We start from the raw sequence: 56,690 nt of genomic DNA, 5'->3' as shown, positions 1-56,690 counted from the left end.
CGGCGGGAAGGCTGCCCGGTACGCCGTCGGCGTGCGTCCGAAGGCGCGCCGGAAGCTGACGGTGAAGCTGCCGACGCTGGTCAGACCCACCTCCGTGCACACGCGGGCGACGGAGTGGTCGGTGTGGCGCAGGAGGGCCGCGGCACGTTCGAGGCGGCGGGTCAGCAGGTAGGCGTGGGGGCGGACGCCGAACGCGGCGGCGAAGCGGTCGCTGAAGTGCGCCGGGCTCAGGCCCGCGGCGCGCGCGAGGTCCGCGACCGCCAGCGGCTCGGCGTAGCACCGGTCGGCCAGGTCGCGCGCCCGCAGCAGGTGGCGCGCGACCGGGTGCTGGGTCCGCGGGGGCACCGCGCCATCATCGCGGTCCGCGCCGCGCCCGTCACCGAACCGACCGCGGTCCGGCGACGAACGCGCCTGAACCCACCCGCCGCCCGGAAGGACGACACCGCACATGAAGGTCGGAGACACCGCCCCCGACTTCGAGCTCGCCGACGACTCCGGCACCCGCCGGTCGCTCTCGGGGCTCCTGGCCGAGGGGCCGGTGGTGCTGTTCTTCTACCCGCTGGCCTCGTCGGGCGGCTGCACCCAGGAGAGCTGCCACTTCCGCGACCTCGCCGGCGAGTTCGCCGCGGTCGGTGCCCAGCGCGTCGGCATCAGCGCCGACTCCGTCGAGAAGCAGCACACGTTCTCGGAGGCGAACTCCTTCGACTACCCGCTGCTCTCCGACCCCGACGGGAAGGTGGCCGCGCAGTTCGGCGCCAAGCGCTCCTGGCTGCCGGTGCTGCCGGTCAAGCGCAAGACGTTCGTCATCGACACCGACCGGACCGTGCTCGGGGTCATCGGCGGCGAGATGAAGTTCGACCAGCACGCCGACGACGCGCTGGCCCTCCTGCGCTCCCGCCAGGGCGCCTGACGCCCCGGCCCGCGCCTCCCTCAGGTGGCGCGGGCCGCGCGGGTACCCGGCGGCAGGGGCACGAAGCCCGAGGTGCGCCGGACGTACTCGTCGTAGCCGGGCCGCGAGGACATCGAGCGCTCCGTGAGCTCCTTGCCCGTCACCGACACGAGCAGGTAGGTCATCAGCAGGGGCCCGACGGCGGTGATCAGCGCCAGCGGGTGACCCGCCGCGACCACGAGGACACCCCACCAGACACAGGCGTCGCCGAAGTAGTTCGGGTGGCGGGTGTAGCGCCACAGGCCGCTGTCGAGGATCTTGCCCTTGTTGTCGGGGTCCGCCTTGAAGGCGGCGAGCTGGGCGTCCCCGACGCTCTCGCAGGCGAAGCCGACCAGCCAGATCACGACGCCGGCCACGACCACGGGCAGCACCGTCGACGCCCGCACCATCGCCGCGAGCACCGGCAGCGACACCACGATCATGACGACCGCCTGCGGCAGGTACACCTTGCGCAGCACCGTCGCCGTCACCGCGCCCGGCGCGTGGTCGTCGCCGAGCATGTCCGCGTAGCGCGGGTCCTCGCCCTTGCCGTGGTTGCGCCAGCCGATGTAGAGCGCGAGGCGCAGCCCCCAGACCGCGACGAGCGCCAGCGCGACCGTGCGCACCACGGTGTTGCCGGTGCCCAGCACCCCGGACAGCACGTAGGCCACGACGGCGACCGCGACGAACCCCAGACCCCACGTCACGTCCACGACGCTGTGCCGCCCGGTCGCGCGCGCGACGACGAGCGTCAGCGCGAAGGCGACGACGACGGTGGCGATCGTCGCCGCGAGCAGCAGGCCGAAGGCGGCGAGGTCGACGCTCACGTCCCCGACGTACCCGCCTCGGCCCGGGACGCCACCGACCAGTCGTCGCGGGTCGCCGGCATGCCGCTGCGGCCGCGGTCGGTGGGCCGCGCGAGGAGGATCTGGTCGACCCCCATGCGGTTCTCCTCGAACGCGAGCGCGCCGCCGGCGAGGTAGAGCCGCCACATCCGCGCGCCGCGCTCGCCGAGCAGGTCCACGGCCTCGTCGAAGCGCTCCTCGAGCGTGGCGAGCCAGGCGCGGATCGTCGGCACGTAGTGCTCGCGCATGACGTGCACGTCGCGGACCTCGAGACCGGCGTGCTGGAGGAACGTCAGCGTGTCGCCCACCGGCCGCATGACCATGTCGGGGGTCACGTAGGTCTCGATGAAGGCGCCGCCGCCGGGCGCGTCGGCGCCGCGCGACATCTGCTGGACCAGGGCGCGGCCGCCCGGACGCAACGCGCCGAACAGCGTCGCGGCGAACGTCGGGTAGTGCTCGTCGCCGACGTGCTCGCCCATCTCGATCGCGCTGACGGCGTCGAACGGGCCGTCGGTGGCGGTGATCTTGTCGGCGACGTCGCGGTAGTCGAGCAGGTCGACCTGCACCTTCCCGGCCAGGCCCTCGGCGCGGATGCGGGCGTTGACCTGGTCGCGCTGCTCGCGGGAGATCGTCACCGCGCGGACCTGGGCGCCGTGCTCCCGGGCGGCGTGCACCGCGAGGGATCCCCAGCCGCAGCCGATGTCGAGCAGGCGGCGCCCGGGCGCGAGGTCGAGCTTGCGGCAGATCAGCTCGAGCTTGTCGTGCTGGGCCTGCGGGAGCGTGCTGTCCTCGCTCGTCCAGTAGCCCGAGGAGTAGGCCATCGACTCGTCGAGCAGCAGCGAGTAGAAGGCGTTGCCGGCGTCGTAGTGGTGGGCGATGACGTCGCGGTCCCGGCGGCGGCTGTGCAGCCGGCCCCGGACCTTGATGGCCTCGGGCGGCGGGGCGGGCCTGCTCCCGAGCAGGCCGAGCCGGACGGCCTGCGCGGCCAGGCCGGGGAGCTCCGTCGCGCCGGGCCGGCGCCGGGTGATCGTGCCCGAGCGCACCAGCGCCCACATCGCCGAGAGGCCCTCGGCGAGGTCGCCGTCGACGTCGAGGTCGCCCGACACGTAGGCGTGCGCGAGGCCCATCTCGCCCGGCTGCCACAGCAGCCGGCGCAGGGCCCGCCGCGAGCGCAGCACCACCGTCGGCACCCCCGGACCCGGCTCCGGCCCGGCCTCGCTGCCGTCCCACGCACGGATCCGCACCGGCAGCGGCCCCTCGAGGAACGCGCCCACCGCCCCCGCGACCCGCTGTGCTGCGCCTGCGCCCACCGTCGACTCCCTCCGTCGTGTCGCACCGTCATCGGACCGTGCGACGGATCGGTTCGGGTGGTTCGCATCCGTCACAGTCGCCTCGTCGCGATCAGGTGTAGGCGGCGTGTCGTTCGGGTGATGCGAGTACGGAACGTGCTGCGATCCACCTCATGGGGGTAGGTCTGGGGGTCAACGACGTCCCGATCGTGGGGGAACCGGTCGCGTACGGGACGGCGTTCATCGCATTGTTGCTCGTGGCGTTCTCGCGCTACGTCATCGGATACCCCCTCACTCTCGCCCACGAGGGCGGTCACATGCTCAACAACCTCCTCCTCTTGCGCGGGAACGACGGGTGGACGCTCGCCGACGACGCCACGGCCGGCACCTCTTTCAAGAACTCGAGGGGCTGGCTCGTCAAGAACATCGGCAACTTCGTCGGATATGCGACGCCACCTCTGCTCGGGCTGGCAGCAGCGGCGCTCATCGCCATGGGCAATCCTTGGGCCGTCCTGCTGGCCACCATCGTCCTCTGCGTTCTGGCCGTGGGCCTCTCCCGCAACGCTCTCGCCTTCACCGTGCCCGCCCTGATCGTGATCGGACTGACGTGGCTCGTCCTCGCGGGGTCGGGACCCCTCCAGGCCGCGTTCGCTGCCGGTATCTCCTGGGTCCTGCTGTTCGGCGGACTCCTCGAGACGATTCGGAATCTCAGCGGGAAGACAGGTGACGGCGAGGCACTGGTCGGCAGAACCTGGATCCCGCACGCCATCTGGAACCTCGTGTGGTTCCTCATCGCCGTGATCGCCGTGATCGTCGGCGCGCAGCTCCTCCTGCGCCCCGGCTACGGCATCGGTTAGCGGCGTCTTCCGCCCGGACCCCCGGCCCCGCCAGGATCAGCGCACCCGACACCAGTGCTGGGAGGCCCCACCATGAGCACGTTCGTCCTGGTCCACGGCTCGTGGCACGACGGTGACCTCTGGGCGGGTGTCGCCGATCCCCTGCGCGCGGCGGGCCACACGGTCCACACGCCGACGGTGGCCGGGCACGGCAAGGGCGTCGACAAGGCGGTGAACCACGACGACTGCGTCGCCTCGGTCGTCGACCACATCGTCGGTCAAGGCCTGACCGACGTCGTCCTGCTCGGCCACAGCTTCGGCGGCACCGTCATCGCCCGCGTGGCCGAGGAGATCCCCGAGCGGCTGCGGCGGCTGATCTTCTGGAATGCATTCGTGCCCGCGCCGGGCAACTGCCTCGACGACGAGACCCCGCCGCACTACCGCGAGCTCTTCGCCCAGCTCGCCGCGGCGAGCGGCGACAACACGATCATGCTGCCGTTCCCGATCTGGCGGGAGGCGTTCATCCAGGACGCGCCGCTGGACCTGGCGCAGTCGATTTACGAGCTGCTCTCCCCCGAGCCCTACCAGCCCTTCCTCGACAAGCTCGCGCTCACGCGCTTCTACGAGCTCCAGATACCGAAGTCCTACATCAACGCCACCGAGGACATCGCGCTGCCGCCGGGCGAGTGGGCGTGGCACCCGCGGATGTCCAGCCGGCTGGGCATGTACCGGCTGGTGCAGCTGCCGGGCAGCCACGAGGTCATGTTCACCAACCCGGACCTGCTGGCGCAGAAGATCGTCGAGGCCGGCCGCGACTGACCGGACCGGGGACGACTACTCATGCGCGCCCCGCCCCGGGCCGACATGATCCGGGGCATGGCGCGGCAGGATCGACTCCGGCGGATCTCCCAGGCCCACGACCGGCGACGGCAGGGCCGGGGCATCCGGCTCTGGCGCAAGCTCGCGATCTGGGTGCTCTACCCCCGCACCGACCGCGGCTTCTGGTACGGCTTCGCGATCGACGTGCTGTGGCCCGTGCTCATGGCCGTGGCGCGCTGGGACTTCCGCGGCGGCGACCGCATCCCGACGAAGGGCGGCGCGCTGCTCGCGGTCAACCACCTCTCGCACGTCGACCCGATCGTCCTGGTCGCCTACACCCTCGCCCAGGGCCGCGTTCCGCGGTTCCTCGCGATGAAGGAGCTGTGGGGCCAGACCGTCGTCGGGGCACCGCTGCGCGGCGGCCGGCACATCCCCGTCGACCGCGGCAAGTCCGGCATCGAGGCCTACCGGGCGGCGGTCGAGGCCGTGCAGCGCGGCGAGGTCGTCGTCGTCTATCCCGAGGGCGGGTTCGCGACCCACTCCGACGGCTGGCCGCGCGCCGCCCGCACCGGCATCGCCCGCATGGCGCTGGAGACCGGCGCGCCGGTCATCCCCGTCGCGCAGTGGGGCTCCAACCACCTCCTGCCGCCGACGTCGTCGCGCCCGACGCTGGTCCCCCGCCCGACCCTGCGGGTGCTGGCCGGTCCGCCGGTCGCCCTCGACGACCTGCGCGAGGGCCGCATCGGCCGCACCGCCATGCACGAGGCCACCGAACGGATCATGGGCCGCATCACCGAGCAGCTCGCCGTGCTCCGGGGCGAGGAGCCGCCGGCCCGCCCCGAGCCACACGAGCAGCCCGTCCAGGCCGGTGACCTCCAGCCGCCGGCCGTGAGCTGACCCGACCTCCCCGGAGATCAGCAGGTCGAAAGGCACCTCCCGAGAGGTCCTCGAGGTGCTTTTCGGCCTGGTGATCACCCAGAGCCGGGGGCCCGGAACGACCGAAGGGCACCCCCGCTGAGCGAGGGTGCCCTTCGGTCAGAACAGCGCGACCTAGCCCTTCATCTGCTTCTGCATCTCGTCGACGACGCTCGGGTCGACGAGCGTGGACGTGTCGCCCAGCTCCTCGCCCTCGGCGAGGTTCTTGAGGAGACGCCGCATGATCTTGCCGGACCGCGTCTTCGGCAGGTCGTTGGCGAAGATCACCGACGCCGGGCGGGCCAGCTTGCCGATCGACTGGGCCACCTGCTCGCGCAGCGCCTGCTCCAGCTCCTCGGTGCCCTGCTTGTCGCCCTTGAGCGAGACGAAGGCGATGATCGCCTGGCCGGTGTCGTCGTCCTTGCGCGCCGCGACCGCGGCCTCGGCCACGTCCGCGTGCTCGACCAGCGCGCTCTCGACCTCGAACGTCGACAGACGGTGCCCGGACACGTTGACGACGTCGTCGATGCGACCCATCAGCTGGATGTCGCCGTCGGCGTCGTACTTGGCGCCGTCGCCGGCGAAGTACGCGTCCGAGTACTTCGACCAGTACGTGTCCTTGAACCGCTGGTCGTCCTTGTAGAGCGTGCGCATCATGCCCGGCCAGGGCTGGGTGAGCACGAGGTTGCCGGTCTGCTCGACGTCGAGCTGGTTGCCCTCGTCGTCACGGATCTCCGGCCGCACGCCCGGGAACGGCTGCTGCGCCATGCCGGGCTTGAGCGTCGTGATGCCCGGCAGCGGCGTGATCAGGATGTGCCCGGTCTCGGTCTGCCACCAGGTGTCCATGATCGGCGCCTTGCCGCCGCCGACGTGCTCGCGGTACCACTCCCAGACGTCGGGGTTGATCGGCTCGCCGACGCTGCCCAGGATCTTGATCGAGGACAGGTCGTGGCCCTGGAGGTGCTCCTCCCCCGCCTTCATGTGCGACTTGATCGCTGTGGGCGAGGTGTAGAGGATCGAGACCCCGTACTTCTCGATGATCTTCCACCAGACGGCCTTGTCCGGGTAGCCGGGGACGCCCTCGAAGAGCACCGAGGTGCATCCGTTGGCCAGCGGGCCGTAGGTGATGTAGCTGTGCCCGGTGATCCAGCCGATGTCGGCCGCGCACCAGTAGACCGAGTCGTCCTTGACGTCGAAGACGAGGTTGTGGGTCGTCGTGACGCCGAGCAGGTAGCCGGCCGTGGTGTGGACGACGCCCTTCGGCTTGCCGGTCGAGCCCGAGGTGTAGAGGAGGAACAGCAGGTCCTCGGAGTCCATCGGCTCGCACGGGCAGCTCTCGGGGTCGTCCGAGACGTTCGCCGTCAGGTCGTGGAGGTAGACGTCCCGGTCGCTCATCGGGATGTCGGCACCGGTCCGCTGGACGACGACGATCTTCTCGACCGTCGTCTCGCCGGCGTCGAGGCCCTCGTCGGCGTTCGTCTTCTGCGCGCCGGCCTTGCCGCCGCGCATCGCCTCGTCCTGGGTGATGAGGACCTTGCACTCGAGGTCGTTGCACCGCTCGGCCACGGCCTTGCCGCTGAAGCCGCCGAAGACGACCGTGTGGGGCGCGCCGAGGCGGGCGCACGCGAGCATCGCCACGACGGCCTCGGGGATCATCTGCATGTAGATGCCGACCGGTACGCCCTTGCCGACGCCGAGCTCCTTGAGCCCGTTCGCCATCTTCACGACCTCGCGCTGCAGGTCGGAGAACGTGATGTCGCGGGCCTCGGACGAGTCCGGGCCGTCGTCGGGCACGACGTGCAGGGCGACCTTGTCGCCCTTGCCGCCCTCGACGTGGCGGTCGACGCAGTTGTAACAGGCGTTCAGCTTGCCGCCCACGAACCACTTCGCGTACGGCAGGTTCCAGTCGAGGACCTGGTCGTACTCCTCGAACCAGTCCAGACGCTGCTTGGCCTGCTCGTCCCAGAACTCCTGGAGGTCCTGCTCCAGCATCTCCGGTCGCACATTGGCCGACTTCGACAGCTCTGCGTCGGGCGGGTAGGTCTTCCCTTCCTGGCTGGCCGTCTGTTCCGACATCCGCGTGTGCCTCCCCGGTGGTCGTCCGGACACCGATCGTCGTCGTCGACGCCGGTGGCCCCTGCTCGTGCGCAGCGTCACGCACAACCCTGTCCAGGGCAACGGTGCGTTCGGAGGGGCCGGGGAGAGGGGCGACGAAGATCAGCTGCGGCTGCAGTGTGACGATCCCCGACGTGCCCCGACCCGACGACTCCGGAGCCGATCGTTCCCGTGCGGACAGTGCTGGAGTCCCACATGCCCGAATGTGGCGTGGCTTACGCACGGCTCTGATCGCCGCGGGTTTCACCGTCGACGGCGTGGCCGCCCTGCTCGGGCCCTCGGCGCGTGCGGCGCTCGACCGCGGGGAGACGACGCCGGCCCGTCGCGCCGTCCGCGGCACGGGTGCGGTCGGGACGCTGGTGCGGCTGTTCCTGCTGGGTGACGCGCTGCCGCGGGACGAGGTGGCGGCCGCGATCGCGCCCGCGGAGGTCGACGAGGCCGTCGCCGCCGGGCTGCTCCACGACCTCGACGACGCGGACGGGCGGGTCGTCGCCGCCCTCGACCTGCGCCCGCACGGCGACGCCTCGCTGCCCGACGCGGCGGCGTGGTGGGTGCTCTCGGACCTCGAGGTCTCGCCGGAGCGCCGGACGGCCGACCGCGAGCACGTCCTGGGCACCGGGGCGGCGTCACTGTCGTTGGCCCGCGCGACGGTCCGCCGGCCGGTCGGGACGCTGCTGGACGTCGGCACGGGCTGCGGGGTGCAGGTGCTGCACTGCTCCGGTCACGCCCGGGAACTGACCGCCACCGACGTCTCCCCCCGGGCGCTGGACATGGCGCGGGTGACGTTCGCGCTGTCCGGGATCGGCGCCGAGGTGCTCGAGGGCCCCTGGCTCGCCCCGGTGGCGGGCCGGCGGTTCGACCAGATCGTCAGCAACCCGCCGTTCGTGCCGGGGCCGCCGCGCGTCGAGCACGTCTACCGGGACTCGGGGCTCGGTGGCGACGGGGCGAGCGCGCTGCTGGTCGCGGCCCTGCCCGGCCACCTCACCGAGGGCGGCGTGGCCCAGCTGCTGGCGTCGTGGTTGATCACCTCCGACGACTGGACCGCCCGGCCCCGCACGTGGCTCGCGGAGGCCGAGCGCGCGGCCGCGCCCGGCGGGCTCGACGCCTGGGTGGTGCAGCGCGACGTCGCCGACCCGGCCCTGCACGTCGGCACCTGGCTGCGCGACGCCGGCGTCGACCCCGCCTCGCCGGAGGGCACCGAGCTCTCCGAGCGGTGGCTCGACTACCTCGCCGCCGAGGGCGTCCTCGCGGTCGGGTTCGGCTTCGTGACGCTGCGCCGCACCGCCCCCGACGTGCCCGGGACGGTCGTCTGCGAGGACCTGCGCCAGTCGCACGACGACCCGCTCGGCCCGGAGATCGAGGCGTGGCTCGACCGCACGGCCTGGCTCGCCCGCCACTCCGGCGACGCCCTGCTCGACGCCCGCCTGCGCGTGCCCGACACCGTCGCGCTCGAGCGCGGGCTGGTGTCCACCGACGAGGGCTGGGACCCGGTCGCCGCGACGCTCGTGCGCCTCGACGGCCCGCAGTGGCGCCACGACGTCGACGAGGTCGGCGTCGCGCTGCTCGCCGGGTGCCGCGGGTACCTCCCGTTGCGCGACCTCCTCGACCTGCTGGCCGCGGCCCGGGGCGCCGACGCCGACGACCTCGCGGCGGCCGCGCTGCCCGTCGTCCGCGACCTCGTGCACCACGGGATGCTGGTGCCCGCATGAGGTCACCGTGAGGGCGGTCGTGAGCCGGGTGACCGCGGCGCGGGTCGTGGTCGACGGCCCCGACGGCGAACAGGTCGTCGGGGAGCTGGACGGGCCCGGGCTGCTGGTCCTGCTCGGGGTGCACCGCGACGACGGGCCCGACGTCCCGGCCCTCATGGCCCGCAAGCTGCACGAGCTGCGGATCCTCCGCGGGGAACGGTCGTGCGCGGATACCGGCGCCGGCCTGCTCGTCGTCAGCCAGTTCACGCTCTACGGCGAGACCCGCAAGGGCCGCCGGCCGTCGTGGTCGGCCGCCGCGGCGCCGGACGCCGCGCGGGCCGCCGTCGACGCCGTCGTGGCCGCGCTGCGCGGGCGCGGCGCGGCGGTGGCGACCGGGAAGTTCCGCGCCGACATGCGCGTTGAATCGAGCAACGACGGACCGTTCACGGTCCTCGTGGAGATCTAGGGGACCCCGCAGACGTTGCCCGCGGGTGGCGCGCGCCATGCGTCGCGATCGCCACAGCGGGCACCCCGCACCGAACGTCCCCGCCGGGAACGAACGCCGCGTCCGGGGCGTTCGACCATGTGACGCGGCGCCACAGCACCTTCGCGCCGCGCAGGGAGGAAGCAATGACGGCGACACTCGCACCGCAGACCGGCCCCGAGGCGGCCGTGCCGTCTGGCTCTGCTGAGAGCGACCTCGACGCCCAGGGCCCTGCAGCGGACCTCGTCCGCGTCTACCTCAACGGTATCGGAAAGACCGCGCTGCTGACGGCCGCCGACGAGGTGGACCTCGCGCGGCGCATCGAGGCGGGCGTGTACGCAGCGCACCTGCTCGAGGTGTCGGAGGACCTGGACGCCCAGCGCGCCGCCGACCTGCGGGCCGTGGCCCGCGACGGCCGCCGGGCCCGGGCGCACCTGCTCGAGGCCAACCTGCGCCTGGTCGTGTCGCTGGCCAAGCGGTACACCGGGCGCGGCATGCCGCTGCTGGACCTCATCCAGGAGGGCAACCTCGGCCTGATCCGCGCGGTCGAGAAGTTCGACTACGCCAAGGGCTTCAAGTTCTCGACGTACGCGACGTGGTGGATCCGTCAGGCCATCACGCGCGGCATGGCCGACCAGGCCCGCACCATCCGCCTGCCCGTCCACCTGGTCGAGCAGGTGAACAAGCTGGCCCGCATCAAGCGCGACATGCACCAGACCCTCGGCCGTGAGGCCACCAACGAGGAGCTGGCCGAGGAGTCGGGCATCCCGGTCGAGAAGGTCGCCGACCTGCTCGACCACAGCCGCGACCCGGTCAGCCTGGACATGCCGGTCGGCTCCGAGGAGGAGGCCCCGCTCGGGGACTTCATCGAGGACGCCGAGGCCACCGACGCCGAGTCGACGGTCATCTCGGGGCTGCTCCACGACGACATGCGCCGCGTCATCGCGACGCTGGACGAGCGCGAGCAGAACGTCATCCGGCTGCGCTACGGGCTCGACGACGGGCAGCCGCGCACGCTCGACCAGATCGGACGCCAGTTCGGCCTCTCGCGCGAGCGGGTGCGCCAGATCGAGCGCGAGGTCATGGTCAAGCTCCGCGACGGCGACCGCGCGCGCCGGCTCAAGGCGTACGCGGCGAGCTGACGCACCCCTCGGGCGGCACGCAGCGTGACGGGATCGGTCACGTTGCGGCCGCCCGAAGTGCGCATTGACGGTGACTCGCCGGTAACGGCAGTCTGAACCCCACGGGCCGGGTGTGACCGCACTCACGCGGAGACGCCGGTCCGGCCAACCACGAGGCGGCGCGGAGACCCCGCTGTCCGCCGGCGACGGGAGACCGGGACGGTCGGGGGCCGGCCCGGTCTTCCGGCTTCTCCGAGGTGTCTCCTACGGCACCGCGCCCGTCAGCACCACCCGACGCTCCCCCAGCGGCGCGTCGAGCGTCGCCTCCAGCGGCGGGTACACGAGCTCGCGGGTGCACGGCCCCGGACCGGTGGTGACCTGCTCGCTGCGCAGCACCACGCGGTCGGCACCCTGCTCGACCACCGACAGGCGTGCCTCGGTGCAGCCCCCCGCGCGGCCGTAGACCCCGATCCCCCGGTCGCCACGCGTCCAGACCAGCGTCGGCAGGCCCGCGGGCAGCGCGCCGGTGTCCACCCGGTCCGCCGGCAGCGCCGTCGTCCCGGCAGGCGGCGTGGCCGTCAGGGGGTCGGGCGTCACGGGCACCGGCCGGTTCGACGTCGGCGGCGCCCCGGTCGGGATGCTGCTGGGCGGGGCGGCCGGGGGCGGCGGCGTGCCGGGAGAGTCCGAGGACCCGCACCCCGCGGCCAGCAGCACGCCCGCCGCGAGCAGACCGAGTCGCAGCGATGTCCGCATCACGGCGCCCGACCCTAGGTGCGCCTCCGGCGCTCGTGAGCACTGTCGTGGCCCATAGGCCTCGAAAGTGCTCACGAGCCGGAGGCACCTAGCGCAGGCGGCGGGGGCCGGCGTCACGGGGACCCGGCGGCGGGCCGAGGGTGACCGTCACCCCGGTGGGGTGGGCGCCCCGGTCCGCGGCGAGCACGGGGTCGAGCACCAGCGAGCGGATCTCCGGGACGGCGTCGGCCAGCACGCCGATGCGCAGGACGAGGTCCTCGAGCGCGGGCAGGTCGGCGCGTCGGGCACCGCGGTAGCCGTCCAGCAGCGGTGCCGCGCGCGGCGCCCGCACGAGCGTCGCGGCGTCCATCGTCGACAGCGGCGTGGCCCGGTAGGCCCGGTCGCCCAGCAGCTCCCCCACCACGCCGGCGAGCCCGAACGACACCAGCGAGCCGAACGACGGGTCGTCGCGGATCTCCACCACGCAGGGGATGCCCGGCGGGGCCTGGACCTGGACGTACACCTCGTCGGAGGCCGAGAGCTCGACGAGCTGCTCGTAGGCGCTGCTGATGGCGGTCGACTCGGTGAGCCCGACGTGCACCCCGCGCAGGTCGGAGCGGTGCCGCCAGCGCCGGTCGGCGGTCTTGAGCACCACCGCCCCGCCGAGCTCGCGGGCCGCCGCCACCGCCTCGTCCGCCGACCGCACCCGGCGGAACGGGGCGACGACGACGCCGACGCAGCGCAGCAGCGCGTCGGCCTGCTCGTCGGAGAGCAGGGTGTTCGGCCCCGGCGCGAGCCCGTCGACGAACGCCCGCGCGGCGTCGACGTCGACGCCCTCGGGCCGGACGAAGTCACCGACCGGCCGCGAGCGCCACTGCGTGTAGCGCACGGCCCGCGAGAGCGCGAGCACCGCCCGCTCCGGGCTCGGGTACGACGGGATGCTGCCCCGCTGGGGCCCCGCCCGGCGCACGGAGCCGTTGCCGCGGACGGCCTCCTCGTGGACGGCCAGGACCTCGGGCACGCCCTCCGAGGCCAGGAACGTCGAGACCACCGGCTTCTCGGCGCCCCGCACGGCGTCGGCGAGGGCGCGGGCGTGGTCGGTCGGGTCGGTGGTGATGGCCGGGACGAAGACGACCACGAGCGCGTCGCACTGGTCGTCGGCGAGCAGGTCCGCGACGGCGGCCCGCAGCTCCTCGGCGCCGCTCGACGTGCCCAGGTCCACCGGGTCGCGGGCGAGGAACAGGCCCTGGGCCAGCACCACGTCGGCGGCGAGCACCCCGAGCGCGGTCGAGTTGCCGACGATCCCGACGCGCGGCCCGGGCGGCAGCGGCTGGTGGGCCAGCAGCTGGGCGACGTCGAACAGCTCGTCGACCGAGTCGACGCGGATGACGCCCGACTGGTCGAACACCGCGGCGACGGCGGCCTCGTCGATGGGCTGCGCGCTCGCGGCGAGGCCCGGGCCGGGCGCGACGTGGCGCCCGCTCTTCACCGCGACCACGGGCTTCTGCCGCGCGAGCCGGCGGGCGACGCGGGCGAACTTGCGGGGGTTGCCGAACGACTCGAGGTAGAGCAGGACGACGTCGGTGTCGGGGTCGGTGTCCCAGTACTGCATGAGGTCGTTGCCCGAGAGGTCGGCGCGGTTGCCGGCCGAGACGAACGACGACAGCCCGAGGCGACGGTCCGCGGCCGCGGCGAGGATCTGGATGCCCAGCGCCCCGGACTGGCAGAAGAACCCGACCCGGCCCGGCGGCGGCAGGATCGGTGCCAGCGAGGCGTTGAGCGACACCGTCTCGGCGAGGTTGATGACGCCGAGCGCGCTCGGCCCGACCACGCGCATCCCGTTGGCGCGGGCGTCGGACACCAGCTCGCGCTGCGCGGCGAGGCCCAGGGACCCGGTCTCGCCGAAGCCCGAGGTGATGACCACCAGCCCCCGCACGCCCTTGGACAGGCAGGCGTCGAACACGCCGGGCACCTCGGCGGGCGGCACCGCGAGCACCGCCAGGTCGACGTCGTCGGGGATGTCGGTCACGGACGGGTAGGCGCGCACCCCGCGCACCGAGCGCGCCTCGGGGTGCACCGGGTAGACGGGGCCGGTGAACCCGCCGCGCAGCAGGTTCGCCAGCACCACGTGGCCGATCTTCGACTCGTCCGGCGAGGCGCCGACGACGGCGACCGAGCGGGGCGTCAGGACTCCGGCGACGCTGCGGGCGTCGGCGCGCTGCTCGCGGGCCTGCTGGACCTCCCGTGAGCGGCTGGTCGAGGCGATGTCGAACTCGAGGTGCAGCGTCGAGCCCTCCAGCGCCCGGCTGACCTCGAACCCGGCATCGCGGAACACCCGCACCATCTGGTGGTTCTCGGTGAGCACCTCGGCGACGAAGCGCGTCAGCCCGCACTCGTTCGCGGCCGCGGCGAGGTGCTCGAGCAGGATCGAGCCGAGCCCGCGGCCCTGGTGGTCGTCGCGGACGACGAACGCGACCTCGGCCGCCGTGGACTGCGCGAGCCGCACGTAGCGCCCGATCGCGATGATCTCCCGGCCCAGCCAGAGCACGAGCGCGACGCGGTCGTGGTGGTCGACCTCGACGAAGTTCTTGAGGTCGCGCTCGGGGATGTGCGGGTAGGGGCTGAAGTAGCGGAAGTAGCGCGTGCGGTCCGAGAGGCGACCGTGGAACGCCACGACGTCGTCGGCGTCGGCGGCCGAGATCGGCCGCAGGTGGGCCGTCGCGCCGTCGGAGGCGACGACGTCGGCCTCCCAGTGCGCCGGGTAGGGCGCGTCGGGCACTGCCCGGACCTCGGCGGTCACGGCGTCCGGATCGGCCGTCCCCGTCGTCGACTCGGTCATCGCACGTCCCGGGTGGGGTCAGTCACGGGTGTCCTGGGGGTCGAGACCGTGCAGCGGGAACACCGCGCGCCGCGTCTCGAGCAGGAAGGGGTCGACCTCGACCTCGGTGAACCCGCCCCAGCGCTCGAAGTCGGTGGGCGCGTCCTCGGTCATCGAGGTCGGCAGCGGCCGGCGCGTCTTCTCCGTCGCGTAGGAGATCCAGTCGGCCGGGATCGGCCGCGAGGGCTCGACGTCACGGTCGAGCACGGTGGCCAGCAGGTGCGTCCACGAGCGCGGCACCGCCCGGAACAGCCCGTAGCCCCCGCCGCCGAGGGCGAGCCACTTGCCGTCGGTGTACTGGCCCGCCAGCTCGCGCAGGCTGCGGTAGATCGCGCGGTGGCCGTCGACCGAGAGCGACAGCTCGGCCAGCGGGTCCTCGTGGTGGGTGTCCACACCGCACTGGGTGACCAGGATCTGCGGCTGGAACGCCCGCAACAGGCCGGGGACGACGGCGTGGAACGCCCGCAGCCACCCGGCGTCGCGGGTGCGGGGCGGGAGCGCCAGGTTGACCGCCGTGCCCGACGCCGCGCCGTTGCCCAGCTCGGAGGCGAACCCCGTGCCCGGCCACAGCGTGCGCGGGTGCTGGTGCATCGAGATCGTCAGCACCCGGTCGTCGTCGTAGAACGCGGCCTGCACGCCGTCGCCGTGGTGGACGTCGGTGTCGATGTAGCAGATGCGCTCGTAGCCGTGGTCGAGCAGCCAGGAGATCGCGATCGCGCAGTCGTTGTAGACGCAGAAGCCCCACGCGTGGTCGGCCATCGCGTGGTGCAGGCCGCCGGCGATGTTCACCGCGCGGTCCGCGCGGCCCTCGGCGATCTCCCGGGCCGCCGCGATCGAGCCGCCGCACACCAGCGCGCTGGCCTCGTGCATGCCCTCGAAGATCGGGTTGTCCGTGGTGCCCAGCTGGTGGACCGGGTCGTCACCCTCGCGGGGGGCCCGCCGCACCGCCTCGAGGTAGGACGCGACGTGGATGCGCTCGACCTCGGCGTCCGGCGCCGGCGTCGGCACCAGCGGCTCGACGCCCTCGAGCACCCCGAGCGAGCGCGCCAGCCGCATCGTGAGGTCGAGCCGCACCGGGTGCAGCGGGTGGTCCTCCGAGAGCTTGTAGCCCAGCAGGCCCTCGTCCCACACCACGGCCACGCGGGCCGGGTCCACCGTCGCGCCGGAGCTGGTCACGGCCCCGACCGTACCGGCGTCAGGCCCCGGGCCCCGTCTCGACCGGGCGACCCGTGCCACACCAGTGCGACCAGCTGCCGACGTACAGCCCGGCCGGGTCGTCGGGCGCGCGCAGGCCCGCGTGCTCGAGGCCGAGCACGAGCATCGCGGCGCTCACCCCGGACCCGCAGTAGGCGCCGACCACCCCGGTGCCGTCCACGAGCGGGCGCAGCACCGCGGCCGTGTCGTCGGGCGCGCGCCAGTGCCCGTCGTCGATCAGCGACGCGGCCGGCAGGTTGGCCGCTCCCGGCACGTGGCCCGCGACGGGGTCGATCGGCTCGGTCTCGCCGCGGAAGCGCTCGGCGGCGCGCCCGTCCAGCAGCACCCCCTGCCCGGCGACCGACGCCGCGTCGTCCGCGGTGAGCACGGGCATGGACCCGGTGGTGATCTGCAGACCACCGGGGCGGCGCACGCCCCCGCTCGCCGTCGACACCTCGCCCCCGGCCGCGACCCACGCCGGCCAGCCGCCGTCGAGCACCGCGACCCGGTCGGGCCGCAGACCGGCCCAGCGCAGCACCCACCAGGCGCGGGCCGCCGCCATCCCGTCGCCGCCGTCGTAGACGACGACCTCGCTGTCGCGATCGGCGCCGGCGCGCTGCAGCGTCTCCTCGAGGACGTCCGGGTCGGGCAGCGGGTGGCGCCCGGCCGGCCCGGGCGGGCCGGCGAGCTCGGTGTCGAGGTCGACGTACACCGCCCCCGGGATGTGCCCGGCCTCGTGCTCGACGAGGCCCGGCGGGTCCTCCCGCGCGGCCGCCTTCCGCTCCTTCGCGGTCTTCGGCGGCGGGCGCAACGTCCACCGCACGTCGAGCACCACCGGCCGCTCGTTCTCGCGCGCGAGGGCGTCCCCCAGCCACGCGACGGGCACGACGGGGGTGGGCAGGGGACCAGCGGGGGTGGCCATGCGTCGATCGTGCCCTGCCGCCGGGAGTTCCCGCCGTCCGGTGTCCGATCTCGTCGGTAGTATCGCGGAGCGGAAAGGGGTGTGCATGAACGACCTCATCGACACCACCGAGATGTACCTCCGGACGATCTACGAGCTCGAGGAGGAAGGGGTCGTCCCCCTGCGGGCCCGGATCGCCGAGCGTCTGGAGCAGAGCGGGCCGACCGTCAGCCAGACCGTCGCGCGCATGGAGCGCGACGGTCTCGTGCACGTCGCCGGCGACCGCCATCTCGAGCTCACCGCCGCCGGCCGCGCCAAGGCCGTCGCCGTCATGCGCAAGCACCGCCTCGCCGAGCTGCTGCTCGTCAACGTCATCGGGCTCGAGTGGGAGAACGTCCACGTCGAGGCGTGCCGCTGGGAGCACGTCATGAGCGACGCGGTGGAGCGCAAGCTGTTCAACCTGCTCGGTGAGCCCTCGGTGTCCCCGTACGGCAACCCCATCCCCGGCCTCGAGGCGCTCCGCAGCGGCACCGAGATCGACGGCGAGGTCACCGCGCCCCAGCGCACCCCCACCCCCGACGAGGCCGGGCTCGTGCGCCTCGACGAGTTCGCGCGCAGCGGCGGCGGCAAGGTCGAGGTGCGCCGCATCGCGGAGCACATCCAGATCGACGAGCGGCTGATGGCCGACCTCAAGAGCGCCGGCGTCCTGCCCGGCAGCGACGTCGACGTCCTCGCCATCCCCCGCTTCGGCGACGCGGTCGGCGTCGGGCACAAGGGCGCGAACGCGCAGGTCGACCCGCTGGTGGCGCACGCGGTGCTGGTCCGCGCCCAGTAGTCCCGTCCCCCGCGCCGGGGAGGGCCGGCACGGCCCGGCAGACTGGCGGCCATGACGCTGGTGGTCACGGGCGGGGCGGGGTACGTCGGCAGCGTGTGCGCCCGGCACCTGCTGGACGCGGGCAACGACGTGGTCGTCGTCGACGACCTGACCACGGGTCACCGCGACGCGGTGCCCGACGGCGCGCGCCTGGTCGTGGGCGACGTCGCCGACGTCGCCGACGAGGTGCTCGGCGCCGGCGACGTCGACGGGGTGGTGCACTGCGCCGCCCGCTCGCTGGTCGGCGAGTCCACCGAGCAGCCGGCGAAGTACTGGCACGGCAACGTGGTCACCACGATCGCGCTGCTCGACGCCCTGCGCCGCCACCACGTGCCGCGCCTGGTCTTCTCCTCGACGGCCGCCACCTACGGCGAGCCCGAGACCTCGCCGATCACCGAGGACGCGCCCACCCGGCCCACCAACACCTACGGCGCCACCAAGCTCGCCATCGACCACGCGATCGGCAACTACGCCGCGGCGTCGGCGGGCGGGCTCGGCGCGGTGAGCCTGCGGTACTTCAACGTGGCCGGTGCCCACACCGGCACCACCGGTGTCCCGGCCCTCGGAGAGCGCCACGCCGTCGAGACCCACCTCATCCCGCTGGTGCTGCAGGTCGCGCTCGGGCAGCGCGAGGAGATCGCGGTGTTCGGCGACGACTGGCCCACCCCCGACGGCACCTGCGTGCGCGACTACATCCACGTCGACGACCTCGCCGAGGCCCACCTGCTCGCCCTCGACCTGCTCGCCCGCGGCGAGGCACCCGACGGCGGGCACCTCGTGTGCAACCTCGGCAACGGCACCGGCTTCTCCGTGCTCGAGGTGATCGAGGCGTGCCGCCGCGTCACGGGGCACCCGATCCCCGCCCGGGTCGCGCCGCGGCGCGCCGGCGACCCCGGCGTCCTGGTCGCGTCGTCGGCCCGGGCTCGCGACCAGCTGGGCTGGAAGCCGAGCCACACCGACCTCGACGGCATCGTCGCCGACGCCTGGGCCTTCGCCCGCTCGCGGTAGCCCTCACGCCGCCCGGCCCCGCAGGCGTGCCGCGGCGTCGGCGCTCGACTCCGCCATCAGCCGGCGCAACGCCGTGGCGTCCGCGCCGGAGGACACCAGCGCCCCGACGAGCCGGGCCAGCCGGTGCCCGGGGTCGGCCCGCCGGGCGCGCTCGAGCGCCACGCCCACGAGCGCCGAGCCCCCGCCGGCGATCAGCGCGCACGCGAGCAGCACCGCCGGCTCGGCGACCGACGGCGCCGGCAGCGACCGCGCCAGCAGGGTCCACAGCTGCTCGGCGGCGGCCACGTCCGCCGGCTCGGGGTCGACCGCCCAGCCCATGACGAGGTCGCGCACCGCCGGGACGCCGAGCGCGACGGCCTGGCGCGCGAGCTCGGCGTCGCCCAGCACGCGCCGGTCCGCCACCTCCGCGCGGGCCCCGACGACGGCCGCGAGGTCGCGCCGCGCGGCCGACGGACCGCCCAGCTCGCGGTCGAGCACGGCCGCCTCCCGCTCGGCCGTGATCAGCCCCGCCAGGCGCGGGCTGGTCGGCAGCGGGTCGAGTGTGGCCTCCAGCTCGTTGCGCGAGCCGTAGGTGACCCGGCCCGACACGGCCGAGGCGGCGGCCACCGCCCCGTCGTCGACGCGCCCGACCCGCCCCCCGCAGTCGCACGGCGGGTAGCAGCGCCAGGGCGCGCCGGTCTCCAGCCGCGGCGCCCACAGCCGGGCGAGCGGCGGCACCCCGCGCGCCCGGAAGGCAACGCTCACCGCGTCGGCCACGTCGGCGCGCGGCGGCCCACCGTCGGGCCCGTCGTCGGTGACGACGACGGCGATGACCTCGCTCGGGCCACCGGGCACCATCCGCGCCGCGCAGCCCGCCACCAGCTCCTCGACGTCGTCGGGGGCGGGCAGGTCGGCCCGGGCGACCGTCCCGAGACGCCGGTGCGGGCCGCCGCTCCGGGTCGAGCTCCGCTGCGCTCCGTCTCCCGAGCCGTGGACGGCCACCAGGACGAGCGAGTCCTCCGGCCGGAACCCGAGGAGGTGGGGCACGGCGGCGAGGAGCTCGCCGGGGTCGCCGACGCTGAGCCGGAGCTCGTCGGCGGCGGGGTCGGGCGGATGGGGGCGCTGTTCGGTGGTCACACCGGCTTCGACGCAGCAGCCCGCCCGGCGGATCCCACCAGATCGCACCTGTGGACAACTCGGCCGGACACCGGCGACCGGCTTGCCCGGGCCCGCGCCGACGGCGAGGGTGTGATCGTGCACCCGGTGGATCCCGCGCCCGAGCCCGTCCCGCCGGTCGGGGACGCCCCGCGCCGGGACTACGACCTCGTCGTCATCGGCTCCGGCCCGGGCGGGCAGAAGGCGGCCATCGCCGCGGCCAAGCTGGGCCGGCGGGTCGCCGTCGTCGAGCGCCGCGGGATGATCGGCGGGGTCTGCACGCAGACCGGCACCATCCCGTCGAAGACGCTGCGCGAGGCCGTCCTCTACCTCACCGGCTACGCCATGCGCGGGCTCTACGGCGAGAGCTACCGCGTCAAGCAGGACATCACCGTGCAGGACCTCCTCGCGCGCACCCACTTCGTCATCGGGCGCGAGGAGGAGGTCATCCGCGCGCAGCTGCAGCGCAACCGCGTCGACCTGCTCGCGGGCGCGGCCCGTTTCGTCGACGAGCACGCCGTCGAGGTGCTCGGCGACCGCCGCGGGGAGCACCAGGTCGTCTCCGCCGACCGCATCGTCATCGCGACGGGCACCCGCCCGGCGCGCCCGCCGCAGGTCGAGTTCGACGACCGCCGCGTCCTGGACTCCGACGGCATCCTGACCATGGAGCACATCCCGTCGAGCATGGTCGTCGTCGGGGCCGGCGTGATCGGCATCGAGTACGCCTCGATGTTCGCCGCCCTGGGCACGCGCGTGACCGTCGTCGAGCGGCGGCCGCAGATGCTCGACTTCTGCGACGCCGAGGTCGTCGAGTCGCTGAAGTTCCACCTGCGCGACCTCGCGGTGACGTTCCGGTTCGGCGAGGAGGTGTCGGGGGTGTCGGTGTCCGAGCGCGGCACCGTCACGAGCCTCGCGTCGGGCAAGAAGATCCCGGCCGAGACGGTGATGTACTCCGCGGGCCGCCAGGGCGTCACCGACGAGCTGCAGGTGGAGCGCGCCGGGCTCGAGACCGACAGCCGGGGGCGCATCAAGGTCGACGACCACTTCCGCACCGCCGTGCCCCACATCTACGCCGTCGGCGACGTCATCGGCTTCCCGGCGCTCGCCGCGACGTCGATGGAGCAGGGCCGCCAGGCGGCGTACCACGCGTTCGACGAGCCGGCCCACTCCATGGCCGAGGTGTCGCCCTTCGGGATCTACACGATCCCCGAGGTCAGCTACTGCGGCGCGACCGAGGCCGAGCTCACCGAGAAGGCGGTCCCCTACGAGGTGGGCATCTCGCGCTACCGCGAGCTCGCCCGCGGCCAGATCGTCGGCGACGACTACGGGATGCTCAAGCTGCTGGTCTCGCCGGAGACCCACGCGCTGCTCGGGGTGCACGTCTTCGGGACGTCGGCCACCGAGCTGGTGCACATCGGCCAGGCGATCATGGGGTGCGGCGGGACCGTCGACTACCTGGTCGACGCCGTGCTGAACTACCCGACCCTGTCGGAGGCCTACAAGGTCGCCGCCCTCGACGCCACGAACAAGATCCGTGCCCTCGAACAGTTCACCTGAGCCCGGGTTCGCGCGCGACCGGTTCGTCCTGCCGCGCGCGCCCGACGGCGGCGACGCCGTCTACCTCGCCGGCAACTCCCTGGGCGCCCAGCCCCGCTCCGCGCGGGCGGCGCTGCTCTCCGCGGTGGACGACCAGTGGGCGCGCGTCGGCGTCGCGGGCTGGGAGGAGTGCGGCTGGTGGGCGACGCCCCAGCGGCTCGGCGACCGGGTGGGCGCGCTGGTCGGGGCCGCGCCGGGCCAGGTCGTGGTGGGCGACTCGACGTCGGTGCAGCTCTTCGGCGCGCTGATCGCCGCGGCGCGGCTGCGGCCCGACCGCGGCGTGCTGTTGTCGGACGCCGGCCACTTCCCCACCGACCGCTACCTCGCGACGTCGGTCGCCCGCCTGACAGGGCTCGAGCTCGTCACCGGGGCACCGCCGGCGATGGCCCCCGACGCCGGGACCGCCGTCGTCGCCGTCCCCGCGGTCGACTTCCGCACCGGCGAGCGCTGGGACCTGGGCGCGATCACGGCGCGCGCCCACGAGGCCGGCGCCGTCGTCGTCGCCGACCTGTCGCACGCGGCCGGGGTGCTGCCGGTGGAGCTCGACGCGCTGGGGGTCGACCTCGCCGTCGGCTGCACCTACAAGTACCTCAACGGCGGGCCGGGCGCCCCGGCGTTCGCGTACGTCGCCGCCCACCACCACGACGCCCTCGACCCGCCGCTGACCGGCTGGACCGGCCACGCCGACCCGTTCGGCATGACCGAGGCGTGGACGCCCGCACCGGGCGTCGGGCGGCTGCGGGTGGGGACGCCGCCGATGCTCTCGATGCTCGCCCTCGACGGCGCGCTGGAGGTGTTCGACGGTGTCCACCTCGCCGGAGTGCACGCCGCGTCGCTGGCGCTGGGCGACGCGTTCCTGGCGGCCCTGCCACCGGCGGTCGAGGTCGTCACCCCGCGCGAGCACGCGCGGCGCGGCGGGCACGTCGCCGTCCGCGTCCGGGACGCCGACGGGATGTGCGCCGCGCTGGCCCGCCGCGGCGTCGTCGTCGACGCGCGCCCGCCCGACCTGCTGCGCTTCGGCTTCGCGGCGCCGTACGTGACCCTCGACGACGCGCGTACCGCCGCCCGCGAGCTCGCGGCACTCCTCCCCTGAGCCCGCCCCGGAACGAGCGAACGCGCCGTTCGCTGCGCTGGAAGCAGCGAACGGCGCGATCGTTCCGCGAGAGACGGGGCGGCTCAGCTTCCCGTCGGGAAGCGCAGGTTGGCGCCGACGCCGTCCTGCAGCTCCGCGCCGCCGCCGAGGACCTGCAGGTCGCCGCCGAGGGCGCCGACCGCGTGCAGCAGCACCTGCTCGGCCGGGCGGGCCACCGGCTCGGTGTCCGACATCTGCTCGAGGTTCTTCGGGTCGGTGGAGATCTGCTCGGGCGAGGACCCGACGTAGAGCTCGCCGGGCACCTCCTGGCCGTCGACCAGCAGCAGCGTGTCGACCGCGCCCTGGCGGGCGGCCTCGAGGACCGGCTCGAGGCCCTCGACCGCGTTGGCGTGGCCCTTGCCCTCCTCGAAGCGCTCGCGCACGCGGGTCTCCCGCTCCGTGGCGACGACGCCGGCCGCGGTGAGCAGCTCGTCCTCGAGCGCGTCCTCCGACGCGCCGCGGTGACGGCTACCCGACTCGACCTCGCGGGTGATCTCGGCGAGGTCGTTCGGCAGCTCGTTGCGCACCGCCGAGCGGCCCTGGATCTCGCCGGCGAGCACGATCAGCTCGGGGCGGAACTGCTTGACCGCGCTGCGGATGCCCTTGACCACCTCGTCGGCGTTCTCGTACGAGGCCATCTCGTGGCGGTTCTGGCGGGTGCGGTTGCCGAGGCCCCCGCCGCGGGCCTTGTGCACGGTCTCGATGGCCTGGCCCTTGATCGTCTCCTCGGAGAGCTCGCGGGCGCCCTCGGCGTTGTCGGCGATCACCTGGTAGAGGTCGCCGCCGGTCTGGTCGACCACCGCGAGCAGCACGCGGACCGAGCCGGTCTGGCTGCGGTAGTAGCGGCCGAGCTCGGGCAGCGGTGACCACACCGCGACGTCACCGGCCGCGTCGACGGCCTCGACCTCGTCGTCGAAGAGCACGCCCTCGGCCGACGCCACGAGCACGCGCCCGACGCCGGTGACCGACCCGGGCCGCTCGCCGGCGAGCTCGTCGTCCAGCGCCGCGATCGTCTTGTCGTCCGCGCCGGCGTCCTTCAGCTGCTTCTGCAGGTCCTTCCAGCGCAGCTCGACCTGCTTCGCCGAGTTCTCCCCGGCCTGCACGGCCTCGAGGTAGACCGTCGCGAACGGGCCCGGCCGCTCGTAGATGTCACGGGTGCGCGACAGGTCCATCCGGTGTTCCTCCTGCTCCACCCCGCCCGGGGGTGGGCGGGGAACGTCGATGTCGTACCGGACGACCTACCCTGTCGCCCCCGTCGCCATGCGTCGTGCGCGGGGGTGCGGTAAGCCGTGCGACGTGCGGGAGATTCCGGTCGACGAGGTGGCCGACACCGTCCGGCGGTTGTGCGTCGAGACCAACCACGAGCTGCGCGGCGACCACGTCGCCGCCCTGCGGCGGGCGCGGGACGACGAGCAGTCCCCGATCGGGCAGGAGGTGCTCGACCGCCTGCTCGCCAACGCCGAGGTGTCCGCCCGCGAGCGGATCGCCTTCTGCCAGGACACCGGCTACGCGGTGTGCTTCCTCGAGATCGGTCAGGACGTCCACTTCACCGGCGGCTCGCTGGCCGCGGCCCTCGACCGCGGCGTCGCCGAGGGGTACCGCGAGGGCTACCTGCGGGCGTCGCTGGTCCGCTCCCCGGTCGACCGGGTCAACACCGGCGACAACACCCCGGCGATGGTCCACTACGACCTCGTCGAGGGCGACGGCGTGCGCCTGACGCTGCTGGTCAAGGGCGCGGGCTGCGACAACATGTCGGCGCTGCGCATGCTCACCCCGGCCGCGGGCGTCGAGGGCATGAAGAGGTTCGTGGTCGAGACGATCGAGTCCGCCGGCCCCAGCGCGTCGCCGCCGGTGACGGTCGGGATCGGCATGGGGGGCACGTTCGACCGCGCCGCGGTGCTGGCGAAGAAGGCGCTGACCCGCGAGCCCACCGGCTCCGCGTCGCCGGACCCGAAGCTCGCCGAGCTGGAGGCCGAGCTCGTCGACGCGATCAACGCCACGGGCATCGGGCCCGCCGGCTTCGGCGGGACGGTCACCACCGTCGCCGTCCACGTCGAGGCCTACCCGACGCACATCGCGGCCTTCCCCGTCGCGATCAACCTCGACTGCCACTCCCACCGCGTCCGGACGGTGACCCTGTGACACGCCCGGAGCCGACGTCACTCCAGCTGCCCCTCGACGCCGACGCCGTCCGCGAACTGCGCAGCGGCGACTCCGTGCTGCTGTCGGGCCCGCTCGTCACCGGCCGGGACGCCGCCCACGGACGGTTCGCCGAGGCCATCGCGCGCGGCGAGGACCTCCCGTTCGACCCGGCCGGCGAGACGCTCTACTTCGTCGGTCCCACCCCGGCCCGGCCCGGCCACCCGATCGGCGCAGCGGGGCCCACGACGGCGTCGCGGATGGACGCCTGGTCGCCGCTGCTCGTCGAGCGCGGGCTGCGGGGCATGATCGGCAAGGGCCGGCGCTCGGACACCGTCAAGGACGCCATGCGCGAGCACGGCTGCGTCTACTTCGGCGCGATCGAGGGCACGGCCGCCCTGCTCTCGCAGTGCGTGACGTCGGCGGAGGTCATCGCCTACTCCGACCTGGGGGCGGAGGCGGTGCACCGTCTCGAGGTGCGCGACTTCCCCGCCCTCGTCGTCAACGACCTGTACGGCGGCGACCTCTACCGCGACGGTCCCGCGCGCTGGCGACGCGCCTGACCGCTCCCCCCTCGCAAACCGGACGACCGTCGCCCCGGCCCTGCCCCGGCGCCGCCGTGGTGCTCTGATCGAGCCCTACGCGACGACACCCGGAGGGCGACATGCAGTACGACGCGGTCCTGGCCGAGACGATCGGGATCAGGGGGCACGGCGACGACGAGATCGAGGCCTACACCGCGCGGCCGATGGACGGCGCGTCCCGCGGCGGGATGATCGTCATCCACCACATGCCGGGCTACGACGCCGCCACCAAGGAGATCACCCGGCGGTTCGCGACGATGGGCTACCACGCCGTCTGCCCGAACCTCTACACCCGCGAGGCACCCGGCGCCGACCCCGACGACGCCGCGGCGACCGCGCGGGCGCAGGGCGGGGTGCCCGACGAGCGCTTCGTCGGCGACGCGGCGGGCGCCGCGCGCTGGCTGCGCTCGCTGCCGACGTCCAACGGGAAGGTCGGCGCCATCGGCTTCTGCTCGGGCGGGCGCCAGGCGGTGCTCACCGGCATCGCCGTCGACGTCCAGGCGGCGATCGACTGCTACGGCGCGTTCGTCGTCGGCACCCCGCCCGAGGGCTTCCCGCTGCAGGTCCAGCCCCTGGCCGACCGCATCGGAGAGCTCGACGCACCCCTGCTCGGCCTGTTCGGCAACGAGGACTCCTACCCCTCCCCCGACCAGGTCGACGAGCTGGAGAAGCTCCTGCAGGAGAACGGCAAGCCCTACGAGTTCCACCGCTACGACGACGCGGGGCACGCGTTCTTCTCCGTCGACCGCCCGGCCTACCGCGTGGCCGCCGCCGTCGACGGCTGGGAGCGCATCCGGGAGTTCCTCGCGCGGCACCTGGCGGGCTGAGCCGTGTGCACCTACAGCACCGAGAAGCTGGCGCTGGAGAAGTCCAGCGGCAAGGGCCCCGACGGCTGGTTCCCGCTCGAGACGGCGACGGTCTACTACGACCACCCCGTCCATGCGCCCGACGAGCACACCGTCAACATCGACTTCCTGAACCCCGGCCGCGGGCCCGGCGCCCGGGTCGCCGTCGAGCTGAGCCTCGACTCGGCGCGTGAGCTGCTCGCGGCCCTCCAGACCACCGTGGACCGCGCGGCCCACCACTAGCCCGCACGCTCGGCGCCGTCCCGCTCGGGGACGGCGCCTTGCACTACCGACTATCACGATATATCGTTGACGTGTCGCGAACGAACGTAGAAGGAGGAGCGACATGAACAACGAGTTCCCCGGCGGACGCCGGGACTTCGGAGAACACCCCCACCACGAGGGACGCGGGCACGGCCCGCACCGTCACGGTGGGTTCGCCCGCGAGGCGATGTTCGGCGAGTTCGCCGGCGGTCCGCGCGGAAAGTTCCGCCGCGGGCGCCGCGGCGGGCCCTTCGGCCGGCCGGGTGGCCCCGGCTTCGGCCCGGGTGGCGGCCCCGGCTTCGGTGGCCCCGGCTTCGGCGGCTTCGGCCCCGGCGGCGGCGGCCCCCGCGGTGGACACCGCGGACGTCGCGCGCGCGGTGACGTGCGCACGGCGGTGCTGGCCCTCCTCGCGGAGGAGCCGATGCACGGCTACCAGATCATCCAGGAGATCGGCGAGCGCTCCGGCGGCTCGTGGCGCCCCAGCCCGGGGTCGGTCTACCCGACGGTGTCGCAGCTGGCCGACGAGGGCCTGGTGCGCACCGAGAAGGCCGAGGGCCGGTCGGTGATCCACCTGACCGACGCCGGCCGCACCTACGTCGACGAGCACCGCGAGGAGCTCGACGCCGTGTGGAACACCGCGGCGGCCGAGGACGGCTTCACCTCGCTGCGCGAGGCGGGCCGAGGGCTCGCCGGCGCCGTGGCGCAGGTCGCCCAGGTCGGGCGCGACGAGCAGGTCGCCGAGGCGGTGCGCCTGCTCGACGAGACCCGCCGGAAGCTCTACCTGCTGCTCGCGGGCGAGGAGACCGGCACGACCCCGGAGAGCACTCCCGACTCCGGGGACGAGCCGGGCACGGCCGGGTGAGCGTCACCCGCCGGCAACACGGAGGTGACGTGGCGTCACACGTCCGGCCTAGGCTCCCGGATTCGCTGATCTCCGCGAGACCGAGGAGGCGTGGCACCGGCCGTGCTCCTGCGCCGACCCCCGTCCGGACCACCCTCGCCCGGCCCCGTCCTGCGGGACGTGCCGGGCGAGGAGTGGGTCCTGCAGTACCGCACCGTCCACGGCTACCGCCGTGCCTTCCGCATGGCGGGCTCGGGGCCGGTGCTCCTGCTGATCCACGGCATCGGTGACGACTCGTCGACGTGGCGCCCGCTGCTCGACGACCTCGCCCGGGACCACACCGTCCTCGCCCCGGACCTGCTCGGTCACGGCGGCTCGGACAAGCCGCGCGGCGACTACTCCGTCGCCGCGTACGCCAACGGCATGCGCGACCTGCTCGGCGTCCTCGACATCGACCGGGCCACGCTCGTCGGGCACTCGCTCGGCGGCGGCGTCGCCATGCAGTTCGCCTACCAGTACCCCGAGCGCACCGAGCGGATCGTGCTCATCGGCGCCGGCGGCGTCTCCCAGTCGGTGAGCCCCGCGCTGCGCGCGGCTTCGCTGCCCGGCGCGCAGCTGCTGCTCGGGCTGCTCGGGCTGCCCGGCATGCGCAGCCAGACCGAGGCCGTGATGTGGGCCCTGACCCGCCTGGACCACCCGCTGGGCCGCGACGCCGAGGACCTCGTGCGCATCGTCGACGCCCTGCCCGACGCCACCAGCCGCAGCGCCTTCCTGCGCACGCTGCGCGCGGTGGTCGACTGGCGCGGCCAGGTCGTCACGATGCTCGACCGCTGCTACCTCACCGCGGGCATGCCGACGCTGCTGCTCTGGGGCTCCGACGACATGATCGTGCCCGTCGAGCACGCGCAGCTCGCGCACGACGCCATGCCCGGCAGCCGCCTCGAGGTGTTCGACGGGGCCGGGCACTTCCCGTTCCACACCCACCCCGACGAGGTCCTGGCCGCGATGCGGACGTTCCTCGGCGAGAGCCAGCCGGCGCACTGGAGCGCCGCCGAGTGGCGCGAGCTGCTGCGCCGCGGGCGCGAGGGTTAGGCGTCGGCATCACCGCGGCGACGGGGTCGCGCGATGGGTGAGGATGGGCGGGTGAGCTCCCCCGCTGCGACCACCCCCGACGACCCCTACCTCTGGCTCGAGGACGTCACCGGCGACGAAGCGCTGTCCTGGGTGAAGGAGCGCAACGCGGAGTCGCTCGACGTCCTGACGGGCTCCGAGCGGTTCGCCGAGCTGCGCGACGGGCTGCGCGCCGTCCTCGACGCCGACGACCGGATTCCCTACGTCCGCCGACGCGGGGAGCTGCTCTACAACTTCTGGCAGGACGCCGAGCACCCCCGTGGCCTGTGGCGGCGCACCACCCTGGAGAGCTACCGCGGCGGCGACCCCGACTGGGAGCTGCTGCTCGACGTCGACGCGCTGGCGAGCGCCGAGGACGAGAACTGGGTCTGGGCGGGCGCCGGCGTGCGCTACCCGGACTACTCGCGCGCGCTCGTCCAGCTCTCCCGCGGCGGCGCGGACGCGACCGTCGTGCGGGAGTTCGACCTGGACGCCAAGGAGTGGATCACCGACGGCTTCACCCTGCCCGAGGCGAAGAGCCGCATCGGGTGGATCGACGAGGACACGGTGTTCGTCGGCACCGACCTCGGCCCGGGCTCGCAGACGACGTCGGGCTACCCGCGGGTGATGCGGCGCTGGCGGCGCGGCCAGGACGTGGCCGACGCCGAGGTGGTGTTCACCGCCGACGAGACCGACGTGTCGGCCTTCGCCGCGCACGACCACACCCCGGGCTACGAGCGCGACTTCGTGGGCCGCAGCCCCGACTTCCACACCACCGAGGAGTTCCTGCTCCGCGGGGACGGCACCCAGGTCCGCATCGACGTCCCCCCGGACGCGGACACCGACGTCGAGCGGGAGTGGCTGCTGGTCCGCACGCGCTCGCCGTGGTCGGTGGACGGCGTCGAGCACCCGGCGGGCGCGCTGCTGTGCTTCGACTTCGAGGCGTTCCTCGCCGGCGACCGCACCGCCCGCGTGCTGTTCGAGCCCACCCCGAGCCGCTCGCTGAGCTACCACGCGTGGACGAAGAACCACCTGGTCCTGGCCGTGCTCACCGACGTCGTCACCCGGCTCGAGGTGCTGACGCCGGCGCAGGACTGGGCGCGCCGCGAGCTGCCGGCCGGGCCGGACCTCGGCTCGGTGGACCTCATGGGCGTCGACCCCGACAACGGCGACGAGTACTTCCTCGACACCGACGGCTACACCCGGCCGTCGACGTTCCTGCGCGGGGAGCTGGGCGAGTCGTCCGACCCGGAGCCGGAGGTGCTGCGCACCGCCCCGGCGCGCTTCGACGCGACCGGGCTGGAGGTGCGGCAGTTCTTCGCGACCTCCGACGACGGCACCACGATCCCCTACTTCGTCGTCGGACGGGTCGCAGACGTGCCGGGCCCGACGCTGATGACCGGCTACGGCGGCTTCGAGATCGCCCTGACGCCGGGGTACAGCGGCGTCATCGGGCGGGGGTGGCTGGCCCGTGGCGGGACGTACGTCGTCGCCAACATCCGCGGCGGCGGCGAGTACGGGCCGACGTGGCACACGTCGGCGCTCGGCGAGCACCGGCACCGCGCGTACGAGGACTTCGCGGCCGTGGCCCGCGACCTCGTCGCCCGCGGCATCACCACCGCGTCGCAGCTCGCGATCCACGGCGGCAGCAACGGCGGGCTGCTCATGGGCGTGATGCTGACGCGCTACCCGCAGCTCTTCGGGGCGATCGTGGTGATGGTGCCGCTGTTCGACATGCGGCGCTTCCACCTGCTGCTCGCGGGGGCGTCGTGGATGGCGGAGTACGGGGACCCGGACGACCCCACCGCGTGGGGCTGGATCTCGCAGTACTCGCCGTACCAGAACCTCTCCGCCGACGCGTCCTACCCACCGGTCCTCGTGACGACCTCGACCCGCGACGACCGCGTCCACCCGGGCCACGCGCGCAAGGCCGTCGCGCGGCTGCGGGAGCAGGGCCACGCCGTCGAGTACTACGAGAACACCGAGGGCGGCCACGGCGGCGCCGCCGACAACGCCCAGCGCGCGTTCCAGTGGGCACTGGTGTTCGAGTTCTGCTGGCGACAGGTGGGCTGAGGGGCCTCACGCGGCGCCGACGTCTCGGAGTGGGCCGTGAGGGTTCGGATTCCGGGAGATCCGGAGCCCTCCCGGCCCACTCGGCGCGACGTTCAGGGCAGGTCGTGCCGACCGGCCTTGATCTCGTCGACGAAGGAGGCCCAGGACTCGCGCGAGTGGAGCTGATGACCGCGCTCCGGGCGCTTCGAGTCCCGGAGCAGGACGCGGTCGCCGTCGAAGGCGACCTCGACGCAGTTGCCCGGTCCGCAGAAGGACGAACGGTGGAACTGGGGAGCTGGCTCGGACACGCGACGCCTTTCACCTCTGCCGTCAGGTCTCGAGGAGTCGCCACACCAACGCCTGGCTCTCTTCGGGGGAGAGCGATGTGCCCTGGAGGTCGTCGAACGACGACAGGAACGGCTCCACGTCGGCTGGATCGTAGAAGTACGCGTCATGGAATGCGGACTCGAGGTTGACCACGGTCGGGTCGATGTCGCTCTCCCGAGGGACGAACACCGTGAACGGGCTGAGGAGTGCCGCGTGCGGGGGCGCATCGAGAGAACGGATACGGATGTCGAACCGGCCCGTCAGCTGCGCGAGGTACTCGTACTGCTCGCGCATGACCTCCGGGCTCCCGACCGACCGTCGCAGGACGGACTCGTCGACCACGATGCGCAGTGCCGGCGGGTTGGTGGTCTCGAGGATGCCCTGCCTCCCGATCCGTACGGTGATCAGGCCATCGATCGCGGCCCGGTCGAGATGCCCCATCATCGAGCGGATCAGGGCCTCCGCGTAGCCACGGGTCTGCAGGAGCCCGTGCAGGTAGGGAGCACAGTAGGAGCGGATCTCGGCGGCCTCCGCCTCGAGTGACACGTAGTGGTCGAGATCGGCGGGGCTGGCGTCGGAGTAGGGGTGCCACCATCCCTGCGACTTGCCCTCGCTCACCCACCGCTCCGCGCGCCGGCGGTAGTCCTCGTCCTCGACGCCGTAGAGCGTCAGGAGGTTGCGGACGTCCCACACCTTGGCCGGCGACAGACCGTTCTCCAGCCGGCTGATCTTGCTCGGGGAGACCTCGAGCTCCCGAGCCGCCTGCTCGAGACTCAGGCCGGCGCGGTCACGGAGACGGCGCAGCTCGGCACCCAGGCGCCGACGGACGACGACCGGCCCGAACGAGCGCTCGGTCACCTACTTCCTCCTCGGTCGGCGGCTGTCGCGACTGACCTGCTGAACCGTGCAACTTGCACCGTAAGCCCTTGCGCAAGCGTTGCTTCTCGTGACGCCGCGCCCTAGCGTCGAGCTATCGAACGAGCGGGCGAGCCGGTCTGAGGAGAAGCACACCAGCACCACCTCCGCGGGGGGAGCACTCATGGCGACGGATCCAGCAGGCGACGACCAACCCGGCACGACCACGGGCTCACGACGGCCCGGCGACGTGCTCGCCCGGGCGATCCGCGCCGCCGGCCTGGAGTTCAACCTCCGCCGCCGGATCGAGGCGATGCTCGCCAACATGCGTGCCTACGGGCACGGGGAGGAGCTCCGCCCCGACGACCAGCGCACCACGGTCATGGCGTTCCAGCTCTGCTGCCTGCAGGCCCGCCTGCCCGACCTCGACCCGCGACCTGCGCCACCGTTCCTGGAACCGACCGTCTGACACCCGGGCACGTGGACGTCCGACCATCCTGGACGGTCGTCTGTGCTACGTAATACAGTCGGGAAATGCGCGCCGTCCGGGGATTCGCCTGATGCCTGCCGCCGACTCGTCACCGGCGACGTTCCGCGTGAGCCCCGAGGAGCGGTACCTGCTGGAGGCCGTCGCGCACTACACGGGCAAGACGATGTCGGCGTTCGTGCGCGAGGCGGCGCTGGTGCTGGCCCGCAAGGTCGTCGACGACGCCGGGCCCGAGGCCGTCCTCGAGGGCGACCGGCAGTGGAGCGAGAAGGGCAAGCTCACCGTCGAGGAGCGCCGGGCCGCCCTCGAGAAGCAGCGCGAGATGTCCCACGACGACGGGCGCTGACCCCTCCTACTGCACCGTGAACAGCCCGTTCGGCGGGCCGCCGGTCTCGCGCACGATCGACCACGCCGCGTCGTAGAAGCGGTCCCGCGCCAGGTTCAGCAGCGCCCGGTGCTCCACCGAGCGCTCCGCGAGATCCTCGAGCACCGGCACGAGCACCACGATGACGCCGACAAGGTACTCGGTCTCGACGGCGCGCCCGGGCGCCGCGTAGTGCCGCACGATCTGCAGGAAGCGCATCGCGAACGCAGCGGTCTCGACCAGCGGCGCGCCGTCGGCGACGTGGTCGACGTCGTGCAGCGCGAGCGGGTACTGCGGCGGGACGGCGAACTCGTCCTGCACCACCTCGAAGACGCGCGCCGCGAGGGGATGGAGGTCGAGCACCTCCTGGGGCTTGCCGCCCTCGGATCGCACCCCGTCACCCCCCGCCGCTCCCACCCGTCGAGGAACGGTAGGCACTCACTCGACCGAACGACAGTCCCACCCTCACCAGAGGTCGCGCGTGAACCAGTGGTGGGCGTACGGGTTGGCGTTGTAGGGCTCGGTCTCGACGAAGCCCTCCCGCAGGTAGAGCGCGCGGGCCTCGAGCAGGTCGTCGGCGGTGTCGAGCACCAGCCGGCGCAGTCCGGCCTCGCGCGCGAGCTCGGTGAGGTAGGCGAGCAGGCGCCGCCCGAGCCCCTGCCCGCGGACGGCCGGGTCCACCCACATCCGCTTGATCTCCCCCGCCCCGGCCGGCACGTCGGCGCCCTCGTACCGCAGGCCGCCGCACCCGACGACGCGCTCGCCCTGCCGGGCGACGACGAAGACGCCAGCCGGCGGGACGAGCGCGAGGGGGTCGTCGGCGAGGAACTGGTCCGACCACGACGGCTCCGGGGCCTTCTCGGGCCACCGCGCGGCGAGCTCGCCGGCGTAGGCACGCAGGGCCGTCAGCCCGTCGGTCGAGTCGGGGCGCACGGCGGACAGGACGATCTCCACGGCCCCATCCTGCCGATCACCCGTTCCAGTCCACCAGCTGCACGATCACGCGGTTGGGGTCGCGGACCTGGAACGCGCGCTCGCCCCACGGCTCGACGGTGAGCGGCATGGTGATCGCCACGCCCTCGCGCTCGAGGCGCGCGAGCTCGCCCTCGAGGTCGTCGACGACGAACGCGAGGATCAGCCCGGCCGCGTGCTCGTCGCGCTGGTCGGCGGGCAGCGTCTCCAGCCCGGTGCGCAGGAAGACCACCGACATGCCGGCGTCCTCCCGCGTCAGGGACGCGAAACCGTCGGCCGCCATGGCCTGCGTGAACCCGAAGTGCTCGACGAGGAACGCCGCGGACGCCGCGGGGTCGGCGACGGTGAGGGAGACGGCGGACGCACTGATCTGCATGGAGCCCTCTTTCTTCGTACGCTGTACAACGTACGTTGTACACGGTTTCGTGCAACGATGCCGCCGATGACCGACGACCCGGCGCGCACGCTCGCCCTGCTCTGGCGTCTCGAGCGCCCGACCGGCACGCGGGGACCCCGCCGGGGGCTCGACCTCGACGCCGTCGTCGCCACCGCGACGGCCCTGGCCGACGGAGGTGGCCCCGACGGGCTGGCGACGCTCACCGTCCGGCGCCTGGCCGCCGAGCTCGGCGTCGCCCCGATGACGCTCTACACCTACGTGCCGGGGCGCGAAGAGCTGGCCGACCTCGTCGTCGACGCCTCGTACGCCGCCGCGCCGCGGGCGGACACCACGGGCCGGCCCTGGCGCGAGCGCCTCACCGCGGTCGCCGAGGAGAACCGCGCCCTGCACCGCCGCCACCCCTGGACCGCGCGCGTCGACCCGTCGCGGCCCGTCCTCGGGCCGGGCGAGACCGCCAAGTACGAGCACGAGCTCGCCGCGTTCGACGACCTGGCCGACCTCGCCGGGCTGGACGACGTCGACCGCGACGCGGCCCTGACCTTCCTGCTCGACGTCGTCCGCGCCGCCGCGCTCGTGGAGCAGGGCTCGGCCGGGGACGACGGCCCGGAGTGGTGGGCCGCGCGGGCCCCCGTGCTGGCCCGCGTACTCGACCCCGAGCGCTACCCCCGGGCCGTGCGCGTGGGCACGGCGGCGGGCGCCGCGCAGGGGTCGGCCCGCGACCCCGACCGCGCCTGGCGGTTCGGCCTGGCGCGGGTGCTCGACGGCCTCGCCGCGATGGTCAGCCCGGGGACGACCCGCTGAGCACGTGCCGGTCGCGCCCGGCGCCGATCCCCATCAGCGCCGTCGGCACCACGAGCACGATCATGACCACGAGCGGCACGGTCCAGCCGTCGGTGAGGTCGTGCAGCGCGCCGAGACCGAACGGGCCGAGTGCCGCCAGCGTGTAGCCGATGCCCTGCGCCATCGCCGAGAGCTCCGAGGTGTGCGCGGTGTCGGGCGAGCGCAGGGTGATGAGCAGCAGCCCGAGGGCGATGTTCGAGCCCTGCGCGACGCCGACGAGCACCATCCACAGCGCGGACACCGAGCCGGGCGCGAGGATCAGCCCCGCGTAGCCGGCGACGTAGAACACGCAGGTCGACGCCACGAGCACGCTCTGGCTGCGGCGGCGCATCGCCACCGACGGCATCGTCGCCGAGAAGACCAGACCCACGATCCCGGCCAGCGAGAGCAGCAGCCCGGCCTCGGCGGGGCTGCGGCCGGCGTCGACGTAGATCGTCGGGATCCACGCCGACGTTGCGTAGAACTGCAACGACTGCAGCCCCATGAACAGGGTGACCTGCCAGGCCAGCGGGTCGCGCAGCAGGCCGCGGCGCATGGCCGCGGCCTCCCCGACGGGCTGCGACGGCACGGTGCGGTGCCGCGCGCGGGGCACCCACACCGCGAGGGTCGCCAGCGTCAGCAGCCCCCACAGCCCGAGCGTCCAGCGCCAGTCGAGGCCCGTCGCCCGCTGCAGCGGCACGGTGACCGCCGCGGCGAGCGCCCCACCGCCCGTCAGCACCATCGAGTACGCGCCGGTCATGGCCCCGGTGCGGTGCGGGAAGTCGCGCTTCACCAGCGTCGGCAGCGACACGTTGCCGACGGCGATCGCGGTGCCGACGAGCACGCTGCCGCCGAGGATCACCGCGAGCGAGTCGACGATCCGCAGGGCGATGCCCGCGGCCAGCACGACGAGCGCCGTGACGAGCAGCCGCTCGAGCCCCCACCGCCGGGCGAGCCGTGGCGCGATCGGGGCGAGCAGCCCGAAGCACAGCACGGGCAGGCTGGTCAGCAGGCCGGCGACGCCCGAGGAGACACCGAGGTCCTCGCGGGCCTGGTCCACCAGGGGCGCGACGCCGACGACGGGCGGGCGCAGGTTGGCCGCGAGCAGCAGGACCGCGAAGGCCGCGAGCGCCCCGCCGCGCCGCGCCGTGGTGGACGCGGCCGGCGCGCTCACGTCCACAGCGCCGCGACCTCCGCCGCCCGCGCCCGGCCCTGCTCGTACCCGGCGGCGGCCGACCCGGGCATGGTCGCCGGGTCGAGCACGTTCGTCCCGAACGCGGCGACCGACGCCTCGTCGGCGATGATCGCGACCGCCTGCGTCTCGGGGTGCTGCTCCTGGCGGTGCTCGACCTCCTGGGACACCGACCGGAACGGGCCGCCCGCGGGCGGGTCGAGCGGGGCGACGACGAGCACGCGGTCGGCCGGGCCGGTGATCTCGAAGCCGTCGTCGTCGGCCCGGGCCACGTGCACGATCGACGCCACGCCCCCGTCGACGTAGCGGCGCCTGCCCGCGGTCATCGGCGGCCACACGCCGGGCACCGCGCAGCTCGCGGCCACGGCGTCGACCAGGTCCACCCGGGCGTCGCGGGTGAAGACGGCGAGCTCGCCGGTCTCGGCGTCGACCGCGGAGATGCGCAGGTCGGCCCGCGGCCACTCCTTCACCGGGAGCCGGGCGTCGATCACCGCGCGGCGCTCGGCCTCGGGCGGGGTGTCCGCGGCCAGCGCCCAGGCGCCGAGCCGGGCCCGCATCTCCCCGGCGTCGCGGGCGCCGTCCATCGCGGCCGCGAGCTCGGCGCCCAGCTTCTCCATGTCGAGGTGCGCGGGCGGCCCCGAGCTGTCCCCGCCGCGCCCGTCCCGGTGCTCCTGGTGCAGTGCGGCGAGGTCGACCCCGGTCGTCAGGAGCGCCCCGACCACGGAGCCGGCCGACGTCCCGACGACGCGGTCGGCGAGCCCGAGGTCGACGCCGCCCTCGGTGAGCCCGACGAGCACGCCGACCTCCCAGGCGATGCCGGCGAGGCCGCCCCCGCCGAGGACGAGGGCGCGGGTGGTGCGGGCGGGCTGGGTGTGCGCGGCGTCGGTCACGGCGACACCTTCCCTCCCGAGCGCGCCGTCCGCACGGGGTGTGCCGGTCAGATCACGGAGCGGGTAGGCGGACGACGAGGTCGTAGAGCCGGGTGGTCTGGTCGCTGTCCTGGTTGTCGTCGCTGACGAGCAGCAACTGCAGCGCGCCGTCGGGCGTGCGGCCGAGGACCGTCATCCCCTCGACGTTGTCGAGCAGCGGGTTCTGCTGGGCCTGACGCGAGGTGGCGCCGAGGCTCGGGCAGGCGCCGAGGTCGGCCAGCGGGACCCGGAACAGATCGGCCCCTGCCGGCGTGGCGAGCGCCAGGTGCACGGTGTTGCCGACGCCCGCGGTGTACGACCGCTCCAGCACCAGCAGCCGCCCGTCGCCGCTGGCCGTGACGTCGGAGACGTCGAGACCCGGGTCGGGGCGGTAGGCGAGCGTCGGCCCCGGGACGCCGCCGACCCACGTCGGGAAGCGGCGGACGGCCGGGTCGTCGCCGTCGAGGGCGCCCTCCATCGCGGCGACCACCGGCCCGCCGGGGGCGAGGACGGCGACGCCTTCGAGGCTCTGGTTGTCCCGGGCGCGGGCGGCGAGGTCGGGCGGGACGTCGAGGCGGCCGAGGAGCCGGCCGTCCCGGTCGTAGCGGCGCACGGACGGCTCGGTCTCCGACGACACCAGCCGCGTGCCGTCGACGTCGACGGCCAGGCCCTCGGAATCGAGGGCGCTGCCGTCCTCGGTGGCCAGCGGCCACGCGCCGGTGGGCTGACGCGTCCGCGGGTCGAGCGTGAACAGCACCGACCGGTCGCTGAGCGCGAGCAGCGTCCCGTCGCGGTCGACGGCGAGCGCCGACAGCCCCTCGAGCGCGTAGACGCGCCGGGCGCCGTACTCCCGGCCGTCGAGGGCGTCGGAGAAGCCGGTGATGGCGACGCTCGGCGAGCACGGCGCCGGGGCGACCGCCGCCGAGGTGGGCCCCGCCGGCGGCCCGCCGCACGCGACGAGCACCGTCAGCAGGGCCCCGACCGCCCCGACCACCGTCGCCCGGATCACCGGTCCACCGTGCCGTACCGGGGTGAACGGTGGGCGTCAGCCGCGGTGCGACTCCGCCTCGGCGACGCGCTCGATGACCGTGAGGACGCTGTCGGGGTTGAGCGACATCGAGTCGATCCCCTGCTCGACGAGGAACTCGGCGAGGTCCGGGTGGTCGCTCGGGCCCTGGCCGCAGATGCCGACGTAGCGGTCCTTGGCGTGGGCCGCCTCGAGCAGCATCGTGATCATCTTCTTGACCGCGGGGCTGCGCTCGTCGAACAGGTGCGTCAGGCGGTCGTCGTCGCGCCCGATCCCCAGCGTGAGCTGGGTGAGGTCGTTCGAGCCGATCGAGAAGCCGTCGAAGCGGTCGGCGAACTCGTCGGCCTGCAGCACGTTCGACGGGATCTCGGCCATGACGTAGACCTGCAACTCGTCGCGCCCGCGCTCGAGCCCGTACTCCGCCATCGTCTCCAGCACCCGGTCGGCCTCCTCGGGGGTGCGGCAGAACGGGACCATGACGACGACGTTGGTGAAGCCCATCTCCGAGCGCACGCGCCGCAGCGCCTCGCACTCGAGCGCGAAGGCCTCCTTGTAGTCGTCGCTGTAGTAGCGCGACGCCCCCCGCCACCCGAGCATCGGGTTCTCCTCGTCGGGCTCGAACTGCGTCCCGCCGATGAGCCCGGCGTACTCGTTGGTCTTGAAGTCCGAGAGCCGCACGACGACGGGCTCGGGGTACTGCGACGCGGCGATCGTCGCGATGCCGCGGGCGAGGTGGTCGACGAAGTACTCGCCCTTGTCCTCCCAGCCCGCGGTCAGCTCCTCGATCTGCTGCCGCGCGTCGTCGTCGGAGACCTGATCGAGGTGCAGCAGCGCCAGCGGGTGCGCCTGGATGACGTTGTTGACCAGGTACTCCATGCGGGCCAGGCCGATGCCGTGCGCGGGCAGGCGCCACCACTGCATCGCCGCCGCCGGGCTGCCGATGTTCATCATGACGCGGGTGCTGACCTCGGGGACGTTCTCCAGGTCGAGCTCGCGCTCCTCGTAGTCGAGCAGGCCCTCGTAGACGTGGCCCTCGTCGCCCTCGACGCAGGAGATCGTCACCTCGCGGCCCTCGCCGAGGAGCTCGGTGGCGTTGCCGGTGCCGACGATCGCGGGCACGCCGAGCTCGCGGCTGACGATCGCGGCGTGCGACGTGCGCCCGCCCCGGTCGGTGACGATCGCGGCGGCGCGCCGCATGATCGGCACCCAGTCGGGGTCGGTCATCTCGGTGACCAGGACCTTGCCGTCCTCGAACTGGTCGACGTCGTCGGCCGACGCGATCACCTGCACCTCGCCGGACGCCACCGCCTGGCCGATCGCCAGGCCGGAGATGATCACTTCGCCGGTCTCGTTGAGGTGGAACGTCGACAGCGTCCCGGCCCCGGCCCGGCTCTGCACCGTCTCGGGACGCGCCTGGACGACGAACAGGTCGCCGCTGCGCCCGTCCTTGGCCCACTCGACGTCCATCGGGCGCTCGTAGTGCCGCTCGATGACGACGCCCCAGCGGGCGAGCTGGAGGATCTCCTCGTCGGACAGGACGCGGGCGCGCCGCTCCTCGTCGGTGGTGTCGACGTTCTCGGTGGGCTCGTTCCCGGAGTCGGTGTAGACGAGCTTGCGCTCCTTCGCCCCGATCGTGCGGGCGATGATCGGCGTCAGCCCCTCGTTCTCCAGGAAGGGCTTGTAGACCGTGTACTGGTCCGGCGTGACCTCGCCGCCCACGACGTTCTCGCCCAGCCCCCACGCCGCGTTGATGATCGCGGTGTCGGGGAAGCCGGTGTCGGAGTCGATCGTGAACATGACGCCCGCCGAGCCGCGGTCCGAGCGCACCATCTTCTGGATACCGATCGAGAGCGCGACGTCGGTGTGCTCGAACCCCTGCTCGACGCGGTAGCTGATCGCCCGGTCGGTGAACAGCGACGCGTAGCAGTCCTTGCACGCCGCGAGCAGCGCGTCGGCGCCGGTGATGTTGAGGTAGGTGTCCTGCTGGCCGGCGAAGCTCGCGTCCGGCAGGTCCTCGGCGGTGGCGCTGCTGCGCACGGCCACGTCGACGTCGGAGGTCTCGTAGCGCTCCCCCAGCTCGGCGTACGCCGAGCGGATCGCCTCGGCCGTCGCCTCCGGGAACTCGGCCTGGTCGAACAGGTCGCGGATGGCCTGCCCGGCGTCGGCCAGCTCCCGCTTCTCGTCGGACAGCTCCGCGAGGATGCCCGCGATCTTCTCGTCGAGGTTGTTCTCGCTGAGGAACGAGCGGTACGCCGTCGCGGTCGTCGCGAAGCCGCCGGGCACGCGGATGCCCTGCTCGGCCAGGTTGCCGATCATCTCGCCGAGCGAGGCGTTCTTGCCCCCCACCTCCTCGACGTCGCCGGACCCCACCGACTCCAGCCACCGGACCTCGTCCGCCACCGCGTCCTCCTCGTTCGTGGCCGCGGCCCGTCGTCTCCCGACGGTTGCGCGCAGCCGACCGAATGGCCGGATCCCCCGCGGGAGGGTGTCGGGAAACGGGGGAACGATTCAGGACATCGGGCGTACCAGCCGCGCGAGCAGCCGGTCGATCTCCGCCTCGGGGTCGGCGGTGAGCCCGGTGTGCACCGGACCGGGCTGGAGGACGGTGCTGCGCGGCGCGGTCAGCCAGCGGAACCGCTCTCCCGGGTTGAGGACCGCGGCCGGCCCCTCCCCGCCCACGGCGCGCTCCCACGCCGCGAGCGCGTCGCGCAGGGCGTCCAGGTCGACGCCCGGCGCCAGCGCGCGGACGCGGTCGACGTCGAGGTCGGTGCGCACGGCGAGGTGCTCGCGGTGGCGGCAGTAGAGCAGCACGCCGACGTTGACCAGCTCGCCGCGCTCGATGTCGGGCACCACGCGCAGCAGGGCGTACTCGAACGTGTCTCTCCCCGATGGTCGAGCTCCCCTGTCGGCGTGCTCCCCTGAACGCTCCGTCTCCGTCACCGCGGCACCCACGCCTCACGCGCGTCTCGCCGGGCCAGCAGGTGCTCGACGTACGCCGCGCGCGTCGCATCGGGCTCCTCGTCGTGGGATGCGTCAGCTCCGCTGCGCTTCGTGCCGCGCAGCCACTCCCCCGGCACCCGCGCCACGACCTCGCTGAGCAGCGCCCGGTCGACCTGCGGCGCCAGCTCGGCGTCGGCGTCCGCCCGGGCCGTCGCGACCGGCGCCAGGACGTGGTCGCGCAGGTCGTAGGGGCGCGCCACGGCGGCCGCCGCGCGGGCCCAGGCGTGGTGGAAGTACAGGCAGGCGCCGTGGTCGATCAGCCACAGCTCGCGGTGCCAGCGCAGTAGGTTCGGGTTGCGCCAGGAGCGGTCGACGTTCTCGACGAACGCGTCGAACCACAGGACGCGCGAGGCCTCGAGCGGGTCGACCGCGTGGGCGACCGGGTCGAAGCCGATCGCGCCGGGCAGGAAGTCCATCCCGAGGTTGGCGCCACCGCTGCGGGCCAGGAGCTCCTGGACCTCCCAATCGGGCTCCGCCCGGGCGATCACGGGGTCGAGGTCGAGCACCACGATCTCGGGCACCCGCAGCCCGAGCCGCCGGGCCAGCTCCCCCGCGATCACCTCGGCGACGAGCGCCTTCGCCCCCTGGCCGGCGCCGACGAACTTGGCGACGTAGGTGCCGAGGTCGTCGGCCTCGACGAGCCCGGGCAGCGACCCGCCCTCGCGCAGCGGCGTGACGTACCGGGTGGCGGTGACCCGGCGCAGGGCGGACACCGGACCATCCTCGCGTGTCACTCCCCGGGCGCCACGCGCAGGCGCCGCAGAAGCACGAGGCAGGCGACGGCGACGTCGTTCTGCGCCGTCTCGGCCTCGGCGCGCGTCCAGTCGATCTTCTCGCGCAGCGCGCGGGCGGTGGGCAGCACCTTGGACAGGTCGCAGGCGTGCTCGTTGAGCGCCGCGAGCTTCCCGATGATGAGGTCCGTGGCGTCGACGACCGGCATCGCCACCGACAGGACCTCCTGCTCGGCGGCGCGGCCGAGCATGTCCTCGCCGACGGGGATGCCGGCGATGCGGAACAGGATGTCGACGAGGGCGCCGTCGCTGCGGACCTTGAACAGCCAGTCCTCCGGCGGGTGCAGCACCTCGAGCCCGCCGTCGCCGAGCACGGTCGCCGCGTGGTCGGCCTCGGACTCGGCGACGACGAAGTCGACGTCGTTGCTCGGCTCCGGACCGCCGAGCGCCCACCCGGCGTAGCCCCCGGCGAGCGCGAACGCGACCCCGCCGTGCCGGAGCGTCACCGCGACCCGTTTGAGCGCCTCTCGGCGCGCGTCACCGTCCGGATCGCTCACCCCGGGGTCACTACCCGCGTGGGACAGGGCCGAACCGGGGAACACTCTGCTCCGTGCGACTCGGGACCTGGAACGTGCTGCACGGCGCCGCCACCGCGGACGGACCCGTCGACGTGGACGGCTTCGCCGACGCGGTCGAGGGGCTCGACGTCGACGTGCTCGGCCTGCAGGAGGTGGACCGCGCCCAGCCCCGCTCCGAGGGCGCCGACCTCGCCGAGGTCGCGGCGAAGGCGATGGGCGCGGTGGAGCACCGCTTCGCGCCGACGCTGCACGGCGTGCCCGGGGCGTGGACGCCGGCGCCGGACGAGGGCTCACCGGGCACCCCGGGCTACGGGATCGCCCTGCTCTCGCGGCTGCCGGTCCTCGCGTGGCGTGAGGTGCCGCTGCCCCGCCTGCCCCGTGACGTCCCGCTCGTGCTGGGCCGGCCGCGCCGTCTCGTGGTCGTGCGCGACGAGCCCCGGACCGCGCTGGTCGCCCGCGTCGAGGGCCCCCACGGCCCGGTGACGGTGGTGACCACGCACCTGACCTTCATCCCCGGCTGGAACCTCGTCCAGCTGCGCCATCTCGTGCGCGAGCTCCGTACCGAGGACCCGCTGGTGCTCACCGGCGACCTCAACATGGGGGTGCGCCGCGCAGGCCTCGGCAGCGGCCTGACCGGCCTCGTGCAGGGCCGGACGTTCCCCGCCGTCGCGCCGCGCCGCCAGATCGACCACGTGCTCGGCCGCGGCGTCGTCGCCTCCGCGCCACGCGTCGACCACCCGCCGCTCTCGGATCACCGCGCGCTCGCGGCCACCGTCGTCCCGGCGCCCTGAGCGGTGGTTACTGGCTCGTATCGCTCGCTGAGCGAGCGATACGAGCCAGTAACCGGACGAGGCCCGGCCACGTCTCAGCCGATCGCCCGCCCGCGGCCGGCCCAGTACGGGGCCCGCAGCGCCTTCTTGTCGACCTTCCCGAACGGCGTCAGGGGCAGGTCGTCGACGAGCTCGGCGGACTTCGGGCGGGCGTACGCCGCGAGGCGCCCACGGCACCACGCCAGGATCTCGCCGGTGTCGGCGGCGCCGGCCGGGACGATCACCGCGTGCACGGCCTCGCCCCAGTCGTCGTGCGGCCGGCCGATCACGGCGACCTGCGCGACCGCGGGGTGACCCGCGAGGACGTCCTCCACCTCGCGGCAGTAGACGTTCATGCCACCGCTGATCACCATGTCGGCGCGCCGGTCGCGCAGGTGCAGGTAGCCCCCCTCGTCGAGGTAGCCGACGTCGCCGGTGCGGATCCAGCCGCCGGGCAGGAACTTCGCGGCCGTCGCGTCGGGGTCGTCGAGGTAGCCCGCGAGGACGTAGGGCGAGCGGAGGCAGACCTCGCCGGTGTCCCCCGCCCCGACGGGCTCGCCCGCGTCGTCGACGACGGCGACGTCGGCCATGATCGAGGCGCGGCCGCAGGAGTCGAGGAGGTCGGGACGCGCCGGGTCGTGGTCGTCGCGGCCCAGGCGGGTGCCCCAGTTCGGGCACTCGGTCTGGCCGTAGAGCTGGACGAACACCGGCCCGAGCAGCTGCAGCCCGCGGGCCAGCCGGTCGGGGGTGATCGGCGCGGCGCCGTAGACGACCGTCCGCAGCCCGAGCGGCTCCGGGCCGTCGAGCAGGTCGAGCAGCCGGTAGATCATGGTCGGGACGAGGAACGTCCACGTGATCCCGCGGGTGCGCAGCGCGTCGAGCACCCCGGCGGCGTCGAAGCCGGGCTCGACGACGCTGGTGGCGCCGCGCAGCAGGGCCGACTGGGCGAGCAGGCCGGCGGCGTGGGCGAGCGGCGTCGTCAGCAGCAGCCGGTCGTCCGCGACGATCTCGGCCTCCAGCAGCTGGGCGTACTGCAGGGCGACCGCCGACGCCTGGGTGTGCACGACGCCCTTCGGACGCCCGGTCGTGCCGCCCGTGAAGTAGATCGCCGCCCGCGCGTCGGGGCCGACCCGCGCGGCCGCCGGACCGGCCCCGCCCTCGGTGGCCAGGTCGTCGACGAGCACCACCGGGACATCGGAGGACAGGTCCACACCCAGGGCCGGGTCGACGACCGCGAGCCGGACGCGGGCCGCCGCGACGACGTACCGGACCGTCGCCTCGGGCAGCAGGGTGTTCACCGGGACCTTCACCGCGCCCAGCAGCGCGACCGCCACGTCGGCGACGACGAACGCGGCCCCGTTGCCGAGGTACAGCGCGACCGGGTCGCCCGCCCCGACGCCGCGCTCCCGGAGCTGGGCGGCGACGGCGCGGGCCCACCGGTGGACCTCGGCGAAGGTCCAGCGGCGTCCGCCGGCCTCGACGGCGACCCGGTCCCGGTGACGGGTCAGCGCCGCCTCGAACTCCGCTCCGAGCGTCGCGCGCACGGCGCCTCCCCCTGTGGTCGGTCCGGGCTCAGTGCATCGCCATCCCGCCGTCGACGCCCAGCGTGGTCCCCGTCATGTAGGAGCCGGCGTCGGAGGCGAGCAGCAGCAGGGGCCCGTCGAGCTCCTCGAGGCGCCCGACGCGGCCGAGGGGCGTGGCCGCGTGGACGCTCGCGGCGCCGCGCTCGTGCGCGAGCAGGGGCGCGGTCATCTCGGAGGAGAAGAAGCCCGGCGCCAGGGCGTTGACCCGAACGCCGTGGCGGGCCCACTGACGCGCGAGGTCGCGGGTCATCCCCAGCAGCCCGGCCTTGGAGGCCGAGTAGGCGGCCTGGGGGACGTCGGTCGTCGCGAGGGCCAGCGCCGACGAGATGTTGACGATCGACCCGCCCCCGCCGGCGATCATCGCCCGCCCCGCGGCGGCGGCCACCTGGTAGGCGCCCAGGAGGTTGACGTCGAACAGGTGCGACGTCCGGGTGAGGTCATCGCGGTCGCTGCGGCCCCCGTAGCCCGTCCCCGCGTTGTTGACCAGGACGTGCACGGCGCCGAGCTCGCTCACGGCGGCGTCGACGAGGGCCCGGCACTGCACCGGGTCGGTGACGTCCGTCGGCACGGCCAGGCACCGCCGGCCCGCGGCCTCGACGGTCCCGGCGACCGCCTCGAGCATGTCGTGACGCCGCGCGGCGACCACCACGTCCGCCCCCGCGTGGGCGAGGACCGCGGCGAAGTGTGCGCCGAGCCCGGACGACGCCCCGGTCACCACGGCGACGCGGCCGTCGAGGCGGAACGACGTCACGTCTCCACCACGAGCGGGTCCGGGAGTGCCCCGAGCATCGCGCGCATGCTGCCCCCGGCGGCCAGACCCCCGAGCGCCAGGGCGAACAGCTGGTCGGCGAGGCGGATGTCGGCCTCCTCGCCGTGCGGGGTGAACCAGTGCTGCATCCAGTCGACCATCCCGACGAGGGCGCGGGCGACGATGCGGGGCTCGGCGGCCAGCGAGAACTCCCCGCTCGCGGCGCCCTCGGCCACGAGGGCCTCGACGGCCTCCATGTACCGGGCGTCCATCCGCCGGAACTCGGCGAACCGCGGCGACAGCTCGAGCCGCCCGAGGTGCTCGAGGTAGACGAACGCCGCCGGGTAGTACTCGCTGAAGATCCGGACCTGCATCCGCACCAGCTCGCGCAGGCGCACCGCGACACCGCTGTCGGCGTCGGCGAGCAGGCGGTCCAGCTCGGCGAGCAGGGCCCGGGCGGGCTGCTCGACGACGGCGAGGAGGAGGTCCTCCTTGCTGTCGACGTAGTTGTAGACGCTGCCCTTGAGGATCCCCACCCGCGTGGCGATGCCCTCGAGGGTCGCGTTCTCGTACCCGTGCTCGCGGAACTCCTGGCCGGCGGCCTGCAGGATCTCCGGCCAGCGGCTGGGACGGGGCATGGGGGGCGCTCCAGGTCAGGGGGTGAACTGCGCGGGGAAGCGTTGCATGCCGCGCGAGAGCAGGACGGGGTGCCACCGCAGTGGTTCGCCGGTCAGCCGCAGCCCGGGCAGCCGCGCGAGGGCGGCGGGGATCGCGATCGCGGCCTCGAGCCGGGCGAGCGGGGCGCCCAGGCAGAAGTGCATGCCGATCCCGAAGCCGAGCTGGCCGGCCTTCTCGCGGGTGATGTCGAACGTGTCCGGGTCGGGGAACACCGCGGGGTCGCGGTTGGCCGCCGAAGGGCTGAGGAACACCCGCTCGCCGCGGCGCAGGTGCCGGCCGCGCAGCTCCACGTCCTCGCCCATCACCCGGGCGACGGTCTTGGCCGGGCCGTCGTAGCGCAGCGCCTCCTCGACCGCCCCGCCCACCAGGTCCGGGCGCTCGCCGAGCAGCCGGAGCTGCTCGGGGTGGGTCAGCAGGGCGAGCAGCCCACTGCCGATGAGGTTGGTCGTCGTCTCGTGGCCGGCGAACAGCAGCAGGATCCCCGTCGCGATGACCTCGTCGTGGGTCAGGGCGTCCCGGTCGTCGCGGGCGCTGATCATCGCCGAGATCAGGTCGTCGGCGGGGTGGCGCTCGTGGTCGCGCACGAGGTCGGACAGGTACGCGGTCAGCTCGGTCATCCCGCGGGCCCCGACGGCGTACCGCGACGGGTCGCCCATGCCCCCGAAGACGAGCCCCGTGATCTGGTCGGACCAGTCCTTGAACTGCTCGCGGTCCGCGCGGGGCACGCCGAGCATGTCGGCGATCACCGAGGCGGTGAGGGGGTAGGCGTAGTCGCCGATGAGGTCGACGGTGCCGGTCCCGGCGGCGTGCACGGCGTCGAGCAGCTCGTGGGCGACCTCCTCGACCGTCGCGGTCATCCCCGTGACCGACCGCGGGGTGAACGCGCGGCTCACCAGCCGGCGCAGCCGCTTGTGGTCGGGCTCGTCCTTGAAGACCATCCAGCCCTCGAGGACCCCGAACGCGGCCCGCACCGCGGGGTCGGCGTCCGGGCCGTCGAGCTTGGCGCGGCGGTAGGGCGCGATGCGGTCGGAGGAGAAACGCTCGTCGCGCAGCGCGGCGAGGACGTCGTCGTGCCGGGTGACGAACCACGAGCGGTACCGGGCGCTCCAGTGCACCGGGTCGTGCTCGCGCAGGGCAGCGAGCAGCGGGTACGGGTCGGCGACGGCCTCGGCGCCGAGCAGGTCCGCGTGCGCCGGGTCGGTGTGCTCGATCGTCACCGGGCCTCCAGCACCGTGACGACGCAGGCGTTGCCGTCGAGCACCGACACCCCGCCGCCCATGGTCTCCACCAGCCCGAGACGGGCGCCGTCCACCTGCCGCGCGCCGCACTGCCCGCGCAGCTGCCAGGTGATCTCCGCGAGCTGGGCGAGGCCGGTGGCACCCAGCGGGTGGCCGCGCGAGAGCAGGCCCCCCGACGGGTTCACCGGGTGCGCGCCGCCGAGGGCGGTGACGCCGCCGGCGGCCGCCTTGCCGCCGTCGCCGGGCGGCACGAGGCCGAGCGCCTCGGTGGTGACCACCTCGCCGATCGTGAACGCGTCGTGCACCTCGACCACGTCGACGTCGGTGGCCGCGTCGAGGCCGGCGGCGGCCAGGGCGTCGCGGGTGGTGTCGGCGACGATGTCGTGCCCCCAGACGTGCGGCGACCGGTGGTTCCAGGGCGCGCCGCTGCGCAGCGCGGCGCCGCGCACGACCACCTCCCCGGGCGTGCCGCGTGCCGGGATGAGCACCGCGGCGGCCGCGCCGTCGGAGGTGGGGCAGCACTGCAACAGGGTCAGCGGGTCGGCGATCATGCGGGACGCCAGGACCTCGTCGACGGTGTAGCGCCCGGAGTACTGCGCCCGCGGGTTGTGGACGGCGTGCGCGTGGTTCTTCACCGAGACCGCGGCCAGCTGCTCGGCGGTCGCGGCGCCGGTGTGCAGGTAACGGGCGGCGCTCATCGCGTACATCGCCGGCATGGCCAGGCCCGCGCGCCCCTCGGGGTCGGTGCCCTCCGGGGTGATGGCGCCGGCGAACGCCGTGCTCATCTGCTCCAGCCCGAGCGCCAGCACCCGTCCGTAGCGCCCGGTGCGGACCGCCTCGTGCGCCTCGACGAACGCCGTCGTGCCGCTGGCGCAGGCGTTCTCCACGGTGAGCACCGGGACCCCGGTGATGCCCACGGCCCGCAGGACGCGCTGCGCGACCCCGGCCGGCGCGAACACGGTGCCGACCCACACCGCGTCGACGCCGTCGACGCCCGCGTCCGCGAGCGCCTCGCCCACCGCGTCCCACGCGAGGGCGACCAGGTCGCGGTCGGGCTGCCGCCAGAAGTGCGACGTGCCGACCCCTGCGACGGCGACCGGCGCGCTCACCGGACGACCTCCACCTGCAGGTCGCCGGCCGCGGAGACGCCGGTCAGCCGCACCCCGGCCTCGATCGGCGCGGGCGCGTCCCCGGCGGTGTGCGCGAGCACCCGCGGCCCGTCGTTGAGGTCGACGTAGGCCAGCGCGTAGGGCGGGACGTGTCCGGGCACGGCGATCCGCACCACGGTGCTGCTCCAGACGGTGCCGTGCGGGCCGAACCACGCCGGCTCCACCCCACCGGCGCAGGCCGGGCACCGCGGCCAGGCGTAGGCCACCGGCTCGGCGCACACGAGGCAGCGCCGGCCCGCGACGACCCACTCTCCCTGGGCCGTGCGGTGGAGCTCCGGGCGCGGATCGCCGCCCGTCGGCGAGGACATGTCGACCATGTAAGCAAACCACGAGTCGGCTAACAACCGTCGAGACGCCGGGTTTGGATCGCGAGCACCCGAGCATCGCGACGCTCCGCGCGAGTCTTGACACCCTAGGTGAGGCAGACCACAGTGGATGCGCCGCCCATGGCAAACGTCTGTTTGCCAACGCTGCCCCGCCCACCGGAGTGCGCGCTCGAGTCGAGCAGGAGGAACCGTTCCATGAAGTTCGGCTTTTTCACGATGCCGGAGCACCCGCCGCAGGAGAACTGGACGCTGTCCTACGACCGCGACATCGCGGCGGTGGTCGAGGCCGAGCGGCTCGGGTTCGACGAGTTCTGGATCGGTGAGCACCACACGGGCGGGTTCGAGAACGTCCCGGTGCCGGAGTTCATGATCGCGAAGGCGTCGGCGCTCACCCACCGGATCCGCCTGGGCACGGGCGTCGTGAACCTGCCCTACCAGGACCCCTTCATGGTCGCCGAGCGGCTCGCCTTCCTCGACCACCTCACCCACGGCCGGCTCGAGTACGGCTTCGGCGGCGGCGGCCTGCCCACCGACAAGGCCCTGTTCGGCCTGGAGCCCTCCGAGGCCGCGCCGCGGACCAACGAGGCGCTGGAGATCATCTGGCAGCTGCTGACGTCCGAGGACCCGGTGAGCTACGAGGGCGTCTACTGGAAGTACGAGGACCGCCAGCTGCAGGTCGGGCCGTACCAGGACGTGCCGCCGTTCGCGATCGCGGGCCTGACCGGTACCCACAACTACGCCAAGTGCGGCGAGCGGGGCTGGAAGCCGCTGTCGGTGCACTTCGCGCCGATCGACAACGGCAGCTACACCCTCGCCCCCGACCTGAAGGCCATGGGCGCCGCGATGCTCGAGGCCGGTGCCCGCTCGGGCATCGACGAGTTCACGACGCGGGACAACTGGCGGATCGTGCGCGAGGTCTACGTCACCGACGACAAGGACCAGGCGCTGCGCGACATCCGCGAGGGCGTCAAGCGCTCCTACGACTACCTGTTCGGCCTCGGCCTCGGCGCCCTCATGAAGATCGGCGACGGGATGGTCGACGAGGACCTGACGCTCGACTGGATGGTCGAGAACATCCCCTGGATCATCGGCAGCCCCGAGGAGTGCACCCGCAAGATCAAGGAGCTGGAGGAGGAGGTCGGCGGCTTCGGCACGCTGCTGATCAACTGCCGTGACTGGGTGACCACGGACAAGTGGAACCGCTCCCTGGAGCTCTTCGCCCGCTACGTCATGCCGCAGTTCCAGGCCAACCAGCGCATGGCCCGCCGGCAGAAGATGGCGAACGTCGCGCTCGGCATCGCCTGATGGCTCCCGGCCCCACCGGCGGGGTGGGCCGGAGCACCACGAGCAGCGCCGGCTGACGGCCGGCGCGGCGCGGGACCGGCGCCTCCCCCCGGCGCCGGTCCCGCGCGTCGTGCCCCTGCGGGACCGCACACGCAACGGAGGAGACCCATGGACCTGTCCGGGCAGACCGCCCTGGTCACCGGGGCCGGCAGCGGCATCGGCAAGGGGATCGCCGCCGCTCTGCTCGAGCACGGCGCGAACGTCGTCGGGCTCGAGATCGAGCCGGCCAACATCAAGTCGGCCGGCGAGGAGCTCGCCGGGGGCGACCGGCTCGCCTGGTCGGAGGGCTCCGTGGCCGTCGCCGCGGACGTCGAGGCCGCCTTCGACCTGGCGGAGAGCCGGTTCGGCACGGTCGACCACCTGGTCAACAACGCCGGCACGGCGTCGCTGTCCCTGGTGGTCGACACCAGCGAGGACGACTGGGACCTCATCGTCGACACCTGCCTCAAGGGCACCTTCCTGTGCACGCGGGCGTTCGCCCGCCGTGCCCTGGCCGCCGGCCGGGGCGGCACCGTCGTCAACATCTCCTCGCTGAACGCGATCGCCGCGACCGACGGCCTCGGCCACTACTGCGCCGCGAAGGCCGGCGTCATGAACTTCACGAAGGTGTGCGCGGGGGAGCTGGGGCGCCACGGCATCCGCGTCAACGCGATCGGGCCCGGCACGGTCAACACGCCGCTGGGCGCCGGCTTCACCGTCGGGCAGATCGGCCAGGAGTTCCTCGACCGCACCCTCGTCGGGCCCCCTCGCCACCAGGAGCCCTCCGACATCGCCGACGTCGCGCTGTTCCTCATGTCGCCCACGGCCGGCCGGATCACCGGCCACTTCATCCCCGTCGACGGCGGCCAGCACGTCCGGGGCCTGCACTCCTACTGGGACGTCGCCGAGGCCCAGGGCATCGTCGCCCGTCCCGGCGCGACGGCGTGACCACCGACGTCGGCCCGCGCGCCGACGCCACCCTCGACGAGCGCGGGTTCCCCCGGTTCTGGGACACCGAGCGCGAGACCCGCAGCCCCGCCGAGCGCGACCGGGTGATCCTCGAGCGCATCCGCCACCAGCTGCGGTACGCCTACACCGAGCTGCCGTTCTACCGGCGCCACTACGACGCCCACGGCTTCCACCCCGACCAGGTGCGCTCGCTCGAGGACTTCACGACGAAGGTCCCGGTGATCACCAAGAAGATGCTCATCGCCGACCAGCGCGAGCACCCGCCCTTCGGCAGCTACACCCCCGAGCTCGTCCCGGGGCAGATCGCGCGCATCCACGGCTCGTCGGGCACCTCGGGGACCCCGACGATGTACGCCGTCTCGCACGGCGACTGGCGGCGGGCCGCCGACGTGCACGCCATGGCCCAGTGGATCGCCGGCATCCGTCCCGACGACCTCGTGCAGGTCGGATTCCCCTTCGGCCTGTTCTTCGGCGGCTGGGGCGTGGTGCAGGGCGCCGAGCGCCTCGGGGCCACCGTGTTCCCGCTCGGGGTCACCGACTCCGAGCGGCACCTCGAGCTGATCACCGCGCTGGGCTCGACCGTCTTCAGCGCGACGCCGTCCTACTGCATCCACCTGCTCTCGGTCGCCGAGCGTCTGGGCATCGACCTCGCCGCGAGCACCGTGCGCCGCATCCTCGTCGGTGGCGAGCCGGGCGGGAGCCTGCCCGGCACCCGCAGGATCATCGAGGACGGCTGGGGCGCGATCGCCAGCGACGCCGGCTCGACCTCGGAGATGTACCCGTTCCAGACCAGCGTCGGCTGCGAGGCCGGTACGGGCACGCACCTCATCACCGACGAGGTGTTCACCGAGGTCGTCGCCGCCGACGACCTCAACCGCCCCCTGCCCGTCGGGGAGCGCGGCGCGGTGGTCTATACCCACCTCTGGCGCGAGTCACAGCCGATGATCCGCTTCGCGCCCGGCGACGAGACCTACCTCGCGACGGACCCCTGCCCGTGCGGGCGCACCTACCCGCGCCTGCCGGAGGGCATCCTCGGCCGGCTCGACGACATGCTGGTGATCCGCGGCGCCAACGTCTTCCCCAGCGCCGTCGAGACGGGGCTGCGCACCGTCCCGGAGCTCGGTCCCGAGTTCCGCATCCGGGTGAGCAAGGTCGGCGCCCTCGACGAGATGACGGTGGAGGCCGAGCTCACCCACGGAGCGTCCGCCGCGCTCGACGCGCCGGCCCGCGCCGAGCTGGTCGGCCGCGTCGAGGACGCCCTGCGGCGGACCGTGCAGATCCGCGTGCCGGTGGCGCTGCTCGAGCCGGGCACGCTGCCCGAGACGACGTTCAAGGCCCGCCGGGTCGTGGACGAGCGCCCCCGGACCTGACCCGTCCGCTCCCCCGCCGCGAGGGGCGCCCGGCACCGGTCGGGGACGGTGCCGGGCGCCCCGGGCGGTGCCGGGGAGCGGGCCTGGGGGTCGGGCTGGCTAGCTGCAGCCGCTGGTGGAGCCGCAGCCCTCGCAGACGTAGCAGGAGCCGGCGGGGCGCATCTTCGTCCCGCAGGTCAGGCACAGCGGCGCGTCGGCCGCCTTGCCCTGCTGCAGCTCGAGCAGCTCGGTGGAGCTGCCGACCGACACGTCGGCCTTGCGCTGCGCCTTGGGGCCGTCGGCCTCGGGCGCGACGTCCACCGAGGTGCGCAGCGCCTCGACGTCCACCGGCTCGGCGGCCGGCACCGGCGGCGCGGCCGGCGTGCCCGCGGCGCTGTAGTCGGTGGCCGCGACCTGGGCCGACCGCTCGTCCGCGGAGAAGATGCCCAGCTGGGCGCGCTTCTCGTAGGGCAGGTGGTCGAGCGCGATGCGGCGGAACAGGTAGTCGACGACGCTGGTGGCCATGCGGACGTCCGGGTCGTCGGTCATGCCCGCGGGCTCGAAGCGCATGTTGACGAACTTGGAGACGTAGGTCTCCAGCGGGACGCCGTACTGCAGCGCGATGGAGATCGCCATCGAGAAGGCGTCCATGACGCCCGCCAGCGTCGAGCCCTGCTTCGACATCTTGACGAAGATCTCGCCGAGGCCGTCGTCCGGGTAGGAGCCGGCGGTCATGTAGCCCTCGGCGCCCGCCACCGCGAACGACACGGTCTCGCTCGGGCGCTTCTTCGGCAGCCGCTTGCGCACCGGGCGGTGGTCCGTGGCGGCGACCTCCTTGCCGGTGGTGGACTCCGCCGTCGACCCGGAGGCCTTGCCCGTGGACAGGGGCTGGCCGACCTTGCAGTTGTCGCGGTAGATCGCGAGCGCCTTGAGCCCCATCTTCCAGGACTCGAAGTAGATCTCCTCGACGTCCTCGACGGAGGCCTGCTCCGGCATGTTGACCGTCTTGGAGATCGCGCCGGAGATGAACGGCTGGACCGCGGCCATCATCCGCACGTGGCCCATCGGGGCGATCGAGCGCTGGCCCATCGCGCAGTCGAACACCTCGTAGTGCTCGGGGCGCAGGCCCGGGGCGTCCACGACGTGGCCGTGCTCGGCGATGTACTCGACGATCGCCTCGTTGGTCTCGGCCGGGTAGCCGAGGACCTCAAGCGCGCGCGGGATCGTCTGGTTGACGATCTGCATCGAGCCGCCGCCGACCAGCTTCTTGAACTTGACCAGCGAGAAGTCCGGCTCCACCCCCGTGGTGTCGCAGTCCATCATGAAGCCGATCGTGCCGGTGGGGGCGAGCACGCTGGCCTGGGCGTTGCGCCAGCCGTCGCGGGCGCCGATCTCCAGGCCGTCCTGCCACTGCGCCGTGGCGGCGTCGCGGACGCGGGCGTCCTCGCGGTGCACCGTGCGCAGCGCGTCGTTGGCGGCGGCGTGCTTGCGCATGACCCGGCGGTGGGCGTCGGCGTTGCGGGCGTAGCCCTCGTACGGGCCGACCGCGCCGGCGAGCTCGGCCGAGCGCCGGTAGGCCGTGCCGGTCATCAGCGAGGTGATCGACGCGGCGAGCGCGCGGCCGCCCTCGGAGTCGTACGCGCGGCCGGTGGCCATGAGCAGGGCGCCGAGGTTGGCGTAGCCGATGCCCAGCTGCCGGAAGGCGCGGGTGGTCTCGCCGATCGGCTCGGTGGGGAAGTCGGCGAAGCAGATCGAGATGTCCATCGCGGTGATGACCAGCTCGACCGAGCGCACGAAGTCATCGACGCGGAACGAGTTGTCGTCGCCGAGGAACTTCATGAGGTTCAGCGACGCCAGGTTGCAACTGGAGTTGTCCAGGTGCAGGTACTCCGAGCAGGGGTTGGACGCGGTGATGCGGCCCGACTCCGGCGAGGTGTGCCAGTCGTTGATCGTGTCGTCGTACTGCAGCCCCGGGTCGGCGCACTCCCAGGCGGCCTCGGCCATGCTGCGGAAGAGCTTCTTGGCGTCGACGGTGTCGATCACCTCGTTGGTCATCCGCGCCCGCAGGCCGAACTCGCCGCCCGACTGCACCGCGCGCATGAACTCGTCGGAGACACGCACGGAGTTGTTGGCGTTCTGGTACTGCACCGAGGTGATGTCGGCGCCGCCGAGGTCCATGTCGAACCCGGCGTCGCGCAGGACGCGGATCTTCCGCTCCTCGTCGCGCTTGGTGGCGACGAACTCGGTGATGTCGGGGTGGTCGACGTCGAGGACGACCATCTTGGCCGCGCGCCGCGTGGCGCCGCCGGACTTGATGGTGCCCGCCGAGGCGTCGGCGCCGCGCATGAAGGAGACCGGCCCGGAGGCGGTGCCGCCCGAGGACAGCAGCTCCTTCGAGGAGCGGATCCGCGAGAGGTTGAGGCCGGCGCCGGAGCCGCCCTTGAAGATCAGCCCCTCCTCGCGGTACCAGTTGAGGATCGACTCCATCGTGTCGTCCACCGACAGGATGAAGCAGGCGCTGACCTGCTGCGGCGACGAGGTGCCGACGTTGAACCACACCGGCGAGTTGAAGCTGAAGTACTGGTGCAGCAGCATCCAGGTCAGCTCGTGGGAGAACACCTCGGCGTCGCCGGGTGTCGCGAAGTAGCCGTGGCGCGTGCCGGCCGCGGTGTAGGTGCCCACCACGCGGTCGATCAACTGGCGCAGGCTCGACTCGCGGGCGTCGGTGCCGACCGCTCCGCGGAAGTACTTGCTGGTGACGATGTTGACGGCGTTCACCGACCACGACTGCGGGAACTCGACGCCCCGCTGCTCGAAGTTGACCGAGCCGTCGCGCCAGTTCGTCATCACCACGTCGCGGCGTTCCCACACGACTCCGTCGTACGGGTGGACGCCGGGGGTGGTGTGCACCCGCTCGATGGTCAGCCCCCGCCGCGGCGCGGCGGTGTCCGACTCCTCGGAGGTGGTGCCGACGGTCTCCGTCATCGGTGTGATCCCTTGTTCGTCGTTCGCGACGGTCCGGCGGCGCTTCCCCACGCTCCGACCCGTCACTGTGATTCCCCGACAGTCAGTCCCCGGTCCGTGCCCCGGTCCGTGCCCCGGCCGGCTCCCCCGCATGGTCTCCCCCACCCCCGACAACGCCGTCCGGCGTGGGCACGCCCGATCCCGGTGCCGGTCCCGCCGCCCGCAGGTCCGCGATCTCGGCCTCGAAGTCGGCGACCGACGAGAAGTTGCGGTAGACGCTGGCGAAGCGCAGGTAGGCCACCTCGTCCAGCTCGCGCAGCGGCCCGAGGATGGCCATCCCGACCTCCTGGCTGGGCACCTCGGCGGTGCCCCCGGCCCGGACGGTCTCCTCGACCCGGTGTGCCAGCTGCGCCAGGGCGTCCGGGTCGACCGGGCGTCCCTGGCAGGCCCGGGCCACCCCGCGCACGACCTTGTCGCGGCTGAACGGCTCGGTGACCCCGCTGCGCTTGAGCACCGCGAGCACGGGCTCCTCGACCGTGGTGAACCGCTTCCCGCACGACGTGCACGACCGACGACGACGGATCGCCTGTCCCTCGTCGGCCTCGCGCGAGTCGACCACGCGGGAATCGGCGTGCCGGCAGAACGGACACCGCATCGCCGGCCTCCTCTCTCCCCCATGTGGACGGCCGGCGGAGTTGTCCCCATCCACTGGGGACCGACCCGGTCTCCCCACCGCCCCTGGGGACGGAGCTGGGGATCGCCGGGCCCGGTCCGTGGATCGAGCGCCTCCGCCGGTGGAACACCACCGCCGTTCCGGTGGAGGACCCTGTGGAGAGTCCTTCGCCGGTGTGCACAAGCTGTGGACTAACTACATCAGTGTAACCACTAGATGTTGGGGTGGGACGGTAGCGACGCGCGGACACGCGGCGCAAGCCAGCAGGCGTGCCCGCGGCGGCCGGGCGCCGAGCGGGCGTCGGGCCCGGGCGGACGGGACGTGGGCGGGACGAGCGGGACAGCCGGTGCCCGAGTGGGTGGCGGCGTGGACGGGCGGCGCGCCGAGAGGCAACAGGAGGCGCCGGCACGCCTCCGCGGAGACCACGGACTCGGTGACGAGGTGCCGCAGGACGGCCGATCGTCACCGGGTCGACGATCTCCGCGGGATCAGCCCGCGGCGGGGACGGCCGGGGCCGGCACCACGAGCGGGCGGCCCGGGGCCACCGCGGAGCCGGTGAGGCCGTTGAGCTCGCGGATGCGCGCGACGACGGCGCCGGCGTCCGCACCGGGGGCGACGCGGCCCGCGACGTCGTCGAGAGACTCGCCCGCCCCGACCACGGCCACCGACGTGCCCGCAGGGACGGGCGCGGGGGCGGCACCGGGCACGACGAGGCCGGCGAGCACCCCGAGCAGGACGCCCAGCAGCGCGCCGAGGACCACGACGGCCGCGACCCGGCGGCGGCGCAGCACCACCGGGGAGACGGCGGGCGCCGCGGCCGTGAGCGAGCGCACCCCGCCGCCCGCCACGCGCGGGCGTACCGGCGGCAGGACGGCCGGGC

The 56,690-nt window shown here is 73.9% G+C and carries 56 protein-coding genes (1 of these 56 running past the window's edge); 25 read left to right on the top strand and 31 right to left on the bottom strand.

The window, feature by feature from the left end; genetic code table 11:
• Positions 1-345, bottom strand: partial view of a helix-turn-helix domain-containing protein gene (locus tag ABD994_RS19435; RefSeq protein ID WP_345418708.1) — the 5' portion only. 99 nt of this gene lie to the left of the window's left edge; the window shows 345 of its 444 coding nt (coding positions 1-345); the start codon lies at positions 343-345; its stop codon lies beyond the left edge, outside the window.
• A 103-nt stretch (positions 346-448) separates the two neighbouring features.
• Here ABD994_RS19435 and ABD994_RS19430 point away from each other — a divergent pair, with 103 nt between their 5' ends.
• Positions 449-910: a peroxiredoxin gene (locus ABD994_RS19430; protein ID WP_345418705.1), complete on the top strand. Its 462-nt coding sequence runs from the start codon at positions 449-451 to the stop codon at positions 908-910.
• A 20-nt stretch (positions 911-930) separates the two neighbouring features.
• Here ABD994_RS19430 and ABD994_RS19425 read toward each other — a convergent pair whose 3' ends face one another.
• Together ABD994_RS19425 and ABD994_RS19420 are read right to left on the bottom strand one after the other, a co-directional pair.
• Entirely contained in the window at positions 931-1,755 is an 825-nt protein-coding gene (locus tag ABD994_RS19425) for a DUF1295 domain-containing protein (protein WP_345418702.1), read from the bottom strand.
• On the bottom strand, positions 1,752-3,083 hold the full coding sequence (locus tag ABD994_RS19420; protein ID WP_345418699.1) for a class I SAM-dependent methyltransferase: 1,332 nt from the start codon (positions 3,081-3,083) through the stop codon (positions 1,752-1,754). Before ABD994_RS19420 ends, ABD994_RS19425 begins: the two co-directional genes overlap by 4 nt.
• A 152-nt stretch (positions 3,084-3,235) precedes the next feature.
• Here ABD994_RS19420 and ABD994_RS19415 point away from each other — a divergent pair, with 152 nt between their 5' ends.
• The 3 genes from ABD994_RS19415 (at position 3,236) to ABD994_RS19405 (ending at position 5,614) form a co-directional block, all read left to right on the top strand.
• Complete coding sequence (locus ABD994_RS19415; protein WP_345418697.1) at positions 3,236-3,919, top strand: M50 family metallopeptidase; 684 nt, start codon at positions 3,236-3,238, stop codon at positions 3,917-3,919.
• A gap of 72 nt (positions 3,920-3,991) precedes the next feature.
• Positions 3,992-4,717, top strand: a complete 726-nt coding sequence (locus tag ABD994_RS19410; protein WP_345418694.1) for an alpha/beta fold hydrolase — start codon at positions 3,992-3,994, stop codon at positions 4,715-4,717.
• 57 nt (positions 4,718-4,774) lie between these two features.
• On the top strand, positions 4,775-5,614 hold the full coding sequence (locus ABD994_RS19405; protein WP_345418691.1) for a lysophospholipid acyltransferase family protein: 840 nt from the start codon (positions 4,775-4,777) through the stop codon (positions 5,612-5,614).
• Positions 5,615-5,767: 153 nt separating this feature from the next.
• Here ABD994_RS19405 and acs read toward each other — a convergent pair whose 3' ends face one another.
• Positions 5,768-7,708, bottom strand: coding sequence for an acetate--CoA ligase (gene acs / locus ABD994_RS19400; RefSeq protein WP_345418688.1), 1,941 nt, complete (start codon positions 7,706-7,708; stop codon positions 5,768-5,770).
• A 242-nt stretch (positions 7,709-7,950) separates the two neighbouring features.
• On the opposite strand from acs, the gene ABD994_RS19395 reads away from it, so the two are divergent.
• The 3 genes from ABD994_RS19395 (at position 7,951) to ABD994_RS19385 (ending at position 11,061) form a co-directional block, all read left to right on the top strand.
• Entirely contained in the window at positions 7,951-9,456 is a 1,506-nt protein-coding gene (locus tag ABD994_RS19395; protein WP_425550085.1) for a DUF7782 domain-containing protein, read from the top strand.
• Between the two features lie 7 nt (positions 9,457-9,463).
• Positions 9,464-9,901, top strand: a complete 438-nt coding sequence (gene dtd, locus ABD994_RS19390) for a D-aminoacyl-tRNA deacylase (RefSeq protein WP_345418682.1) — start codon at positions 9,464-9,466, stop codon at positions 9,899-9,901.
• Positions 9,902-10,065: 164 nt separating this feature from the next.
• Positions 10,066-11,061 carry a sigma-70 family RNA polymerase sigma factor gene (locus tag ABD994_RS19385; RefSeq protein WP_345418679.1) on the top strand — a complete coding sequence of 332 codons (996 nt, stop codon included), beginning with the start codon at positions 10,066-10,068 and terminating at the stop codon, positions 11,059-11,061.
• Between the two features lie 243 nt (positions 11,062-11,304).
• Here ABD994_RS19385 and ABD994_RS19380 read toward each other — a convergent pair whose 3' ends face one another.
• The 4 genes from ABD994_RS19380 to ABD994_RS19365 all read right to left on the bottom strand — a co-directional run bounded on the left by ABD994_RS19380 (position 11,305) and on the right by ABD994_RS19365 (position 16,766).
• Entirely contained in the window at positions 11,305-11,796 is a 492-nt protein-coding gene (locus tag ABD994_RS19380; protein ID WP_345418676.1) for a hypothetical protein, read from the bottom strand.
• Positions 11,797-11,881: 85 nt separating this feature from the next.
• Positions 11,882-14,611, bottom strand: coding sequence for a bifunctional acetate--CoA ligase family protein/GNAT family N-acetyltransferase (locus ABD994_RS19375; protein WP_345418673.1), 2,730 nt, complete (start codon positions 14,609-14,611; stop codon positions 11,882-11,884).
• Between the two features lie 18 nt (positions 14,612-14,629).
• Positions 14,630-15,826, bottom strand: a complete 1,197-nt coding sequence (locus ABD994_RS19370; RefSeq protein WP_345418670.1) for an acetoin utilization protein AcuC — start codon at positions 15,824-15,826, stop codon at positions 14,630-14,632.
• Between the two features lie 19 nt (positions 15,827-15,845).
• A complete protein-coding gene (locus ABD994_RS19365; protein ID WP_345418668.1) occupies positions 15,846-16,766 on the bottom strand; it encodes a sulfurtransferase in 921 nt (306 codons plus the stop codon).
• 85 nt (positions 16,767-16,851) lie between these two features.
• Between ABD994_RS19365 and ABD994_RS19360 the strand changes: the two genes are divergently transcribed.
• Both ABD994_RS19360 and galE read left to right on the top strand, forming a co-directional pair.
• Entirely contained in the window at positions 16,852-17,580 is a 729-nt protein-coding gene (locus ABD994_RS19360; protein ID WP_345418665.1) for an iron-dependent transcriptional repressor DtxR, read from the top strand.
• A gap of 51 nt (positions 17,581-17,631) precedes the next feature.
• Positions 17,632-18,627: a UDP-glucose 4-epimerase GalE gene (galE, locus tag ABD994_RS19355; RefSeq protein WP_345418662.1), complete on the top strand. Its 996-nt coding sequence runs from the start codon at positions 17,632-17,634 to the stop codon at positions 18,625-18,627.
• Positions 18,628-18,630: 3 nt separating this feature from the next.
• On the opposite strand, the gene ABD994_RS19350 is transcribed toward galE, so the two are convergent.
• On the bottom strand, positions 18,631-19,743 hold the full coding sequence (locus tag ABD994_RS19350; protein WP_345418659.1) for a DUF4192 domain-containing protein: 1,113 nt from the start codon (positions 19,741-19,743) through the stop codon (positions 18,631-18,633).
• Between the two features lie 126 nt (positions 19,744-19,869).
• Here ABD994_RS19350 and sthA point away from each other — a divergent pair, with 126 nt between their 5' ends.
• The gene (gene sthA, locus ABD994_RS19345) at positions 19,870-21,318 is read left to right on the top strand and encodes a Si-specific NAD(P)(+) transhydrogenase (protein ID WP_345418656.1); all 1,449 of its coding nucleotides are present in this window, start codon (positions 19,870-19,872) and stop codon (positions 21,316-21,318) included.
• Entirely contained in the window at positions 21,296-22,450 is a 1,155-nt protein-coding gene (locus ABD994_RS19340) for an aminotransferase class V-fold PLP-dependent enzyme (RefSeq protein WP_345418653.1), read from the top strand. The genes sthA and ABD994_RS19340 overlap by 23 nt, the downstream gene beginning before the upstream one ends.
• Before the next feature lie 83 nt (positions 22,451-22,533).
• Here ABD994_RS19340 and ABD994_RS19335 read toward each other — a convergent pair whose 3' ends face one another.
• Positions 22,534-23,661, bottom strand: coding sequence for a baeRF2 domain-containing protein (locus ABD994_RS19335; RefSeq protein ID WP_345418650.1), 1,128 nt, complete (start codon positions 23,659-23,661; stop codon positions 22,534-22,536).
• Between the two features lie 124 nt (positions 23,662-23,785).
• Between ABD994_RS19335 and ABD994_RS19330 the strand changes: the two genes are divergently transcribed.
• From ABD994_RS19330 to ABD994_RS19300, 7 genes are all read left to right on the top strand, one after another.
• Entirely contained in the window at positions 23,786-24,631 is an 846-nt protein-coding gene (locus ABD994_RS19330; protein ID WP_345418647.1) for a fumarate hydratase, read from the top strand.
• A complete protein-coding gene (locus ABD994_RS19325; RefSeq protein WP_345418645.1) occupies positions 24,628-25,191 on the top strand; it encodes a FumA C-terminus/TtdB family hydratase beta subunit in 564 nt (187 codons plus the stop codon). Before ABD994_RS19330 ends, ABD994_RS19325 begins: the two co-directional genes overlap by 4 nt.
• A gap of 101 nt (positions 25,192-25,292) precedes the next feature.
• The gene (locus tag ABD994_RS19320) at positions 25,293-26,039 is read left to right on the top strand and encodes a dienelactone hydrolase family protein (protein ID WP_345418642.1); all 747 of its coding nucleotides are present in this window, start codon (positions 25,293-25,295) and stop codon (positions 26,037-26,039) included.
• A 3-nt stretch (positions 26,040-26,042) separates the two neighbouring features.
• On the top strand, positions 26,043-26,300 hold the full coding sequence (locus ABD994_RS19315) for a DUF6295 family protein (protein ID WP_345418639.1): 258 nt from the start codon (positions 26,043-26,045) through the stop codon (positions 26,298-26,300).
• 103 nt (positions 26,301-26,403) lie between these two features.
• Positions 26,404-27,183 carry a PadR family transcriptional regulator gene (locus tag ABD994_RS19310; protein ID WP_345418636.1) on the top strand — a complete coding sequence of 260 codons (780 nt, stop codon included), beginning with the start codon at positions 26,404-26,406 and terminating at the stop codon, positions 27,181-27,183.
• A gap of 90 nt (positions 27,184-27,273) precedes the next feature.
• The gene (locus ABD994_RS19305; RefSeq protein WP_425550084.1) at positions 27,274-28,254 is read left to right on the top strand and encodes an alpha/beta fold hydrolase; all 981 of its coding nucleotides are present in this window, start codon (positions 27,274-27,276) and stop codon (positions 28,252-28,254) included.
• Positions 28,255-28,287: 33 nt separating this feature from the next.
• Positions 28,288-30,345 (top strand): prolyl oligopeptidase family serine peptidase, encoded by a 2,058-nt coding sequence (locus ABD994_RS19300; protein WP_425550083.1) that lies wholly within the window; start codon positions 28,288-28,290, stop codon positions 30,343-30,345.
• A gap of 92 nt (positions 30,346-30,437) precedes the next feature.
• Here the strand turns inward: ABD994_RS19300 and ABD994_RS19295 are convergent, their stop codons facing one another.
• Both ABD994_RS19295 and ABD994_RS19290 read right to left on the bottom strand, forming a co-directional pair.
• Positions 30,438-30,632, bottom strand: a complete 195-nt coding sequence (locus tag ABD994_RS19295; RefSeq protein ID WP_345418630.1) for a DUF397 domain-containing protein — start codon at positions 30,630-30,632, stop codon at positions 30,438-30,440.
• Positions 30,633-30,654: 22 nt separating this feature from the next.
• Positions 30,655-31,509 (bottom strand): helix-turn-helix domain-containing protein, encoded by an 855-nt coding sequence (locus ABD994_RS19290; RefSeq protein ID WP_345418627.1) that lies wholly within the window; start codon positions 31,507-31,509, stop codon positions 30,655-30,657.
• Between the two features lie 181 nt (positions 31,510-31,690).
• On the opposite strand from ABD994_RS19290, the gene ABD994_RS19285 reads away from it, so the two are divergent.
• Positions 31,691-31,975: a hypothetical protein gene (locus ABD994_RS19285; RefSeq protein ID WP_345418622.1), complete on the top strand. Its 285-nt coding sequence runs from the start codon at positions 31,691-31,693 to the stop codon at positions 31,973-31,975.
• A gap of 91 nt (positions 31,976-32,066) precedes the next feature.
• On the top strand, positions 32,067-32,339 hold the full coding sequence (locus ABD994_RS19280; RefSeq protein ID WP_345418619.1) for a type II toxin -antitoxin system TacA 1-like antitoxin: 273 nt from the start codon (positions 32,067-32,069) through the stop codon (positions 32,337-32,339).
• Between the two features lie 6 nt (positions 32,340-32,345).
• Here ABD994_RS19280 and ABD994_RS19275 read toward each other — a convergent pair whose 3' ends face one another.
• The 3 genes from ABD994_RS19275 to ABD994_RS19265 all read right to left on the bottom strand — a co-directional run bounded on the left by ABD994_RS19275 (position 32,346) and on the right by ABD994_RS19265 (position 33,705).
• Positions 32,346-32,750, bottom strand: a complete 405-nt coding sequence (locus ABD994_RS19275) for a hypothetical protein (RefSeq protein WP_345418616.1) — start codon at positions 32,748-32,750, stop codon at positions 32,346-32,348.
• A gap of 72 nt (positions 32,751-32,822) precedes the next feature.
• A complete protein-coding gene (locus ABD994_RS19270; protein ID WP_345418613.1) occupies positions 32,823-33,311 on the bottom strand; it encodes a GNAT family N-acetyltransferase in 489 nt (162 codons plus the stop codon).
• A gap of 16 nt (positions 33,312-33,327) precedes the next feature.
• Complete coding sequence (locus ABD994_RS19265; protein WP_345418610.1) at positions 33,328-33,705, bottom strand: VOC family protein; 378 nt, start codon at positions 33,703-33,705, stop codon at positions 33,328-33,330.
• A 66-nt stretch (positions 33,706-33,771) separates the two neighbouring features.
• Between ABD994_RS19265 and ABD994_RS19260 the strand changes: the two genes are divergently transcribed.
• Positions 33,772-34,527 carry a TetR/AcrR family transcriptional regulator C-terminal domain-containing protein gene (locus tag ABD994_RS19260; RefSeq protein ID WP_345418607.1) on the top strand — a complete coding sequence of 252 codons (756 nt, stop codon included), beginning with the start codon at positions 33,772-33,774 and terminating at the stop codon, positions 34,525-34,527.
• Here the strand turns inward: ABD994_RS19260 and ABD994_RS19255 are convergent.
• The 7 genes from ABD994_RS19255 to ABD994_RS19225 all read right to left on the bottom strand — a co-directional run bounded on the left by ABD994_RS19255 (position 34,505) and on the right by ABD994_RS19225 (position 41,960).
• The gene (locus ABD994_RS19255; RefSeq protein WP_345418604.1) at positions 34,505-35,719 is read right to left on the bottom strand and encodes a CynX/NimT family MFS transporter; all 1,215 of its coding nucleotides are present in this window, start codon (positions 35,717-35,719) and stop codon (positions 34,505-34,507) included. The two genes, ABD994_RS19260 and ABD994_RS19255, sit on opposite strands and share 23 nt — an antisense overlap.
• A complete protein-coding gene (locus ABD994_RS19250; protein WP_345418601.1) occupies positions 35,716-36,627 on the bottom strand; it encodes a patatin-like phospholipase family protein in 912 nt (303 codons plus the stop codon). The genes ABD994_RS19255 and ABD994_RS19250 overlap by 4 nt, the downstream gene beginning before the upstream one ends.
• Positions 36,628-36,679: 52 nt before the next feature.
• On the bottom strand, positions 36,680-37,654 hold the full coding sequence (locus tag ABD994_RS19245; protein ID WP_345418598.1) for an esterase-like activity of phytase family protein: 975 nt from the start codon (positions 37,652-37,654) through the stop codon (positions 36,680-36,682).
• Positions 37,655-37,690: 36 nt separating this feature from the next.
• Positions 37,691-40,072: a phosphoenolpyruvate synthase gene (gene ppsA / locus ABD994_RS19240; protein WP_345418595.1), complete on the bottom strand. Its 2,382-nt coding sequence runs from the start codon at positions 40,070-40,072 to the stop codon at positions 37,691-37,693.
• 108 nt (positions 40,073-40,180) lie between these two features.
• Positions 40,181-40,612 (bottom strand): DUF3037 domain-containing protein, encoded by a 432-nt coding sequence (locus ABD994_RS19235; RefSeq protein ID WP_345418592.1) that lies wholly within the window; start codon positions 40,610-40,612, stop codon positions 40,181-40,183.
• The gene (locus ABD994_RS19230; RefSeq protein ID WP_345418589.1) at positions 40,609-41,385 is read right to left on the bottom strand and encodes a HipA family kinase; all 777 of its coding nucleotides are present in this window, start codon (positions 41,383-41,385) and stop codon (positions 40,609-40,611) included. The genes ABD994_RS19235 and ABD994_RS19230 overlap by 4 nt, the downstream gene beginning before the upstream one ends.
• Positions 41,386-41,402: 17 nt before the next feature.
• Positions 41,403-41,960, bottom strand: a complete 558-nt coding sequence (locus ABD994_RS19225) for a nucleotidyltransferase (RefSeq protein ID WP_345418586.1) — start codon at positions 41,958-41,960, stop codon at positions 41,403-41,405.
• A gap of 53 nt (positions 41,961-42,013) precedes the next feature.
• On the opposite strand from ABD994_RS19225, the gene ABD994_RS19220 reads away from it, so the two are divergent.
• Complete coding sequence (locus tag ABD994_RS19220) at positions 42,014-42,772, top strand: endonuclease/exonuclease/phosphatase family protein (protein ID WP_345418582.1); 759 nt, start codon at positions 42,014-42,016, stop codon at positions 42,770-42,772.
• A gap of 74 nt (positions 42,773-42,846) precedes the next feature.
• Here ABD994_RS19220 and ABD994_RS19215 read toward each other — a convergent pair whose 3' ends face one another.
• Genes ABD994_RS19215 through ABD994_RS19190 form a run of 6 tightly spaced genes read right to left on the bottom strand, consistent with a single transcriptional unit; the run spans position 42,847 to position 48,514 of the window.
• On the bottom strand, positions 42,847-44,334 hold the full coding sequence (locus ABD994_RS19215) for an AMP-binding protein (protein ID WP_345418579.1): 1,488 nt from the start codon (positions 44,332-44,334) through the stop codon (positions 42,847-42,849).
• Positions 44,335-44,362: 28 nt separating this feature from the next.
• Positions 44,363-45,124 (bottom strand): SDR family NAD(P)-dependent oxidoreductase, encoded by a 762-nt coding sequence (locus ABD994_RS19210; RefSeq protein ID WP_345418576.1) that lies wholly within the window; start codon positions 45,122-45,124, stop codon positions 44,363-44,365.
• Positions 45,121-45,759 (bottom strand): TetR/AcrR family transcriptional regulator, encoded by a 639-nt coding sequence (locus ABD994_RS19205; protein ID WP_345418573.1) that lies wholly within the window; start codon positions 45,757-45,759, stop codon positions 45,121-45,123. The genes ABD994_RS19210 and ABD994_RS19205 overlap by 4 nt, the downstream gene beginning before the upstream one ends.
• 15 nt (positions 45,760-45,774) lie before the next feature.
• Positions 45,775-47,016, bottom strand: a complete 1,242-nt coding sequence (locus ABD994_RS19200; protein ID WP_345418571.1) for a cytochrome P450 — start codon at positions 47,014-47,016, stop codon at positions 45,775-45,777.
• A complete protein-coding gene (locus tag ABD994_RS19195) occupies positions 47,013-48,146 on the bottom strand; it encodes a thiolase family protein (protein WP_345418569.1) in 1,134 nt (377 codons plus the stop codon). The genes ABD994_RS19200 and ABD994_RS19195 overlap by 4 nt, the downstream gene beginning before the upstream one ends.
• Positions 48,143-48,514 (bottom strand): Zn-ribbon domain-containing OB-fold protein, encoded by a 372-nt coding sequence (locus ABD994_RS19190; RefSeq protein WP_345418566.1) that lies wholly within the window; start codon positions 48,512-48,514, stop codon positions 48,143-48,145. The genes ABD994_RS19195 and ABD994_RS19190 overlap by 4 nt, the downstream gene beginning before the upstream one ends.
• A 213-nt stretch (positions 48,515-48,727) precedes the next feature.
• On the opposite strand from ABD994_RS19190, the gene ABD994_RS19185 reads away from it, so the two are divergent.
• The 3 genes from ABD994_RS19185 to ABD994_RS19175 all read left to right on the top strand — a co-directional run bounded on the left by ABD994_RS19185 (position 48,728) and on the right by ABD994_RS19175 (position 52,194).
• Entirely contained in the window at positions 48,728-49,837 is a 1,110-nt protein-coding gene (locus ABD994_RS19185; RefSeq protein WP_345418563.1) for an LLM class flavin-dependent oxidoreductase, read from the top strand.
• Between the two features lie 147 nt (positions 49,838-49,984).
• On the top strand, positions 49,985-50,803 hold the full coding sequence (locus ABD994_RS19180; protein ID WP_345418560.1) for an SDR family NAD(P)-dependent oxidoreductase: 819 nt from the start codon (positions 49,985-49,987) through the stop codon (positions 50,801-50,803).
• The gene (locus ABD994_RS19175) at positions 50,800-52,194 is read left to right on the top strand and encodes a phenylacetate--CoA ligase family protein (RefSeq protein ID WP_345418557.1); all 1,395 of its coding nucleotides are present in this window, start codon (positions 50,800-50,802) and stop codon (positions 52,192-52,194) included. The genes ABD994_RS19180 and ABD994_RS19175 overlap by 4 nt, the downstream gene beginning before the upstream one ends.
• A 99-nt stretch (positions 52,195-52,293) precedes the next feature.
• On the opposite strand, the gene ABD994_RS19170 is transcribed toward ABD994_RS19175, so the two are convergent.
• From ABD994_RS19170 to ABD994_RS19160, 3 genes are all read right to left on the bottom strand, one after another.
• Positions 52,294-55,158, bottom strand: coding sequence for a vitamin B12-dependent ribonucleotide reductase (locus ABD994_RS19170; RefSeq protein WP_345418555.1), 2,865 nt, complete (start codon positions 55,156-55,158; stop codon positions 52,294-52,296).
• Between the two features lie 82 nt (positions 55,159-55,240).
• Positions 55,241-55,792: a transcriptional regulator NrdR gene (gene nrdR, locus ABD994_RS19165; protein WP_345418552.1), complete on the bottom strand. Its 552-nt coding sequence runs from the start codon at positions 55,790-55,792 to the stop codon at positions 55,241-55,243.
• 506 nt (positions 55,793-56,298) lie between these two features.
• A partial coding sequence (locus ABD994_RS19160) for a hypothetical protein (protein WP_345418549.1) occupies positions 56,299-56,690 on the bottom strand: 392 nt, incomplete at its 5' end.

The organism is Actinomycetospora chlora (assembly GCF_039542135.1).
GTDB lineage: Bacteria > Actinomycetota > Actinomycetes > Mycobacteriales > Pseudonocardiaceae > Actinomycetospora > Actinomycetospora chlora.
Note: the sequence above shows the minus strand (reverse complement) of the source record. Positions and strands in the feature narration are given on the sequence as shown.

Coding starts and splice junctions, on each gene's coding strand:
- ABD994_RS19430 (WP_345418705.1), top strand. CDS start 449: ATGAAGGTCGGAGACACCGCCCCCGACTTCGAGCTCGCCGACGACTCC.
- ABD994_RS19415 (WP_345418697.1), top strand. CDS start 3,236: ATGGGGGTAGGTCTGGGGGTCAACGACGTCCCGATCGTGGGGGAACCG.
- ABD994_RS19410 (WP_345418694.1), top strand. CDS start 3,992: ATGAGCACGTTCGTCCTGGTCCACGGCTCGTGGCACGACGGTGACCTC.
- ABD994_RS19405 (WP_345418691.1), top strand. CDS start 4,775: ATGGCGCGGCAGGATCGACTCCGGCGGATCTCCCAGGCCCACGACCGG.
- acs (WP_345418688.1), bottom strand. CDS start 7,708: ATGTCGGAACAGACGGCCAGCCAGGAAGGGAAGACCTACCCGCCCGAC.
- ABD994_RS19395 (WP_425550085.1), top strand. CDS start 7,951: ATGTGGCGTGGCTTACGCACGGCTCTGATCGCCGCGGGTTTCACCGTC.
- ABD994_RS19385 (WP_345418679.1), top strand. CDS start 10,066: ATGACGGCGACACTCGCACCGCAGACCGGCCCCGAGGCGGCCGTGCCG.
- ABD994_RS19375 (WP_345418673.1), bottom strand. CDS start 14,611: ATGACCGAGTCGACGACGGGGACGGCCGATCCGGACGCCGTGACCGCC.
- ABD994_RS19365 (WP_345418668.1), bottom strand. CDS start 16,766: ATGGCCACCCCCGCTGGTCCCCTGCCCACCCCCGTCGTGCCCGTCGCG.
- ABD994_RS19360 (WP_345418665.1), top strand. CDS start 16,852: ATGAACGACCTCATCGACACCACCGAGATGTACCTCCGGACGATCTAC.
- galE (WP_345418662.1), top strand. CDS start 17,632: ATGACGCTGGTGGTCACGGGCGGGGCGGGGTACGTCGGCAGCGTGTGC.
- ABD994_RS19335 (WP_345418650.1), bottom strand. CDS start 23,661: ATGGACCTGTCGCGCACCCGTGACATCTACGAGCGGCCGGGCCCGTTC.
- ABD994_RS19320 (WP_345418642.1), top strand. CDS start 25,293: ATGCAGTACGACGCGGTCCTGGCCGAGACGATCGGGATCAGGGGGCAC.
- ABD994_RS19310 (WP_345418636.1), top strand. CDS start 26,404: ATGAACAACGAGTTCCCCGGCGGACGCCGGGACTTCGGAGAACACCCC.
- ABD994_RS19300 (WP_425550083.1), top strand. CDS start 28,288: ATGGGTGAGGATGGGCGGGTGAGCTCCCCCGCTGCGACCACCCCCGAC.
- ABD994_RS19285 (WP_345418622.1), top strand. CDS start 31,691: ATGGCGACGGATCCAGCAGGCGACGACCAACCCGGCACGACCACGGGC.
- ABD994_RS19280 (WP_345418619.1), top strand. CDS start 32,067: ATGCCTGCCGCCGACTCGTCACCGGCGACGTTCCGCGTGAGCCCCGAG.
- ABD994_RS19265 (WP_345418610.1), bottom strand. CDS start 33,705: ATGCAGATCAGTGCGTCCGCCGTCTCCCTCACCGTCGCCGACCCCGCG.
- ABD994_RS19260 (WP_345418607.1), top strand. CDS start 33,772: ATGACCGACGACCCGGCGCGCACGCTCGCCCTGCTCTGGCGTCTCGAG.
- ABD994_RS19205 (WP_345418573.1), bottom strand. CDS start 45,759: ATGCCCCGTCCCAGCCGCTGGCCGGAGATCCTGCAGGCCGCCGGCCAG.
- ABD994_RS19190 (WP_345418566.1), bottom strand. CDS start 48,514: ATGTCCTCGCCGACGGGCGGCGATCCGCGCCCGGAGCTCCACCGCACG.
- ABD994_RS19185 (WP_345418563.1), top strand. CDS start 48,728: ATGAAGTTCGGCTTTTTCACGATGCCGGAGCACCCGCCGCAGGAGAAC.
- ABD994_RS19180 (WP_345418560.1), top strand. CDS start 49,985: ATGGACCTGTCCGGGCAGACCGCCCTGGTCACCGGGGCCGGCAGCGGC.
- ABD994_RS19170 (WP_345418555.1), bottom strand. CDS start 55,158: ATGACGGAGACCGTCGGCACCACCTCCGAGGAGTCGGACACCGCCGCG.
- nrdR (WP_345418552.1), bottom strand. CDS start 55,792: ATGCGGTGTCCGTTCTGCCGGCACGCCGATTCCCGCGTGGTCGACTCG.